At 61.2% G+C, this 57671-nt stretch carries 46 protein-coding genes and 1 pseudogene (2 of these 47 cut by a window edge); 23 read left to right on the plus strand and 24 right to left on the minus strand.

The features are described 5' to 3' along the window. Nucleotides 1-473, minus strand: partial view of a rhodanese-related sulfurtransferase gene (locus ACKZ62_RS12165; protein WP_447096732.1) — the start only. It extends 1111 nt beyond the left edge of the window; only the first 473 of its 1584 coding nucleotides appear in the window; its start codon is at nucleotides 471-473; the stop codon falls past the left edge of the window. Continuing rightward, a complete protein-coding gene (locus ACKZ62_RS12170; protein ID WP_032886597.1) occupies nucleotides 470-1081 on the minus strand; it encodes a cysteine dioxygenase family protein in 612 nt (203 codons plus the stop codon). Before ACKZ62_RS12170 ends, ACKZ62_RS12165 begins: the two co-directional genes overlap by 4 nt. A gap of 213 nt (nucleotides 1082-1294) precedes the next feature. On the opposite strand from ACKZ62_RS12170, the gene ACKZ62_RS12175 reads away from it, so the two are divergent. After that, nucleotides 1295-2200, plus strand: coding sequence for a LysR family transcriptional regulator (locus ACKZ62_RS12175; protein WP_032886595.1), 906 nt, complete (start codon nucleotides 1295-1297; stop codon nucleotides 2198-2200). A 107-nt stretch (nucleotides 2201-2307) separates the two neighbouring features. Next, nucleotides 2308-3102, plus strand: a complete 795-nt coding sequence (locus tag ACKZ62_RS12180; protein ID WP_032886594.1) for a class II aldolase/adducin family protein — start codon at nucleotides 2308-2310, stop codon at nucleotides 3100-3102. 87 nt (nucleotides 3103-3189) lie between these two features. Here the strand turns inward: ACKZ62_RS12180 and ACKZ62_RS12185 are convergent, their stop codons facing one another. The 3 genes from ACKZ62_RS12185 to ACKZ62_RS12195 form a co-directional block, all read right to left on the minus strand. Then, nucleotides 3190-4272 carry an LLM class flavin-dependent oxidoreductase gene (locus tag ACKZ62_RS12185; RefSeq protein WP_181640550.1) on the minus strand — a complete coding sequence of 361 codons (1083 nt, stop codon included), beginning with the start codon at nucleotides 4270-4272 and terminating at the stop codon, nucleotides 3190-3192. Nucleotides 4273-4550: 278 nt separating this feature from the next. Then, the gene (locus tag ACKZ62_RS12190; RefSeq protein ID WP_447096733.1) at nucleotides 4551-5054 is read right to left on the minus strand and encodes a phage infection protein; all 504 of its coding nucleotides are present in this window, start codon (nucleotides 5052-5054) and stop codon (nucleotides 4551-4553) included. Between the two features lie 146 nt (nucleotides 5055-5200). Next, nucleotides 5201-5923: a pirin family protein gene (locus ACKZ62_RS12195; RefSeq protein ID WP_099602261.1), complete on the minus strand. Its 723-nt coding sequence runs from the start codon at nucleotides 5921-5923 to the stop codon at nucleotides 5201-5203. Nucleotides 5924-6104: 181 nt separating this feature from the next. Between ACKZ62_RS12195 and ACKZ62_RS12200 the strand changes: the two genes are divergently transcribed. Together ACKZ62_RS12200 and ACKZ62_RS12205 are read left to right on the plus strand one after the other, a co-directional pair. After that, nucleotides 6105-7055, plus strand: a complete 951-nt coding sequence (locus ACKZ62_RS12200; RefSeq protein ID WP_447096734.1) for a GlxA family transcriptional regulator — start codon at nucleotides 6105-6107, stop codon at nucleotides 7053-7055. A gap of 150 nt (nucleotides 7056-7205) precedes the next feature. Continuing rightward, a complete protein-coding gene (locus tag ACKZ62_RS12205) occupies nucleotides 7206-8675 on the plus strand; it encodes an ATP-binding protein (RefSeq protein WP_447096735.1) in 1470 nt (489 codons plus the stop codon). Here the strand turns inward: ACKZ62_RS12205 and ACKZ62_RS12210 are convergent. Together ACKZ62_RS12210 and ACKZ62_RS12215 are read right to left on the minus strand one after the other, a co-directional pair. After that, entirely contained in the window at nucleotides 8622-11384 is a 2763-nt protein-coding gene (locus tag ACKZ62_RS12210) for an ATP-binding protein (RefSeq protein WP_447096736.1), read from the minus strand. The genes ACKZ62_RS12205 and ACKZ62_RS12210 overlap by 54 nt on opposite strands. 58 nt (nucleotides 11385-11442) lie before the next feature. Next, the gene (locus ACKZ62_RS12215; RefSeq protein ID WP_095184531.1) at nucleotides 11443-11841 is read right to left on the minus strand and encodes a helix-turn-helix domain-containing protein; all 399 of its coding nucleotides are present in this window, start codon (nucleotides 11839-11841) and stop codon (nucleotides 11443-11445) included. Nucleotides 11842-12045: 204 nt separating this feature from the next. On the opposite strand from ACKZ62_RS12215, the gene ACKZ62_RS12220 reads away from it, so the two are divergent. The 7 genes from ACKZ62_RS12220 (at nucleotide 12046) to uvrA (ending at nucleotide 23733) form a co-directional block, all read left to right on the plus strand. After that, on the plus strand, nucleotides 12046-12957 hold the full coding sequence (locus tag ACKZ62_RS12220) for a LysR family transcriptional regulator (protein WP_032886585.1): 912 nt from the start codon (nucleotides 12046-12048) through the stop codon (nucleotides 12955-12957). Between the two features lie 737 nt (nucleotides 12958-13694). Next, the gene (gene lexA, locus ACKZ62_RS12225; protein WP_032886583.1) at nucleotides 13695-14312 is read left to right on the plus strand and encodes a transcriptional repressor LexA; all 618 of its coding nucleotides are present in this window, start codon (nucleotides 13695-13697) and stop codon (nucleotides 14310-14312) included. Continuing rightward, complete coding sequence (gene imuA, locus ACKZ62_RS12230) at nucleotides 14312-14926, plus strand: translesion DNA synthesis-associated protein ImuA (protein ID WP_447096737.1); 615 nt, start codon at nucleotides 14312-14314, stop codon at nucleotides 14924-14926. The genes lexA and imuA overlap by 1 nt, the downstream gene beginning before the upstream one ends. 7 nt (nucleotides 14927-14933) lie before the next feature. Then, nucleotides 14934-16346 carry a Y-family DNA polymerase gene (locus tag ACKZ62_RS12235; RefSeq protein WP_099602265.1) on the plus strand — a complete coding sequence of 471 codons (1413 nt, stop codon included), beginning with the start codon at nucleotides 14934-14936 and terminating at the stop codon, nucleotides 16344-16346. Beyond that, nucleotides 16322-19414, plus strand: coding sequence for an error-prone DNA polymerase (locus ACKZ62_RS12240; RefSeq protein ID WP_447096738.1), 3093 nt, complete (start codon nucleotides 16322-16324; stop codon nucleotides 19412-19414). Before ACKZ62_RS12235 ends, ACKZ62_RS12240 begins: the two co-directional genes overlap by 25 nt. Nucleotides 19415-19504: 90 nt before the next feature. Then, nucleotides 19505-21205, plus strand: a complete 1701-nt coding sequence (locus tag ACKZ62_RS12245) for an ATP-binding protein (protein ID WP_447096739.1) — start codon at nucleotides 19505-19507, stop codon at nucleotides 21203-21205. An 8-nt stretch (nucleotides 21206-21213) separates the two neighbouring features. Beyond that, nucleotides 21214-23733 (plus strand): excinuclease ABC subunit UvrA, encoded by a 2520-nt coding sequence (gene uvrA / locus ACKZ62_RS12250; RefSeq protein ID WP_181643353.1) that lies wholly within the window; start codon nucleotides 21214-21216, stop codon nucleotides 23731-23733. A 114-nt stretch (nucleotides 23734-23847) separates the two neighbouring features. Here the strand turns inward: uvrA and tkt are convergent, their stop codons facing one another. Next, entirely contained in the window at nucleotides 23848-25902 is a 2055-nt protein-coding gene (gene tkt / locus ACKZ62_RS12255) for a transketolase (protein ID WP_447096740.1), read from the minus strand. Nucleotides 25903-26077: 175 nt separating this feature from the next. On the opposite strand from tkt, the gene ACKZ62_RS12260 reads away from it, so the two are divergent. Then, nucleotides 26078-26305 carry an HP1242/YdcH family protein gene (locus tag ACKZ62_RS12260; protein ID WP_032886572.1) on the plus strand — a complete coding sequence of 76 codons (228 nt, stop codon included), beginning with the start codon at nucleotides 26078-26080 and terminating at the stop codon, nucleotides 26303-26305. Nucleotides 26306-26440: 135 nt separating this feature from the next. Here ACKZ62_RS12260 and hglS read toward each other — a convergent pair whose 3' ends face one another. After that, nucleotides 26441-27817, minus strand: a complete 1377-nt coding sequence (gene hglS, locus ACKZ62_RS12265) for a 2-oxoadipate dioxygenase/decarboxylase HglS (RefSeq protein WP_447096741.1) — start codon at nucleotides 27815-27817, stop codon at nucleotides 26441-26443. A 199-nt stretch (nucleotides 27818-28016) separates the two neighbouring features. Between hglS and ACKZ62_RS12270 the strand changes: the two genes are divergently transcribed. After that, a complete protein-coding gene (locus tag ACKZ62_RS12270) occupies nucleotides 28017-30644 on the plus strand; it encodes an MGH1-like glycoside hydrolase domain-containing protein (RefSeq protein WP_447096742.1) in 2628 nt (875 codons plus the stop codon). Nucleotides 30645-30736: 92 nt separating this feature from the next. Here ACKZ62_RS12270 and ACKZ62_RS12275 read toward each other — a convergent pair whose 3' ends face one another. Next, the gene (locus tag ACKZ62_RS12275; protein ID WP_032886566.1) at nucleotides 30737-31051 is read right to left on the minus strand and encodes an SCP2 sterol-binding domain-containing protein; all 315 of its coding nucleotides are present in this window, start codon (nucleotides 31049-31051) and stop codon (nucleotides 30737-30739) included. A 56-nt stretch (nucleotides 31052-31107) separates the two neighbouring features. Then, a complete protein-coding gene (locus ACKZ62_RS12280) occupies nucleotides 31108-31818 on the minus strand; it encodes a histidine phosphatase family protein (protein WP_447096743.1) in 711 nt (236 codons plus the stop codon). A 207-nt stretch (nucleotides 31819-32025) separates the two neighbouring features. On the opposite strand from ACKZ62_RS12280, the gene sohB reads away from it, so the two are divergent. Both sohB and ACKZ62_RS12290 read left to right on the plus strand, forming a co-directional pair. After that, entirely contained in the window at nucleotides 32026-33051 is a 1026-nt protein-coding gene (sohB, locus tag ACKZ62_RS12285; protein ID WP_017135929.1) for a protease SohB, read from the plus strand. A gap of 318 nt (nucleotides 33052-33369) precedes the next feature. Beyond that, the gene (locus ACKZ62_RS12290) at nucleotides 33370-34938 is read left to right on the plus strand and encodes a TerC family protein (protein ID WP_032886560.1); all 1569 of its coding nucleotides are present in this window, start codon (nucleotides 33370-33372) and stop codon (nucleotides 34936-34938) included. Nucleotides 34939-34957: 19 nt separating this feature from the next. Here ACKZ62_RS12290 and ACKZ62_RS12295 read toward each other — a convergent pair. Beyond that, nucleotides 34958-35248 (minus strand): annotated as a pseudogene (locus ACKZ62_RS12295) (thioredoxin family protein); the annotation flags it as partial. Between the two features lie 74 nt (nucleotides 35249-35322). Continuing rightward, nucleotides 35323-35571 carry a hypothetical protein gene (locus ACKZ62_RS12300; protein ID WP_032886558.1) on the minus strand — a complete coding sequence of 83 codons (249 nt, stop codon included), beginning with the start codon at nucleotides 35569-35571 and terminating at the stop codon, nucleotides 35323-35325. Between the two features lie 332 nt (nucleotides 35572-35903). On the opposite strand from ACKZ62_RS12300, the gene ACKZ62_RS12305 reads away from it, so the two are divergent. The 8 genes from ACKZ62_RS12305 (at nucleotide 35904) to ACKZ62_RS12340 (ending at nucleotide 42501) form a co-directional block, all read left to right on the plus strand. After that, nucleotides 35904-36752 carry a transporter substrate-binding protein gene (locus ACKZ62_RS12305; RefSeq protein WP_032886556.1) on the plus strand — a complete coding sequence of 283 codons (849 nt, stop codon included), beginning with the start codon at nucleotides 35904-35906 and terminating at the stop codon, nucleotides 36750-36752. Nucleotides 36753-36804: 52 nt separating this feature from the next. Continuing rightward, on the plus strand, nucleotides 36805-37467 hold the full coding sequence (locus ACKZ62_RS12310; protein ID WP_065878346.1) for an amino acid ABC transporter permease: 663 nt from the start codon (nucleotides 36805-36807) through the stop codon (nucleotides 37465-37467). 11 nt (nucleotides 37468-37478) lie between these two features. Continuing rightward, a complete protein-coding gene (locus ACKZ62_RS12315; protein ID WP_095184540.1) occupies nucleotides 37479-38141 on the plus strand; it encodes an amino acid ABC transporter permease in 663 nt (220 codons plus the stop codon). Then, nucleotides 38138-38920, plus strand: a complete 783-nt coding sequence (locus ACKZ62_RS12320; RefSeq protein WP_032886550.1) for an amino acid ABC transporter ATP-binding protein — start codon at nucleotides 38138-38140, stop codon at nucleotides 38918-38920. Before ACKZ62_RS12315 ends, ACKZ62_RS12320 begins: the two co-directional genes overlap by 4 nt. Nucleotides 38921-38936: 16 nt before the next feature. Then, on the plus strand, nucleotides 38937-39326 hold the full coding sequence (locus tag ACKZ62_RS12325; protein ID WP_010210958.1) for a RidA family protein: 390 nt from the start codon (nucleotides 38937-38939) through the stop codon (nucleotides 39324-39326). Nucleotides 39327-39491: 165 nt separating this feature from the next. Then, on the plus strand, nucleotides 39492-40256 hold the full coding sequence (locus ACKZ62_RS12330; RefSeq protein WP_032886547.1) for an IclR family transcriptional regulator: 765 nt from the start codon (nucleotides 39492-39494) through the stop codon (nucleotides 40254-40256). A gap of 9 nt (nucleotides 40257-40265) precedes the next feature. Beyond that, complete coding sequence (locus tag ACKZ62_RS12335) at nucleotides 40266-41474, plus strand: amino acid deaminase (RefSeq protein ID WP_032886545.1); 1209 nt, start codon at nucleotides 40266-40268, stop codon at nucleotides 41472-41474. Between the two features lie 118 nt (nucleotides 41475-41592). After that, a complete protein-coding gene (locus ACKZ62_RS12340) occupies nucleotides 41593-42501 on the plus strand; it encodes a sugar kinase (RefSeq protein ID WP_122680722.1) in 909 nt (302 codons plus the stop codon). A gap of 111 nt (nucleotides 42502-42612) precedes the next feature. Here ACKZ62_RS12340 and ACKZ62_RS12345 read toward each other — a convergent pair whose 3' ends face one another. The 11 genes from ACKZ62_RS12345 to ACKZ62_RS12395 form a co-directional block, all read right to left on the minus strand. Then, a complete protein-coding gene (locus ACKZ62_RS12345; RefSeq protein ID WP_003174397.1) occupies nucleotides 42613-42888 on the minus strand; it encodes a peptidylprolyl isomerase in 276 nt (91 codons plus the stop codon). Between the two features lie 43 nt (nucleotides 42889-42931). After that, nucleotides 42932-45427, minus strand: coding sequence for a PAS domain-containing protein (locus ACKZ62_RS12350; RefSeq protein ID WP_032886541.1), 2496 nt, complete (start codon nucleotides 45425-45427; stop codon nucleotides 42932-42934). A 140-nt stretch (nucleotides 45428-45567) separates the two neighbouring features. Continuing rightward, the gene (locus ACKZ62_RS12355; protein WP_181643344.1) at nucleotides 45568-47520 is read right to left on the minus strand and encodes an acetoacetate--CoA ligase; all 1953 of its coding nucleotides are present in this window, start codon (nucleotides 47518-47520) and stop codon (nucleotides 45568-45570) included. Nucleotides 47521-48032: 512 nt separating this feature from the next. Continuing rightward, complete coding sequence (locus ACKZ62_RS12360; protein ID WP_447096744.1) at nucleotides 48033-48806, minus strand: 3-hydroxybutyrate dehydrogenase; 774 nt, start codon at nucleotides 48804-48806, stop codon at nucleotides 48033-48035. Between the two features lie 7 nt (nucleotides 48807-48813). Further along, nucleotides 48814-50205, minus strand: a complete 1392-nt coding sequence (locus tag ACKZ62_RS12365) for a GntP family permease (RefSeq protein WP_032886537.1) — start codon at nucleotides 50203-50205, stop codon at nucleotides 48814-48816. Nucleotides 50206-50480: 275 nt separating this feature from the next. Continuing rightward, entirely contained in the window at nucleotides 50481-51890 is a 1410-nt protein-coding gene (locus ACKZ62_RS12370; protein ID WP_447096745.1) for a sigma-54 interaction domain-containing protein, read from the minus strand. Further along, a complete protein-coding gene (locus ACKZ62_RS12375; RefSeq protein ID WP_095184546.1) occupies nucleotides 51887-53461 on the minus strand; it encodes an ABC transporter ATP-binding protein in 1575 nt (524 codons plus the stop codon). The genes ACKZ62_RS12370 and ACKZ62_RS12375 overlap by 4 nt, the downstream gene beginning before the upstream one ends. 10 nt (nucleotides 53462-53471) lie before the next feature. Continuing rightward, nucleotides 53472-54494: an ABC transporter permease gene (locus ACKZ62_RS12380; RefSeq protein ID WP_034104518.1), complete on the minus strand. Its 1023-nt coding sequence runs from the start codon at nucleotides 54492-54494 to the stop codon at nucleotides 53472-53474. Next, nucleotides 54494-55555, minus strand: coding sequence for a microcin C ABC transporter permease YejB (locus ACKZ62_RS12385; RefSeq protein WP_032886533.1), 1062 nt, complete (start codon nucleotides 55553-55555; stop codon nucleotides 54494-54496). Before ACKZ62_RS12385 ends, ACKZ62_RS12380 begins: the two co-directional genes overlap by 1 nt. Further along, entirely contained in the window at nucleotides 55555-57414 is a 1860-nt protein-coding gene (locus tag ACKZ62_RS12390; protein WP_447096746.1) for an extracellular solute-binding protein, read from the minus strand. Before ACKZ62_RS12390 ends, ACKZ62_RS12385 begins: the two co-directional genes overlap by 1 nt. A 130-nt stretch (nucleotides 57415-57544) precedes the next feature. Beyond that, nucleotides 57545-57671, minus strand: the final stretch of a protein-coding gene (locus tag ACKZ62_RS12395; protein ID WP_005788801.1) for a peptidylprolyl isomerase. The gene runs 155 nt beyond the window's last position; the window shows 127 of its 282 coding nt (coding positions 156-282); its start codon lies off the right edge, out of view; its stop codon occupies nucleotides 57545-57547.

The raw sequence follows: 57671 nt of genomic DNA on the forward strand, positions 1-57671 counted from the left end.
GTTTGGTATTCGTCGAAGCGGCGGGCGTCGAGCACCACCACGTCGGCGTGGCTGTCGAGCAGGGCCTGCACTTCTTCGGCGGCCAGGGACGGCGTGTGACGCTCGCTCTCTACCAGTTCGCCAAAGGCTTTGCTCGGCACGTTCACGTCAATAAACAGCTCGCCACCGGCGCTGCGCCAGCCATTGAGGCCCCCTTCGAGCAGGCTGACCTGCGTGTAGCCCAATGCAATCAGGCGCTCGGCGGCGCGGCTGGCCAGACCTTCGCCGTTGTCGTAGACGGTGACCTGGGTATCACGCCGTGGAATGCGCGAATACACCTCCAGCTCCAGCTTGGACAGCGGGATATTCGCCGCGAACAGCGGGTGGGATTCAGCAAACGGCGCTTCTTCGCGCACGTCGATCAGGGCGACTTCTGCATGGTCCAACAGGGCCTGGCGAATCTGGGCGAAATTGCGGGTCGGTACGGTGCTCATAGGGCAGGGCTCTTTTCTTTGGACAAATCCCAGATGTTCGGGAGGAAGGCGTTGGAATAACCGGAGATAAACAGTTTCTCGCTGCCGTCGGGCTGGTACACCGCACGGCGTACCGCACCGATATTGGCGCCGTACACGTGAATGCTGATGGACACTTGGTCGCTGTGGGCGTTGCTGACCTGATGAATGTCGCCGACCTTGGGCGATACGGCTTCGACCTGGCCCGGCACCAGCTTAATAGGCTTGCCTTCGGCGACCAGGCTGCCGTCGGGGGCGCGTTCAAATCCTTGGGAAAACTCCGCGCCGCGCAACATGCCGATCAGCCCCCACACCCGGTGGTCATGAATCGGCGTGGTCTGCCCCGGGCCCCAGACAAAACTGACGACGCTGAAGCGCTGGCGCGAATCGGCGTGCAGCAAAAATTGCTGGTAGCGCTCGGGGTTGGGTTGGGCGAATTCGTCGGGGAGCCAGTCATCATGGCTGACCAGCTGCGCGAGCAGCTTGCCGCCACGGTGCAACAGGTCGCCTTCGCGCGGATTGCCGTCGATCAGTTCCGCCAGGGCGCCAATGAAGGCTCTGAGTCTCTCGGGGTGTCGGGCCTGGGTCATGGCAATTCCATCAGTCGGTGTTGATGGGTTTATCTAAGCATAATGTTTATAGTTAATATGCTATTTTTTAATGATTAGCTTATAGCTGAAGGTAATTTAGAACCGGCGTGTATAGCGTTAGACGTTATCGATCACAGCGTGGGCTATTCAGATAACGTTCCTGCAACTATGCTTCGCGGACATCTTAATGACTGTTCTCTATGTGCGGCCCAAATGAAAATTGACGATATCGATGCCTTTGTCGAAGTGATTCGTTGCCAGTCCATCAGCCATGCCGCCGAGTCGTTGCAACTGACCCAGCCGGCCATTACTCGCCGCGTGCAGAACTTCGAGCAGGCGCTGGGGGTGGAGCTGTTTGACCGCAACACCAAGCCCCTCAAACCGACGTTGATCGGTACCCGCGTATATGAACAATGCCGGTTGATCCTGCGCGAGATGGATGCCTTGCGTGAGCTGGTAGCCACCGACGCACCCCCCTCCGGCGTACTGCGCCTGGGCGTGCCGCAGACCATCGGCGATGTAGTGCTGCTGGACGCGCTGAAGCTGCTGCGCACTGAGTACCCCGAACTGCGCGCCCAGGTCGCGACCGGCTGGGGCAGCCAGTTGGTCGGCAAGATTGAACGGGGCGAACTGGACGCGGCGGCGGCGTTGTTCCCGGCAGGCAAGATCTTCCCGGATAACATCGTTGGCGAGTCTATCGGCAAGATGGAGTTGGTGGTGGTGTGCGCCAAGGCGCAGTTGCCGAAAAAACCCTGCAAGCTGGCGGATGTGTACCAGAACGGGTGGATTCTTAACCCGGACGGCTGCGGGTTCCGTGCCGGGTTGCAACGCACCTTGTCCGATCAGGGCTTGGCGCTGCGGGTCAACCTGGAAACCTTCGGCACTGAATTGCAATTGGGTCTGGTCGCCGATGGCCTGGGCTTGGGCCTGGTGCCGCGTCCCTTGCTGGAGCGCAGCGCTCACCGCGAACAATTGGCGGTAATGCCGCTCAAGGACTTCAAACCGGTGATGGACCTTTGGCTCATCTACCCGCATTTCCTCGGCAACCTGCAAGGGCCGGTGGATGCGTTTGGCAAATGGGTGGCGGCGTCGTTGCACAAGATTCGGGATGCGGCTTGATATGAAAAAAAATAATAATTAGCTTAGATTAAAATGTGCTTTTTATTATTTTTGAGCATCCCCTAGGCTTGCCTGGAAGTCCTTAAGGCCATCCAGGAAGTTTTGCCATGAGCAGCGTCACCTCGATTTCCAGCGTCTCCAACAACGTTCGTCAACGCGTCACGCCAGAAGAGTGGGAAGTGCGCGTGAAGCTGGCCGCCGCCTACCGCCTGGCGGCCTTGTACAAGTGGACCGATCATATTTACACCCACTTCTCCGCCCGTGTACCGGGCCCGGAGGAGCATTTCCTGATCAATGCCTTTGGCCTGTTGTTCGATGAAATCAACGCCTCCAACCTGGTCAAGGTCGACCTCGACGGCACGATCGTCGACGACCCCACCGGCCTGGGTATCAACTACGCCGGCTACGTGATCCACAGCGCCATCCACGGCGCTCGCCATGACTTGCAAGCGGTGCTGCACACCCATACTCGCGATGGCATTGCGGTGTCCGCGCAGAAGGACGGCTTGTTGCCGATTTCCCAACACTCCATCGCCTTTTCCGGGCGAGTGGCCTACCACGGCTATGAAGGCATCGCCCTCGACCTGGACGAGCGTGAGCGGTTGGTGGCGGATCTGGGCGACAAGAGCGTGATGATCCTGCGCAACCACGGGCTGTTGACGGCGGGTATCAGCGTCGAACATGCCTTCCAGCAGCTGCAAGGATTGGAGCGTGCGTGCAATATTCAGATCGCGGCGCAAGCGGCGGGGAATGCTGAGCTGGTCTTTCCGCCACAGGAGGTAGTGGCGAAGGTTGAAGAACAGGCCAAGGCGCATAGCAGCGGCGAGGGGCCGGGCGTGGCGCGGCATTGGAATGCGCTGATTCGGCAGTTGGAACGCAGCGATACCGACTACAAGAACTGATCTGAGCTTAATGAAGATAGGCAGGTGGGAGAGGGCGAGTCGAATCATCGCACCGCCCCTCCCACATTGGTTTTGCCGTGTTCTGGCTTACGCGACCTGTTTGGCCTGCTCGCGTTCTGCAATCAGTTGGCGGGTGAGGGGGATCAACCGCTTGCCGTAGTCGATCGCATCATTGAGCGGATCAAACCCACGAATCAGGAAGGTGGTGATGCCGAGGTCGTAGTAATCCACCAGCGCTTCAGCCACTTGTTCGGCGGTGCCCACCAACGAGGTTGAGTTCCCTTGGGCGCCCAGCAACCCCGCAATCCCCGTCCACAAACGCTTGTCCAGCCGGGAACCCTGTGCCGCCGCTGCGAGTAGCCGACGCGAGCCTTCATTCGGCGGTTCACGCCGCACAAATCCATTCTTCTCAGCCAACTCAGTGGCCTGTTGCAAGATGCTGTCAGCGCGTGCCCACGCCAGCTCTTCGGTCTCGGCGATGATCGGTCGCAGCGACAGGCTGAAGCGAATCGTGCGTCCATGCTTGGCTGCTTCGGCCCGGACCTGAGTCACGATCTCGCGCACTTGCTCGTAGGTTTCGCCCCACAGTGCGTACACGTCGGCATGTTTGCCCGCCACTTCAATCGCGGCCTGGGAAGACCCTCCGAAGTACAGTGGGATATGCGGTTGCTGCGGCGACTTCACGGTGGAGTGCGCGCCTTCGACCTGGTAGTAGGTGCCGGTGAAATCGAAGGGCTGTTCGCTGGTCCATTCCTGTCGCACCACACTCAGGTATTCGTCGGTCCGTGCGTAGCGTTCGTCCTTGCCGATATGGCTGCCATCGGCGCGCAGTTCGCGGTCGTCGCCACCGGTGATGATATGCACGGCGGTGCGCCCGCCGTTGAACACATCCAACGTGGCGAACTGGCGCGCGGCGAGGGTGGGTTGTGCAAAACCGGGGCGGTGGGCGATCAGGAATTGCAGTTTGCGGGTGACGCTGGCGGCATGGGAGGCGATCAGCGTGCTGTCCGGGCTGTTGGAGTGGAAGGCCACCAGGGCGCGGTCGAAGCCGGCCTCTTCGTGCGCGCGGGCCACGGTTTCCACGTAGTCCGGTTGCAGGGTCGGGCCGCTGCGTGGATGAATTTCGGATGCGTGGTGGCCGCCGATATAGCCGATGAATTCGATGCTCATGGTCTGTCCTTGTCGAGTAGGGAGTGTGTACCTCCGCCGGGCAGGGGGTCGGTCATGCTCGTCCAAGGTAGGGGCCGCGACGGCCGCTGTAAAATGCCGTTTGGTTCTAACCTAATTATTAAAAAATAGAATTATTTTGTGATTTTATATTAGTAAATAGCATTATCTGAGTCGGCAGCGACGCAACCCCAAGTGTTTGCGAGTTGAGTGCACTTTTTAATAGACGAAAAAAAACCGGCTGATCAGGCCGGTTTGGGGGTGCCCTCGAACAGGGCGGGTTATGCGTGGTTTTCCATCAGACGGTCCGAGCCACCTTCAGCTACGCGGTTTTCCATCAGACGGTCCGAGCCACCTTCAGCTACGCGGTTTTCCTGCAGACGGTCCGAGCCACCTTCAGCTACACGGTTTTCCATCAGACGATCCGAGCCACCTTCAGCTACGCGTTTTTCCAGAAGACGATCCGAACCACCTTCAGCTACACGGTTTTCCATCAGACGATCCGAGCCACCTTCAGCTACGCGTTTTTCCAGAAGACGGTCCGAGCCACCTTCAGCTACACGGTTTTCCATCAGACGGTCCGAGCCACTTTCAGCTACGCGGTTTTCCAGCAGACGGTCCGAGCCACCTTCGGCTACGCGGTTTTCCATCAGACGGTCCGAGCCACCTTCGGCAACACGGTTTTCGATCAGTCGATCCGAACCGCCTTCAGCAACTACAGGGTGGGCAAATGCGTTTGCAGCGAGTACCGAGAAAGCGAGGCTAAGCAAGATTTGGCGTTTCATGATGGTGTGCTCCGAGTGTTTTAGTTTGGGTGTTGCCTGGTATGGGTTTGATGTTACGCGTTGCATTTTTTAAGAGAACTTCATTGCGCTGATGGTGACTATCGATGCCAGCGATGGACCGTTTGCAACGGCCATCGCCCGGCTGATCAAGGCATTTGCGGCAGTTCCTGAGGTCGCAGGTCGAACACCAGCACCTCGGCGTCCTGACCTTGACTCACGTGGATGCGCTGCTCATCACGCACTCGGGCACCGTCACCTTCCTGCAAGCGCTGGCCGTTGATCTCCACGCTGCCCCGGGCCACATGGATGTACACGTGGCGATCCGGCGGCAGGTCAAGGGTTGTGGCTTCGTCACCGTTGAACAGCCCGGCGTACACCCTGGCGTCCTGGCGTACACTCAGGGAACCGTCGGCGCCGTCCGGCGAGATGATCAACTGCAGGCGCCCACGCTTTTGTGCCTCGCTGAAGTGCTCCTGTTGATAGCGCGGTTCGGCACCGGCCACGGCGGGCACGATCCAGATTTGCAGGAAATGCACCCCACGGTTTTGGCTGTGGTTGAACTCGCTGTGGGCCACGCCGCTGCCAGCGCTCATCAATTGCACATCGCCAGGGCGGATCACCGAGCCAGTGCCCAGGGTGTCCTTGTGCTCCAGGGCGCCTTCGAGCACATAAGAGAAAATCTCCATGTCACGGTGCGGGTGCTGGCCGAAGCCTTTGCCGGCGGCGACGCGATCATCGTTGATCACCAGCAGGTCGGAAAAACCCTGCTCGTTGGGGTTCCAGTAGTTGGCGAACGAGAAGGTGTGGAACGACTTCAACCAACCGTGATTGGCGGCGCCGCGTTCGGAAGCTTTGCGAAGGGTCAGCATGGTTGTGTCCTCAAGTGGGCGCTGGCTGCGAGATGCAGGGCGCTTGCGTTGAGAAGAAGGTTACTGGTTACTGAAATATTCATTAAGAAGCTGAAATCTGAATAACTGTCCCTCTCAGATTGACAGTGAAAGGCATGCCATAATGCCTCCCGCTTTCTTCCCCTCGATGGATGCCTTCTGTATGAAAACCGTGGCCATGGCGCTGTTCCCGGACTTCCTCTTGCTCGACATGGCCGGGCCGCTTGAAGTGTTTTCCATCGCCAACCGCTACCTGCCGGCGGCGGCGCATTATCAGATCCTTACTGTTGGCACCGAACCTGGCCCACTGCGCGCATCCAACGGCGTAATGGTGCAGACCGACCTGTTGCTGGAGCAGGCCGACGGTGCCTATGACCTCTTGCTGGTGCCCGGTGGCCCCGGTGCCTATAAAGAATGCCATCCGGCGCTGCTGCCCTGGCTAAAAGCAGCGGCGCCACGGGCACGGCGCTTTGGCTCGATCTGCACGGGTGCCTTTGTGCTCGGGCACGCCGGGCTGTTGGACGAGCACCGCGTGACCACTCACTGGCATTACACCGAGCGGCTGATCAAGGCGTTCCCCAACGCCATCGTCGAGACCGACCGTATCTATCTGCAGGACGGGCGGTTGATTACCTCGGGCGGGGTCACGGCCGGTATCGACCTGGCGTTGTCCATCGTTGCCCAGGACCATGGCAAGCAGGTGGCGGTGGATGTGGCCAAGGTGCTGTTGGTGGTGATGAAACGCCAGGGCGGCCAGGCCCAATTCAGCCCGATGACCGCGGCCGTGGCGCCCCAGGAAACCGCGATTACCCGCGTGCAGAACCATGTTCTCGCGCACCTGGAGCAGCCGTTCACCATCGAGTCCATGGCCGAGTTGGCCGGCATGAGTGCGCGCCACTTTGCCCGGTTGTTTGCCAAGGATGTGCAGATGACGCCCATGGCCTTCCTGCAAGGCGCGCGCATCGACCGTGCTCGGCAATTGCTGGAAACCACCGATCTGCCGCTCAAGACCGTGGCGTTCCACGCAGGCTTTGGCAGCGTGCGGCACATGCGCTTTTTATTCAGTGAAAAGCTCGGTCTCAACCCTACCCAATACCGACAGCAGTTCAGTTAACGACAGGATGTCCGTCTCGCACACCCGATTGTCCGTATCGCTCCCCGTGCCAGCATTGTTCTGTCATGGGTAGCTGGCAAGAATAGCGTCGAGCCCACGGAAAAGGATGCGCGAACGCCCAAGGCCGGGTGTTTCAGCGCGATTGCAGACATGAACGACCCTCAGGCGATTGACGCGGATAGCACGGTGCGCTTCGGTGCCTATGCCTTTCACCGGCAGCAGCGACTGGTCAGCAAGGCGGGTTGGCCGGTGCCGTTGGGCGGGCGGGCGCTGGATATCCTCGCGATGCTGCTGGAAGCGCCTGGGCAATTTTTCAGCAAGGTCACCCTGATCGAGCGGGTCTGGCCGAATAGCGTGGTGGAAGAGAACAACCTGCGGGTGCACATCGCCGCGCTGCGCCGTGCCCTCGACGGGCAACGGTTTATCCTCAATGACCCCCAGCGCGGCTACTGCTTCGCTGCGCCCGTGCAAGGCGTGGCCGCAGCGGTGCTGCCTAGGCACAACCTGGCCGCGCGGCTCAGCCCGGTGATTGGCCGTGATGAACTGCTGGGCGTGCTGGTGCGGCGTTTGTCCGGGCAGCGGCTGATGACCCTCACCGGATGCGCCGGCGTGGGCAAGAGCACCTTGGCCCTGGCCCTGGCCGAGCGCGTGTTGCCGCGCTACCGCGACGGTGTGTGGTGGGTCGACCTAGCCACCGTCGAGGCGCCGCTGATGATGCTGCGCCACCTGGCCACGGTCCTGCATCTCGAACCCAGCGGCAGCGCCACTGAACTGTGCCGTCAATTGGCTTCCCGACAATTATTGCTGGTACTTGATGGCGCTGATCTGCTGCTTGGCGCCTGTCGACATCTGCTGCGTGTGCTTAGCGAACACGCGCCCCGGATCAGTGTGCTCGTCAGTAGCCGTGAAGCCTTGCGTGCCTCGGGCGAATGGGTGTTGCGCGTGCCCCAGTTGGCGCTTCCAGCTCCGTCGGTGTTGGGCAGCGTTGAACAGGCGATGGTGAGTCCGGCGGTGCAGTTGTTTGTTGCACGGGTGCGTGCCAGCCAGCAGGGGTTTGTGTTGCGGCCCCAGGACTTGGCACCGCTGCGTGATATCTGCCGGCGCCTCGACGGTATTCCTCTGGCTCTCGAACTGGCCGCCGCCCAAGTGGACGCCCTTGGCGTCCGTGGTGTGCAGGCGCAAGTGTGCAGGGGCTTGCAGATCCTCACGCGGGGGCGCCGCACAGCGGTTGAGCGCCACCAATCCCTCAGCGCCGCACTGGATTGGACCTACCAGCGCCTGAGCTTGCCGGAGCGCTGGCTGTTCCTGCAGATGAGCCTGTTCAAAATGGCGGTGACTTTGCCCACCTTGAGTGAGCTGGTGGTCGGCACGGAGCTGGAGCATGCCGACCTGTCTTACTTGTTGAGTCGGCTGGTCGACACCTCACTGCTGAACCTTGAGCCCGGCCCAGGTTATCCGCGCTATCGCCTGCTCAACAGTGTGCGCAGCTACGCCTTGGCTCTTCTGCGCGACCCACAGCAGGTAGCACGCTTGCAACAGGGCTATGGGCATTACCTGGGGCCGTTTTCAGGCCGGCCGTTTGTCTTGCAACTCGTCGAGCAGGCGGCGCACGCGGATTAGATCCTGGGTGGCGAAGCCTTCGGTAAACCGCTCATAGACTGAACCCAGCAGGTCGCGCGCGGCCTGCACACGACCTTGCTTGTGCCACAGCCGCGCCAAGCTGTCTGCGCATCGTAACTCCCAGGCCAGCGCGCCTTGCTGGTGCGCCAGGCCCAGTGCTTCGAGCAACTGGCTTTCGGCTGATTGGGCATCGGGCATGGCCTCGGCGCGCACGCGCAGAATCTCCGGTGTGCACCAGCCGGCCGCACCGCTTCGGGCGCGTTCGAACAGGGCGTCATCCACTGCGATGGCGTTGAAGGTCACCAGGATGTCCTCGACCAGGCCCAGCCCTTGTACTTCGGCAATCTGCGCCGTGCCTTCGTAGCATTGCGCCCAGGTGTGGAACAACTGCACTGAATGTTTTTGCGCCTGCTGCAACAGCAGGTCCAACTGATCGCGGGCCGCAAGCGTATCGCCGTTGTACTGAGCGATCACCACCCCAGCCAGGGCCAGGGTGTAGCAGATTGACGTGCCGTGGTTGATCTGCAACGCCAGCGCCAGTGCCTGGCTTGCAGTGCGCCACGCGCGTTCAGGGAAACCGCGCAGCCACAGGATGCGCGCGAGGATGGTCAGCGAAGCCACGCTTTGGTCGTACTGCACACCAAAGCCATGGGTAAACCGGTTGAGATGGCCGCTCTGGGCCATGCGCTGGATCACCTGTTCGGCATTGTGCTGCGCCAGCACCTGATTGCCGGCGAAGTGCTGCGCCAGTACTCGCAGGCGTTGGGCGCTGAGGGCCAGCAACGACTCGGCGTGTGGCCCCAACTGGTCGAAATGCAGGCTTTGCTTCAACGCCTCACGGTAGTTGCCGCTGCACAGGCTGACCGCCATTTGCCCCGACACCGCACGCAGTTGGCCGGGCAGGTTTTTGTCAGCTTCGGCCAGGCGTCGTGCACAGGCAAAGGCGTCTATGGTCTGCGGCGTACTGCCCTGAGCGTGATAGGAAAAACTGCCGAAGGCCAACTGCAATGCCATGTGCAAGCGCTGGCTCGGCGCACTCGATTGCCCCAGTCGCGCCAGGGCCTTGCTCACGTAGAGGCCGTGTTCGCGCAGCAGCGACAGCTCCTGCCACAACGGCATGGCGCTGACGGTGAGGCGAATGCCCAGCACGTGCACACCCTGGTCGCCCAGGCCCCAGTCGAGGGCGGCACGGATGTCTTCGCGCAGCGGGGCATAGCGGTCGATCCACGGCTGGGTAGCGATCTGCTCCCAATCTTCCTGCGCCTGGTCCATCAGCGCCAGGCAGCGGTTGGCGTGACGTTCACGGGTGGCATCAAGCTCGTCGGCGACACTGAGTTTTTCCAGGGCGTAGGTGCGGGTGATGTCCAGCAGGCGATAGACCATCTCGTCATCGCCGGGCTCCACATTGAGCAAGGATTTGGCGACCAGTTGAGTGATCGAGCCCAGCACCTCGGTCGGTGCGATCTGTTCTCCGGCAATCACCGCCGCCGCGCTGGCCAAGCTGAAACCACCCCGGAACACGGCGAGACGGCGCAGGCAGATTTGCTCGCACGTCGTGAGCAGGTCGAAGCTCCAATCCAGGGTCGCGCGCAAGGTTTGATGCCGGGGCAGGGCACTGCGCCGGCCTCGGGTGAGCAGGCGGAAATTGTCTTCCATCTGCACCAGCAACCCCGGCAGGCCGAAGCGCTCGATCTGCGCCGCCACCAATTCGATTGCCAGGGGAATACCGTCCAGGCGCTGGCAGATATCAATCGCCAGGGGCAGTTCGGCTTCGCTCAGTTCGAAGCTGTCCTGATGAGACATGGCGCGTTCAATCAGCAGTTGCAGGGCAGGATAGCCCAGGGCCTGGGCGCGGTTGCCGGTGGCGGGTGGGCAGGCCAGGGGTTCCAGGCGTTGCACCGATTCGCCTTCGGCGCGCAATGCTTCGCGGCTGGTGGCCAGGATGTGCAGTTTTGGGGCATGGCGCAGCAGGGTTTCGCTGATCAGCGCAATGTCGTCCAGCAAGTGCTCGCAGTTGTCGATCACCAGCAGCACCTGGCGCTCTTGCAGGCGGCGCGCGAAGGTGGCCAGCGGTTCGTGCTCGGTGTGGGTCAGGTCGAGCAGGGCGGCGAGGTTGGGCAGGATCATCGACGGCGCGCTGAGGGGCGCCAGGTCCAGCAGGCGGATACCGTCGCGGTAATGGCCGATCAGCAATTCCGCCACGCGCAACGCCACGGTGGTCTTGCCGATGCCGCCGGCGCCCGTCAGGGTGATAAAGCGTTGTTCGGGCAGGTGCTGCACCAGGCTGTCGATCAGCGCCTGGCGGCCGAGCATGCGGGTGCGGCGCAGCGGCAGGTTGTGGCAGGGGCGTTGGGGCGTGCCTTCTGTGGGTAGGCTCATCGGCTCGATGCTCAGTGGCGCAACAAAACTGTAGCCACGCTGGGCCACCGTAACGATATAGCGCTGCCCGGCCTGGCCATCGCCCAGCGCCTTGCGCAACGCCGCCATATGCACCCGCAGGTTGCCGTCCTCTACCACGCTTTTGGGCCAGACCCGAGCGATCAGCTCCTGCTTGCTCACCACATTACCGGCCTGCTCCAGCAGGATCAGCAGGATATCCACGGCCCGCCGCCCCAGGCGCAACGGACGACCAGCCTCCAGCACCAGGCGCTGGTGGGGATGGATACGGTACGGCCCGAAGTGCACGGCCTGATCGCGTTGGTCACTCATGGGTGGCCATGCTCTGGAGAAAGTAAGCGGCCAGCATATTCCAGGTGCTTGCAGACCACTAGGCAGCGATCTCTTGAGGCTTGTGACGCAGTTGGTGGTTTCGCCAGGTCATCGGATTGACACCCTCGCTGCGGGTGAACATATGGCAGAAATGTGCCTGGTCGCAGAACCCGCATTCCAGGCTGATCTGCGTCAGGCTCAAGGAAGACTGAGTGATCAATTCCTTGGCCCGCTGGATGCGTTGCAGGCGTATCCATTCCTGGGGCGACAGCCCGGTGGTGCACTTGAATGCACGGGAGAAATGGCTGCGCGACAGCGCGCAGGCCTGGGCCAGGTCGGCAATCGCCAGGCTTTCGCCGAGGTTGGCGAGGATCAATTGCTTGGCGATACGCTCGCGCCGGGGGCATAGGCCGCCGGTAGCGGATAAGCGAGGAGCGCAGTGCTCAGTTCGGGCCATGACGGATATCCGCAGTCGATGGGAGCGTTCCCGGTGAATGGATGCAGTGTAGATGGCGTCAATCTTGTTGCCGTACCGTCTGGCTGACGAGTTAATCGTTGTTAATTTCGTCAGGTGCAGTCACGGAAAAGACAGCACAGACATGCAATCAACCCCTTGTTTTGCGTGCTTAGCTGGCAGTCTGCTAACCGTTTGGATACCGCCATGAACCGCAATGACCTGCGTCGCGTCGACATGAACCTGCTGGTGATTTTCGAGGCGTTGATGTTCGAGAAGAACCTGACCCGGGTCGCCGAAAAACTCTTCATGGGCCAACCGGCGGTGAGTGCTGCCTTAGGCCGGCTGCGCGACCTGTTCGACGACCCGTTGCTGCTGCGCAACGGGCGGGGAATGGAGCCCACGCCGCGCGCCCTGGCGATACTCAAGGAGCTGCAACCGGCTATGGACACCATTTCCGGCGCGGTCAGCCGCGCCAAGGATTTCGACCCTTCCACCAGCTGTGCGGTGTTCCGTATCGGCTTGTCCGACGACGCCGAATTTGGCTTGTTTCCGCCGTTGCTCAGTCAGCTTCGCGAAGAAGCCCCCGGCATCATCGTGGTGGTACGCCGCGCCAATTACTTGCTGATGTCCGCGCTGCTGGCCAGTGGCGAGATTTCGGTGGGGGTGAGCTACACCACTGAACTGCCCGCGAATGCCAAGCGCAAGAAACTGCGGGATATCCCGTGCAAGGTATTGCGTGGGGATGACGGGGTGGCGCCGCTGACGCTGGATGATTATTGCGAACGGCCCCATGCGATGGTGTCGTTCTCCGGGGATTTGAGCGGCAACATCGATTTGGACTTGGCCCGTATCGGCCGCGCGCGGCGGGTGGTGCTGGCGGTGCCGCAATTCAGCGGGTTGCGGGCGTTGTTGGCGGGAACGCAGATCATTGCGACGGTACCGGATTATGCGGCGTGTGCGTTGACCGAGGGCACCACGTTACGGGCAGAGGATCCGCCGTTTGCGATTGATGCGGCGGAGTTGTCGATGGTGTGGAGTGGGGTGCATGACAATGATCCGGCGGAGCGTTGGTTGAGATTGAGGATTGCCGAGCATATGGCGGGGGGAGTTGGTTGATTGAGTGCATATCCGTTGCTGCGGTAACGGCCGCCTATGGTTCCGCTCTTACAGCGGGTCACTTTTGTAAAGGCCGGAATGCCGGCCATCGTGGTTGACGGGGCGATTTCAGATCAAAAGCAAGAGCGCGGCGGCCTTAGAGGCGACCGGGTTCTTAAGCCGAACGCATTCCAAATGTGGGAGGGGGCTTGCTCCCGATGAGGGTGTGTCAGTTGATGCGGCTGTGACTGACCCACTGCTATCGGGAGCAAGCCCCCTCCCACAGTTTGATCTCCATAGATCAGATAGATAGGTCCTAGCCTGCTGTCCTGTTTTTGCTCTGCTTTTGATGTGCTTTTGATGTGCTTTTGATCTGGCTCTTACATCCTTTTCGCTGACGAAGTCAGCGGTCTTTTGATCTGCGCTTTTGATCTTGATCTCAGGCGCCCCGTCAAACACGCTGGCCGAACGCAGGCTTGAATCCGTGGGTAACCCGGCAGGACGCCGGGTTAGCCGCGCTGGGCCATGGATGGCCCATCGCGGCGGCCCACGGATTCAAGCCGGAGTGAGGGCACACCGAGCCTAGGCGAGGTGCCGAGTGTTGGGGCGAAGGCCTTTTGCTTACTTTTGGGCCTTTCCAAAAGTGAGCCGCTGTAAGAGCGGAACCATAAGTAGCCGTTACCTAACCAACGGATATGCACTCAACTCAACCCCCCCCGACTACCGGCTCTTGTAAGAAATTTCCCGCAGGAGTACAAATGTACTCCATGACGACCCTGACTCCCCGCCGCACCGCCATCCTGACCTTCATCCGCGACCGTATCGCGCAACAAGGCCAGCCCCCCAGCCTCGCCGAGATCGCCGAGGCGTTCGGCTTTGCCTCCCGCAGCGTCGCGCGCAAACACGTGGTGGCCCTGACCGAAGCCGGCTTCATTGAGGTCAACCCCAACCAGGCTCGCGGCATTCGCCTGCTCAACCAACCCATGCGTCCGGAGTGGCTGGACGTGCCCGTGCTCGGCCGAGTCGCCGCCGGCCTGCCCATCGGTGCTGACGCCGAAGTGCACAGTCGCCTGCAACTCGACCCAAGCACCTTCGCGAAAACCCCCGACTACCTGCTGCGGGTGCAGGGCGATTCGATGATCGAAGACGGCATCCTTGACGGCGATCTGGTAGGCGTACGCCGCAGTGCCGAGGCCTTGAACGGGCAGATCGTGGTGGCGCGCCTGGATGGCGAAGTCACCATCAAGCGTTTCGAACGCAGTGGCGACCGCGTGCGCCTGCTGCCGCGCAACCCCGCGTATCAACCTATTGTGGTGGGCCCTGATCAGGACCTGGCCATCGAAGGGGTGTTCTGCGGCCTGGTGAGGCAAGGCTGATGGGCGCCGTCGTTGCCCTGGACGCGCTGTTCAATGGCGGCCGCGTCTGGAAAGGCCGGCCGGCCGCGCCTCCCGCCAGTGTGCACCCCACCGGGCTGGCCGCGCTGGATGCGGTGCTGCCCAGCGGCGGCTGGCCTGAATCGGCTTTGAGTGAAATCCTCATGGCCAAGGAGGGCATCGGCGAACTGCAACTGGTGCTGCCCACCCTGGCGCGCCTGTCAAAGGCGGGGGAGCGCATTGTGTTGGTGGCGCCGCCGTATACGCCGTACCCCCATGCCTGGCAAAACGCCGGGGTGGATGTACGCCAGCTTTCAGTGATCCAGGCCAAGGAACGTGATGCGCTGTGGGCCGTGGAGCAGTGCCTGCGCTCCGGCAGTTGCGGCGCGGTGCTGTGCTGGCCGCGCAAGGCCGATGACCGGGCGCTGCGGCGCTTGCAGGTGGCAGCAGAAACCGGCCAGACCCTGGCGTTTGCCTGGCGCGCCTTGAGTGAGGGGGTCAATTCATCGCCTGCTGCCCTGCGTTTGGCGGTCGATGCGAAACCTGCTCAAGTACGGGTGATCAAGTGCCGTGGCGGTTTGGCCCATCCGGCGCCGATTGCGTTGGCGGGGCACTGAGGTTGCCATGCGCTGGGTGTGTATTGTCTTCCCGCAATTGGCGCTGGATGGGGTGCAGCGTGTGCACCCCGAGCCCGACCAACCCCTCGCGCTGCTGGCCGGTACGCCACAGCGGCGCGTACTGCAAACCGTCAACGACGCCGCCCGCGCCTTGGGCCTGCGTCCAGGCCTTTCACTGACGGCGGCCCATGCCCTGGCCAAGACTTTTGCCAGCGCCGAATACGACCCCGTGGAAATCGAACGCTGGCAGCAGTTCCTGGCAGCCTGGGCCTATCGCTTCAGTTCCCAGGTCAGTGTGCATTACCCGCGTGCGTTGCTGTTTGAGATCGAATCGAGCCTGGGCCTGTTCGGTCCCTGGCCGCAGTTCGAAGCGCGCTTGCGCAAAGAATTGACCGAGCTGGGCTTTCGTCACCGCATCGTCGCCGCGCCCAACCCGGCGGCGGCGAGGGTGCTGGCCAATATTTACGACGGTCTGGCCATCGACGATGAGGCATTGATGCAGGCCCTCGCACCACTGCCCATCGACCGCGCCGGCCTTGAACCTCAGGCCGCTACCGCCTTGTCGCGCATGGGCCTGCGCACCCTGTCCCAGGTGCAGGCCTTGCCCCGGCACACCCTGGCACGGCGCTTTGATGCCGGCCTGCTCAAGCACCTGGATGCCTTGACCGGGCAACGCCCGCTGGCCCTTGGGTTTTACCAGCCGCCGGACCAGTTCGATGTGCGCATCGAATTGAATTTCGACGTGCAGTCCCACCAGGCGCTGCTGTTTCCACTGCGGCGCTTGACCGGTGATTTATCCGCCTTTCTCTGCGGACGCGACAGTGGCGTGCAGCGTTTTGACCTGCACCTGGAGCACGCCCAGTTGCCCGACAGTGTGATCAAGGTCGGCCTGCTCAGCGCCGAGCGCGAACCGGCGATGCTGTTCGAGCTGGCCCGTGGGCGCCTGGAGCAAGTGCAAGTCACGGCGCCGGTGCGCGGTTTTCGCCTGGTGGCCCAGGACTTGCCGGTGTTTGTGCCGCAGCGCCAGGACCTGTTCGACGACCGCCCGCAACAGACCCTGCCCTGGGAGCAATTGCGCGAACGCCTGCGCGCGCGCCTTGGGGATGAGGCGGTACAAGGCTTGCGTTTTCATGCCGACCATCGCCCCGAGTGCGCTTGGCAAGCAACGGCCGACAGTCGCACATGCCCGACCTTGAACAAGGTGCACCGCCCCGGTTGGCTGCTCAGGGAACCCACCTTGCTGACCGAGCAAGGTGTGCAGATTCTGATGGGCCCGGAACGTATCGAATCCGGCTGGTGGGACGGCGCTGATATCCGCCGTGACTATTACCTGATCCAGACCCGCGCCGGTCAGCAAGGCTGGGCCTACCGCAGCGTGGGGCAGGGCGATGGTTTGTGGCTGCAAGGCTGGTTTGCATGAACTACGCCGAGCTGCATTGCCTGTCCAATTTCAGTTTTCAGCGCGGCGCGTCCACCGCGCTGGAGTTGTTCGAGCGCGCCAAGCGCCAGGGCTACAGCGCCTTGGCGATCACTGATGAATGCACGTTGTCAGGCATCGTGCGTGCGTGGCAGGCGGCGAAGGCGGTGGAGTTACCGCTGATTATCGGCAGCGAAGTGCGCATCGAAAACGGCCCGAAACTGGTGCTGCTGGTAGAAAACCTCAGCGGTTACCAGCACCTGTGCCGCCTGATCACCCTGGCCAGGCGGCGTGCGGAAAAAGGCAGTTATCGCCTGCTGCACGAAGACTTCGACGCACCGCTCAACGGCCTGTTGGCGCTATGGGTCGCCGACGACAGCGACACCCAGGCCTCGATCCAATGGCTGCGCCGCACGTTTGCCGAGCGCCTGTGGCTGGCGGTGCACCTGCATTGCGGCCAGGACGATGCGCGCCATCTGGAGCAGCGCCTGCACCTGGCCGCCAACCTGAATATCCCGGCGGTGGCCTGTGGTGATGTGCACATGCACGCACGCGGTCGACGCGCCCTGCAAGACACCATGACCGCCATCCGTCATCACGTCCCGGTGGCCGAAGCCGGCACGCGCCTGCACCCCAATGGCGAGCGGCATCTGCGCGGCCTTGATGCCCTGGGCACGCTGTACCCCCAAGCCTTGCTCGATGAAACCCTGGTCATCGCCCGCCGTTGCACCTTCGACCTCGGCCAGTTGCGTTATCACTACCCGCGCGAATTGGTGCCCGAGGGGCATGACGCCGAATCCTGGCTGCGCGCCGTCACCGAAGAAGGCATCGCCCTGCGTTGGCCTCACGGAATCGACGCCAAGACCATGCAGCAGATCAATCACGAACTGACATTGATCAGCAAACTGGGTTACGAAAGTTATTTCCTCACCGTGCACGATATTGTGCGCTTCGCCCGCAGCCGTTCGATCCTGTGCCAGGGCCGCGGGTCGGCGGCCAACTCGGCGGTGTGTTTTGCCTTGGGCATTACCGAGATCAACCCGAGCCTTACGAATATGCTGTTTGAGCGCTTCCTGTCAGAGGAGCGCAACGAGCCACCGGATATCGACGTGGACTTCGAGCACGAACGCCGCGAAGAAGTGCTGCAGTACGTTTTCCAGCGCTACGGCCGCACCCGCGCGGCGCTGACGGCGGTGGTCAGCAGCTACCACGCCGCCGGTGCGGTGCGCGATGTGGCCAAGGCCCTTGGGTTGCCGCCGGACCAGATCAACGCCCTGGCCGACTGCTGCGGGCGCTGGAGTGATGATGCGCCACCGCTGGAACGCCTGCGTGAAGGCGGCTTCGACCCGGACAGCCCGATCCTGCGCCGTGTACTCACGCTCACCCAGCAACTGATCGGTTTTCCCCGGCACCTGTCCCAACATCCCGGCGGTTTCGTGATTTCCGAATACCCGCTGGACACTCTGGTGCCGGTGGAAAACGCGGCCATGGCCGAGCGCACCATTATCCAATGGGACAAGGACGATCTGGATGCCGTGGGCCTGCTCAAGGTGGATATCCTCGCCTTGGGCATGCTCAGTGCGATTCGCCGCTGTTTCGATTTGCTGCGCCGCCACCGCAACCTCGACCTGGCCCTGGCGACGATCCCCAAGGAAGACCCTGCCACCTACGCGATGATCAGCAAGGCCGACACCATTGGCGTATTTCAGATCGAGTCGCGGGCGCAGATGTCGATGCTGCCCCGGCTCAAGCCGCAGACGTTTTATGACCTTGTGATCGAGGTCGCTATTGTGCGACCCGGTCCGATCCAGGGAGGGATGGTGCATCCGTATCTGCGACGACGTAACAAGGAAGAAAAAACCACCTACCCGTCACCGGAACTTGAAAGCGTATTGAAGCGCACCCTGGGCATTCCGCTGTTCCAGGAGCAAGTGATGCAGATCGCCATGGTCGCCGCCGACTACAGCCCTGGCGAGGCCGACCAGTTGCGCCGCTCCATGGCCGCGTGGAAACGTCACGGCGGCCTGGAACCCCATCAGGACCGCTTGCGCACCGGCATGCTGAAAAACGGCTACACCGAGGAATTTGCCGCGCAGATTTTCGAGCAGATCAAGGGCTTTGGCAGCTATGGGTTTCCTGAGTCCCACGCGGCCAGTTTCGCCTTGCTGACTTACGCCAGTTGCTGGCTCAAATGCCACGAGCCGGCGGCCTTCGCCTGCGCGTTGATCAACAGCTGGCCTATGGGTTTCTACAGCCCGGACCAGATACTGCAGGACGCACGGCGCCATCGCTTGCAGATTCGCCCGGTGGATGTGCAGGCCAGCGACTGGGATTGCAGCCTGGAACCCATTGACGGCCAGCAACCGGCGATCCGTATGGGCTTGCGCATGATCGCGGGGTTTCGTGAAGAGGAGGGTCGGCGCATCGAGGCCGCCCGCCCTGGCACAGGTTTCAGCGACATTGCTGATCTGGACCAGCGCGCCGGTCTGGACGCCCGTGCCCAGGCGTTGCTGGCCGACGCCGGCGCCCTGCGTGCCCTGGCTGGAAACCGGCACCAAGCCCGCTGGGACGTGGCGGGGGTGCACAAACAATTGGGGCTGTTCGCCGGGCTGCCCAGCCCCGACGAAGCCGTGGTCGCTTTACCCGCACCGACGGTCGGCGAGGACTTGCAGGCTGATTACGCCACCGTCGGCACCACTCTCGGCCCGCACCCGCTGGCGTTGTTGCGCGATGAGCTGCGCAAGCGGCGTTGTCGCAGCTCCCGCGAGCTGATGGCGGTGGAGCATGGGCGTAATGTGAGTGTCGCGGGGTTGGTCACGGGGCGGCAACGTCCGGGCACGGCCAGCGGTGTGACCTTTGTCACCTTGGAAGATGAGTTCGGCAATCTCAATGTGGTGGTCTGGCGCGACCTGGCCGAACGTCAGCGCCAGGCGCTGGTGGGGTCGCGCTTGCTCAAGGTAGACGGGCGCTGGGAGGCGGTCGGCGAGGTGCGCCACCTGATCGCCGGGCGGCTCACCGACCTCACGCCGTTGCTGGAAGGCATGTCTGTGCGCAGCCGGGATTTCCACTGAGGTGACCCCAAATTAATACCAGATGAAACCATCTGCTCCGTGTAAGCTCCAAAAATGGCGACTGTCTTCTCTTTTGCACTGAGCCGAACGATGCAATTTTTATCCAACCCCCACGGCTGTGAAGGTTGGGCCGGTGAAATGGCCCAGCGCATTCGCGCGTTCGATTGGTCGACCACGGACCTCGGTCCCATTAACCAGTGGTCCACCAGCCTGGCCTGTAACGTGCAGATGATGCTCGCATCGCCGATGCCGATGGTGATGTTGTGGGGGCGGGCCGGGTACATGATTTACAACGACAGTTACTCGGTCTTTGCCGGCGGCCGCCACCCGTCTTTGCTGGGGGCTCCGGTGGAGTTGGGTTGGCCGGAGGTGGCGGATTTCAATCGCCATGTGGTGGACACCTGTCTGGCCGGCGGCACTCTGTCCTTCAACAACAAAGACCTGGTGCTGCTGCGCAATGGCCAGCCGGAAACCGTGTGGCTGGATTTGTATTACAGCCCCGTCGCCGGCGACAACCAGCAACCAGCCGGCGTGTTGGCGATTGTGGTCGATACCACCGAACTGGTGAAGTCCGAACAGGTGCGCCAGGAACTCACCCATAACCTCGAACAACGGGTGGCCGCTGAAGTGCAGGCGCGCTCCAGTGCCGAGGACCAGTTGCGCCAATCGCAAAAACTCGAAGCCATCGGCGGCCTCACCGGCGGCGTGGCCCACGACTTCAATAACCTGTTGCAAGTGATCGCCGGCAATCTGCACTTGCTGGCCCGCCATGAGCCAGACAATGCCCAGGTGCAGCGCCGCGTCAACGCGGCCATCGCGGCAGTGGAGCGCGGGGCCAAGCTGTCGGCGCAACTGCTGGCCTTTGCCCGCCGCCAGCCGTTGTCGCCGGCGGTGTACAACCCGCAACGCATCTATGCCGGCCTTGGCGAACTGTTGCAGCGCGCACTGGGAGAAACCATTCATATCGATGTGCAGTTGCCCCAGGATTCCTGGAGCATCAACGTCGACCGTAACCAGTTGGAAAATGCGTTGCTCAACCTGGCGATCAATGCCCGCGACGCCATGAAAGGTGAGGGGGTGATCCGCATCAGCGGCGAAAACATCATCCTTAACCCCGGCGATTGCATTGGTAAAAGCGTCAGTCCCGGAGAATATGTGCGCCTGGCGGTCACCGACACCGGGGTGGGCATGCCACCTGGGATCCAGGCCAGGGTGTTCGAACCGTTCTTCACCACCAAGCGCGACGGTCACGGTACCGGCCTGGGCTTGAGCATGGTGTTCGGCTTTGTGCGTCAAAGTGGCGGGCATGTCGAGGTCAGCAGCGAAGAAGGCCTGGGCACCGTGGTGCAGTTGTACTTCCCGCGCAGCCTGGGCGAGGAGTGCCTTGAAGCGTCAGACGAGCCCGTTGCGTCCGTAGGCGGCCAGGAAACGATCCTGGTGGTCGAAGACAACGAAGGCGTGCGCCTGACGGTGGTGGACGTGCTCGAACAGTCGGGCTACACCGTGATCACCGCCGAGGACGGCGACCAGGCCATGTCGAAGCTTAAAGCTGGCCTGCAACCCGAGTTGATTTTTACCGACGTGGTCATGCCCGGCCGCCTTAAAAGCACCGACCTGGCCGCCTGGGCCCGTGCACAAACCCCGCCCGTGCCGGTGCTGTTCACTTCCGGTCACACCCGCGACATCCTCTCCAGCAACCACCTGCTGAGCCCCGATATTCATCTGCTGAGCAAGCCCTACAGCCCCGAAGCCCTGACGCTACGGGTGCGCAGCGTGCTCACCGCACGATAAGGTTGACCATGACTTCACAGCGCAACATCCCTGCGATCACTGCCCAACGCCCAGGCTTTGTCAGGGTGCGCGGCGCCCGCGAGCACAACCTGCAAAACGTCGACGTGGATATTCCCCGGGATGCCCTGGTGGTGTTTACCGGCGTGTCGGGTTCGGGCAAGTCGTCCCTGGCGTTTTCCACGGTGTATGCCGAGGCCCAGCGGCGCTACTTCGAATCGGTGGCGCCTTACGCGCGGCGCCTGATCGACCAGGTTGGCGTGCCCGACGTGGACAGCATCGAAGGCCTGCCGCCCGCCGTGGCCCTGCAACAGCAGCGTGGCACGCCCAGCGCGCGGTCTTCGGTGGGCAGCGTCACCACGTTATCGAGCCTGATCCGCATGCTCTATTCCCGCGCCGGCAGCTACCCTGCGGGGCAAGCGATGCTGTATGCCGAGGACTTTTCGCCGAACCTTCCCCAGGGTGCGTGCCCGCAATGTCATGGCCTGGGCCGCGTGTATGAAGTGACCGAGGCGCTGATGGTGCCCGACCCTTCGCTGAGTATTCGCCAGCGCGCGGTAGCCTCCTGGCCGTTGGCGTGGCAGGGCCAGAACCTGCGCGACATTCTGGTGACCTTGGGCTATGACGTGGATATCCCATGGCGCGACCTGCCGAAAAAGCAGCGCGACTGGATCCTGTTCACCGAAGAAACCCCCACTGTGCCGGTGTATGCCGGTTTCACCCCGGAGCAAACCCGCGAGGCGTTGAAGCGCAAGCTGGAGCCTAGTTACCAGGGCACGTTCAGCGGCGCGCGGCGCTACATCCTGCACACCTTCAGCCACACCCAAAGCGCGCTGATGAAAAAGCGCGTGTCGCAGTTCATGCAGGGCAGCGCCTGCCCGCTGTGTGAAGGCAAGCGGCTGACCAAGGCGGCGCTCTCGGTGAAGTTTGCCGGGGTGGATATTGGCGAGTTGTCGCAGCTGTCGTTGTCGCAGCTGGCCGAACTGCTGCGGCCGGTGGCGGCGGGGCAGGACACGATGAAGCTCTCGGTGGAGAAGCGCCTGGCTGCGCAGCGTATCGCCCAGGACTTGCTGGAGCGGGTCAGCACCTTGATCGAATTGGGCCTGGGTTATCTGTCCCTGGAGCGCAGCACACCGACCTTGTCGTCCGGGGAGTTGCAACGTTTACGCTTGGCCACGCAATTGGGCTCGCAATTGTTTGGAGTGATCTATGTGCTGGATGAGCCTTCGGCGGGCTTGCATCCGGCGGATGGCGAGGCGTTGTTCACCGCGCTTGAGCGCTTGAAGGCCGCCGGTAATTCGTTGTTTGTGGTGGAGCACGACTTGGAAACCATGCGCCGCGCCGACTGGTTGATCGACGTCGGCCCGGCCGCTGGCGAGCATGGCGGGCAAGTGCTGTACAGCGGGCCACCTGCTGGGTTGGCTGACGTAGAGGCGTCGCAGACCCGTGAGTATTTGTTCGCCGAGCGGCGTACATCAAATCCCTCTCGCCGCGAACCCAGTGGTTGGTTGAAGTTGGAGGGCGTGACGCGCAATAACCTCAATGGTCTGAACGTGGATTTTCCCTTGGGCTGCTTCACCTCAGTGACCGGCATTTCCGGCTCGGGCAAGTCCAGCCTGGTCAGCCAGGCGCTGCTGGAATTGGTGGGCAGTGGCCTTGGGCGTGTGGTGGAGAACGACGAAGAGCCGAGCCTGGAAGATGACACGCCGCAAACCAGTGGCGGGCGCATCAGCGCCGGGCTGGAACAGATCCGACGCCTGGTGCAGGTGGATCAGAAACCCATCGGCCGTACGCCACGTTCCAACCTGGCGACCTACACCGGGCTGTTCGACAACGTGCGCAAACTGTTCGCCGCCACGCCTGCGGCAAAGAAGCGCCATTACGATGCGGGCCAGTTCTCCTTCAACGTCGCCAAGGGCCGTTGCCCGAACTGCGAGGGCGAGGGCTTTGTCAGCGTCGAGTTGTTGTTTATGCCGAGTGTGTACGCACCCTGTCCGACCTGCCACGGCGCGCGCTACAACCCCGAGACCTTGGCGATCAAATGGCAAGGCTTGAGCATCGCTCAGGTGCTCGGGATGACCGTCGAGCAGGCAGTCGAGGTCTTTGCCGAGCAGCCAGGGGTACTGCGCTCGTTGCAGGTGCTGCGGGATATCGGCCTGGGTTATCTGCGACTGGGTCAACCGGCTACCGAACTGTCCGGGGGTGAAGCGCAGCGGATCAAATTGGCCACCGAGCTGCAACGCAATGCCCGTGGGTCGACCTTGTATGTGTTAGATGAGCCAACGACCGGGCTGCATCCGCGGGATGTGGATCGCCTGCTCAGCCAGCTCAATCACTTGGTGGATGCAGGGCACACGGTGGTGGTGGTCGAGCATGAAATGCGTGTGGTGGCCCAGAGTGACTGGGTGATCGATATCGGTCCGGGGGCAGGGGATTTGGGCGGGCAAGTGGTGGCCAGCGGTACGCCGCAAAAAGTTGCCAAGAGCAAGAAAAGCCGGACTGCGCCATTCCTGGCCCGAGCGTTGATCTAACAGTTAAACAGGTCCACATGTGGGAGGGGGCTTGCCCCCGATAGCGGTGGGTCAGTCACCCCATCAAGTGCCTGACAGATAGCTATCGGGGGCAAGCCCCCTCCCACAGAGTGATCAGTGTCTGGTCAGTTGGATTTGTGCCTTGGCCTGCTTCACCACATGTTCCACCGTAAACCCAAACTTCTCCTGCAACTTCGCCAACGGCGCCGAAGCCCCGAAGCTGTTCATCACCACCTTGGCGCCGGTTTGCCCGACATAGCGGTCCCACCCCAAAGGTCCAGCCTGTTCCATCACTACGCGCGCCGTCACCGCCGGCGGCAACACACTGTCGCGATAGGCCTGGTCCTGTTCTTCAAACAACTCCCAGCTCGGCATCGAGACGACTTGTGCGGCAATCCCTTCGCACTTGAGTTGTTCATAGGCCGCCACCGCCAGGCTGACTTCACTGCCGGTGCCGATCAAAATCACCTGGGGTTTATCCGCCCCCGCCAACACATAAGCGCCTTTGGCTGCACCGGTCGCCGCTGCGTATTGCGTGCGATCCAGAGTCGGCAGCGGCTGGCGTGACAGCACCACACAGCTCGGCCGATGGGTTTGCGCCAGCGCAACTTTCCACAGCTCCAGGGTTTCGTTGGCGTCGCCAGGGCGAAGGGTCAGCAACCCTGGCGTGGCGCGCAACTGCGTCAGGTGCTCAATGGGCTGGTGCGTCGGCCCATCTTCACCCACGCCGATGGAGTCGTGGGTAAACACGAACACCACCGGCAACTCCATGATCGCCGCCAGGCGGATCGGTGGTTTCATGTAGTCGCTGAATACCAGGAAGGTCGAGGTGTACGGCCGCAAATACGACAGCGCCATGCCATTGGCAATGGCGCCCATGGCGTGTTCGCGAATACCGAAATGCAGGTTGCGCCCGCTGTAGTCATCGGCGCTGAAGCGCCCGGCACCGTCGAAGGTGAGGTTGGTTTTGGTCGAAGGCGACAAGTCCGCCGAGCCGCCGAGCAGCCAGTGGATTTGCTGGGCGAAGGCATTCAGTACCTCGCCACCCGCCGCGCGGCTGGCGACGCCCTTGGCATCGGCGGCAAAGTCGGGCAGGTCAGCCTGCCAGTGCTCGGGCATCTCCCCGGCGCGCATCCGCCGTAGTTCATCGGCCAATTGAGGGTCGAGACGGGCCAGGGTCTGGTTCCATTGCTGGTACAGCGGTTCGGCGCGGGCGTGCAGGGCGTCGCGCAAGAGCGTGCGCGCCTCATCGGGCACCAGGAAGCTGGAATCCTGCGGCCAACCATACGCAGCTTTGGTCAGGCGGATTTCGTCATCACCCAACGGCTCGCCATGGGCGGCGGCGGTGTTGTGCTTGTGGGGCGAACCGTAACCGATCACGCTGTCGACTACGATCAGCGTCGGCGCGCCGGTATTCGCCTGGAAGGTCTCCAGGGCTGCGCTCAGTGCCTGCAAGTCGTTGGCATCGGTGACGTGCAAGGTGTGCCAGCCATAGGCCTGGAAACGCTTGATCACGTCTTCGCTGAAGGCAAGCTCAGTGTGGCCTTCGATGCTGATGGTGTTGTTGTCGTAGATCCAGCACAGGTTATCCAGCTTCAAATGGCCGGCCATCGACGCCGCTTCGCTGCTGATGCCCTCCATCATGTCGCCGTCGCCACACAGGGTGTAGACCTTGTAATCGAACAGCACCTGGCCGTCATGGTTAAAGCGCTCAGCCAGCCAACGCTCGGCCATCGCCATGCCCACGCTGTTGGCGCAGCCCTGGCCAAGGGGGCCTGTGGTGGTTTCCACGCCTGTGGTCATGCGGTATTCCGGATGCCCCGGCGTCTTGGAGTCGGCCTGACGGAATTGCTTGATATCGTCCAGGCTGATCGCCGGGTGCCCGGTGCGCTTGCCATGGGCATCAATTTCTTTCACACCGGCCAAGTGCAGCAGCGAATACAACAGCATGGATGCATGCCCCACTGACAACACAAATCGGTCACGGTTGGGCCAGTCGGGATGCTCGGGGTGATAGCGCAGAAACCGGCTCCACAGCGTGTATCCCACCGGCGCCAGGCCCATGGGCGTGCCCGGATGGCCGGAGTTGGCCTTCTGCACGGCGTCCATCGCCAGGGTGCGCAGGGTGTTGATGCATAGGGTGTCGACAGTGGTTGCGGCGTTAGTCATGAAACCGGTCTCCCTCAAGTGACGATCTACTGTGGAGGGCCGGGCGCCGCGAAGGTTTGATCCCATTGCCGTTGCCGCGACGAACGGGGACGTATTGACTTCAAACATGACAAGACCCTTTGCAATGGTCTAGCTTCAAGGGCGTAGGCCATTGATCAACTTGCGGAGGTACGTCATGCCAGTGAAACACGACCTGTATCAGGATTTGGGTTTGAGCAAGGAAGTCGTTCACGAACGCAGGGCGAGCGATAAACGGCTGGACTCGCTGCTCACCCAATACGACGCTGCCGACGGCGAGGTGCTCCGGGCGGAATCAGAAAAGGCCGACGACACAGTGGTGGAGGTGTTGAAGAAGAAACGCCTGCTGATCAAGGACGAAATCGCAGGGCGCCTCGACGCCTGAAACGCGGCAAGGTTTGTTCAGATTTGACTGAGGGACATCGTGGGAATCACTCCTTATGATGCGCCCCGTCCGCCCGGCTCTGGGGACGTTTTGCAGCGCAAGGACTGTGCTGTTGAGCCGGGTGGACGCTGTCTTTCAAGCCAGCAGCGCTTCAGTGCACGCATCGATCGAACGCTGTTGGGTCTCGCTGTACAGCTGCAATTCATCGATGGTCTTGCGCCCCAACGCCTTTTCGAATTCCGCCTGGTTTGAATTGGCGGCGTAGTGACTCTGTGCCGCATCCCCCAAATTCGACTGGAAAATCCCCGCCGCACTTACCGGCAGAAAATCCTCATACACCAACGGCTCTACATCCACATGACCGGCGGCGATCAGTGCTTGCAATGTGCGTGGTTGATCGGCGTGGCCGCGTGCCGCCAGGCCTTGTTCCGTGGCGAAGTAGCGGAAGTACGCCAGGCCTTGTTCGCGCATCTGCCCGTGGTTGTCGGGGAAGGCCTGGAAGTGTTGTTCCATCAAGTGCATGTAGCGCGCGGCGTTGGATTCGTTGGGGAACGCGCCCAGTTCGTTGCGGGCGGCGTTCAGCAGTTGGTCGTAGAGGGCGCGGCCTTTGGGCGTGAGGGCGACGCCACGCTGTTCGATTTCACCGAAGCGGGCGCTGTGGCGGCCTTGGGCGTCGGTGAAGGCGATGGCTTCGTCGAGGGCCTTGAAGCTGGTCTGGCGCAGCAGGATCGGGCACTGGCGGCGCAGTGGGCCTTCGATCACGGCCTTGGGGGTTATGCCCTTGGCGGGCATGGCGGTCTGTACCTGATCAATGTCCAGGGTGCGCGGTGTGAGGTGGTTGATGTGCGGCCCCTTGAAGGCCACCACATCGGCGATCAGACGGTGCTGGTCACTGAGTTGCTGGTACTGCGCGGCGGTAACGGTGGCGGTGTGGTGCCAGCGGAAGGTTTCCAGGGCCTGGCGGATGAATTCGGCGGCCTCGTCGGCATTGAGGCCGCCGTTTGTTTCCGCTTTTGCGATAAGCGCCAGGGCGCCGGGGGTGAAGATCGAGCGCTTTGCCAATGCGGTTTCGGCGAAGGCGCGAAGTTCGGCATTCTCGATCAATTCCAAGCGCAGCAGGGAGGTGAACACCCGAAACGGGCTGGCTTGCAGCGCGTGTTCATGCACCGCGCGAAATGCTGTGGAATGCACCGGCACGCCGGCTGGCGTGAGGTCGTAGTAGCCCACGGGCTGCATGCCCATCACCGCAAACAGGCGGCTGATTGTGGCCAATTCCGCTGCTGTGCCCAAGCGAATGGCGCCGTGGCGTTCCATGTCCAAACGCTGGATTTCGCCGGTGCGTTGCAGCTGTTGCGCCAGGCTCGGTTCGCTGTCGAGCACGCGGCTATTGGTCTCGGCTACCAACTCCATCAGCGCGCCATACAGGGGAACTTCATCTCGGTACATATCGGACATGGCCTTGGAAAACCCCTTGCGGATCTCGTCTGGGCTGACATGTGCGGTACTGGGCATAGAAAAATTCCTGATGACGGTGGAGAGGGTGATGGTCTTTTACTGGATTTTGTTGGGCCCCAGGTGCGCTTGCAAACGAAGATTCCTCTGGACTTCATTCTGCAAATGAATGAACGGCATTCTCTGCCAAGTCTTCATGTGCACGCGGGTGTGGATGGGTTCTACACTGCTCCTCACCTTGTCGGCGATGGAGGACCCAATGACGGCCACGCCCGTAACGCAAACGATTGAAGGCCAACGCCTGGCCACTGAAGACGCCGAGCGCTGGCGCGAATGGGGCCCGTACCTGAGTGAACGCCAATGGGGCACCGTGCGTGAAGACTACAGCGCCGATGGCGATGCCTGGCGCTACTTTCCCCATGAACACGCGCGCAGCCGCGCCTACCGTTGGGGTGAGGACGGCCTGGCCGGTTTCAGCGACAAGGCGCAACGCTGGTGCCTCGGGCTGGCGCTGTGGAACGAGCGCGATTCGATCCTCAAGGAGCGGTTGTTCGGTCTCAACAACGCCGAGGGCAACCATGGCGAGGACGTCAAGGAACTGTACTTTTTCGTTGATGGCGTACCGAGTCATGCCTACATGCGCATGCTCTACAAATACCCCCATGCCGCCTTTCCCTATGCTGACCTGATCACCGAGAACGCCCGTCGCGGGCTGGGTGATGCCGAGTATGAAATCCTCGATACCGGCGTGTTTGAGGACAACCGCTATTGCGATGTCAGCGTCGAGTACGCCAAGCAGCAGCCTGACGATATTTTCATGCGGGTCACGGTGCATAACCGCTCGGAGCAGCCGACGCGTTTGCAGGTAATGCCTCAACTGTGGGCGCGTAACGACTGGAGCTGGACCTTTGATGCGCCCAAGCCGCAGTTGCGGCTGGACGGCGAGCAGGTGTTGGCCCGTCATCATGAATTGCCGGATCGTTATCTGAGTGCCTGGGGACAGGATGGCTTGGAATGGTTGTTCTGCGAAAACGAAAGCAATGTCGTGAAGCTGGACGGGCAGGTGGCACCGGGCCCGTTCAAGGATGGCATCAACGATTACGTGGTCAGTGGCGCTCAATCGGCGATTCGCCGGGACACCGGTACCAAGGTTGCAGCGCGGTTCATCCTTGAACTGGCAGGGCAGGAAAGCAAAACCTTGTACCTGCGCTTTGCCCCCGTGGATGCGCCCCCGGCCAACGCCCGTAAATTGTTCGAGCAACGTCGTCAGGAAGCCGATGACTTCTATGCGGCCCTGCAACAGGGCATTGGCGATGCGGACGCGCGCAATGTGCAGCGCCAAGCCCTGGCTGGCTTGTTGTGGTCCAAGCAGCTCTACTATTTCGACGTGAACCAATGGCTCGATGGTGACCCAGCCCAGCCCGCGCCGCCGACTGAGCGCCTGCATATCCGCAATACCCATTGGCGGCACCTGTCCAACTTCGACATCCTTTCCATGCCCGACACCTGGGAATACCCGTGGTATGCCTCGTGGGACCAGGGCTTTCAGGCGGTGGCGATGGCGCTGATCGACCCGGGTTACGCCAAGCAACAGTTGCTGCTGCTGGTGAAGGATCGCTTCATGCATCCCAACGGCCAACTGCCGGCTTATGAATGGCGCTTCGATGATGCAAACCCGCCGGTGCATGCCTGGGCCAGTTGGCGGGTTTACCAGCAGGACAAGGCGTTGACCGGTGTAGGCGACATGGATTTTCTAGAGAGGATTTTCCATAAGCTGCTGCTGAATTTTTCCTGGTGGGTCAACCGCAAGGACGCCGAGGGCCGCAACCTGTTCCAGGGCGGTTTTCTCGGGCTGGATAACATTGCGTTGTTTGACCGTTCGGCGGCATTGCCGCCGGGGTATCAGTTGGACCAGGCCGACGGCACAGCGTGGGTTGCCGCGTATGCCCTGGACCTGATGCGCATCGCCCTGGAGCTGGCCAGGCGCAATGCCGTGTACGTGGATATTGCGGTGAAGTTTTTCGAACATTTCCTGTATATCGCCGGTGCCATTAACCGGGTCGATGACAGTGCCGAAGGTTTGTGGGATGAGCAGGACCTGTTCTTCTACGACGTGCTGCACAGCCCCGATGGGCAGAACGAGCCGGTACGTTTGCGCTCCATCGTCGGCCTGATGCCGTTGTTCGCCGTGCTGGTGCTGGAGCAGCGCGAGCATGAAGGCCTGGAGGGTTTGCGCGAACGGTTGCTGGGCTTTATGAAACACCGGCCGGACTTGGCTAAATTGGTCTCGCGCTGGAACGAGCCGGGGCAGGGCAATCGCTTGTTGCTGGCGTTGTTGCGGGGCGAACGCACAAAGGACCTGCTTCGGCGCATGTTGGAGGACAGTGAGTTCCTCTCTGCGTTTGGCGTGCGCTCGCTGTCCAAAGCCTTCGCCGAGCAGCCCCTGGCGCTGAAGATGAACGGCGACACCCTCAGCGCGCGTTACCAGCCTGGCGAGTCAGACTCACGATTGTATGGCGGCAACTCGAATTGGCGTGGGCCCGTGTGGATGCCTGTCAATTACATGCTGATTGAATCGCTGCGTGAATTTCATCGGTACTACGCGGATAACTTCTCGGTGGAGTACCCGACAGGCAGCGGGTATCTGTCATCCCTGGAGGAAGTGGCTGAGGGCCTCAGTCAGCGGCTGACCGGGCTGTTTCTAAGGGACGACAATGGATGTAGGCCATCAATGGCGGGCTATTCGCAGTTGGAAGCGGACCCGCTCAGCCGTGATCTGGTGTTGTTCCATGAGTATTTTCACGGGGAAACCGGGCGCGGGTTGGGGGCGTCCCATCAGACGGGGTGGAGTGCGTTGGTGGCGTTGCTGCTGCAATCGAAGGTCTGAGTTGCGGCCTCGGACCTTGATTGAACCCAGGTTAGTTGGCAAAAAAAATCCCGCCTGGAGAGGCGGGATCGATATGCAAGCTTGCCTGTGAATCAGGAAGGGAACAGCTCACTCAGTTTCATCGCGAGCATCATGTCGCCTTCAGTGCGCAGTTTGCCGCCCATGAAGGCCTGCATGCCGTCAGTCGAACCGTCGACGATGCCTTCCAGGGTCGCGCTGTCCATGACCAGGGTCACTTGTGCGTCCGGGTTTTCACCTTCATGCAGTTCGCAGGTTTTGTCTTTGACGACCAGGGAAAAGTTCTTGGTGTCATCGATACGGAAACCGAATACCAGGTCCAAGCCGTCGGCAGCGCTTGGGTTGAATTTGGCTTTCATTGCTTCTACAGCTTTGGCTACGTCAGTCATGGTTTCGATCCTTTTGGGTGGAGTCCAGTGACCTTGGGGTCACGGTTGGCCGCACTTCATCGGAAGGTGATGAGTTGCGGCGCCTTCAACAGTTGCAAGTGGCTATGACTGTTGAAGGAAGCCAGTGCCACCTCGCGACCGCGGAATTTCAGCTGGTTGAGCGAGGTGTTAACAATTTGCCAGTTCAGTTCGAAAGCCTGTGTAGCAGGCATTCGGGTAATCAGGTGGAGCAGGGCAGTGATGGTGCCGCCGGAGGTGAACACGGCGATTTTCTGTGTGTTGTCTGCGGCATCGAGAATGCGTTGCAAGCCACCCTGAACGCGCTCGACAAACCCCAGCCAGCTTTCCAGTCCCGGCGTGTCATAAGTGCCGGCCAACCAGCGTTCAATGATCAGGGCGAAGATGCGTTGGAATTCGCTGCGGTTCTGCGCGGCATTGCGCAGGATGTCCAGGGCGTCGGGTTCGGTGGTGAGCAGGTCGGGGAGCAGGGCGCGGATGATCGCTTCAGCATCGAATTCGTTGAAGGCGCTGTCGGTTTCCAAGGCCGGAACCGGCAGGCCAAGGGCGCGGTATTGATCGAAGGCAGCCGTGGCGGTGTGCTGCTGGCGGCGCAGGTCGCCGGCCACGCAGCGGTCGAACACGATGCCCATGTCCGCCAGGTGGCGACCGAGCACTTGTGCCTGCTCCACACCAACGGGCGACAGGACGTCATAGTCGTCTGCACCGAAGGAGGCCTGGCCATGTCGAATCAGATAGATGCTGCCCACGTCCGTTTTCCCGGTACGTTGAAAGTCTGGCGAGGTTATGGGGATGCCAGGGAGCTGTCAATGAAAAAACATACGCTTGTTTTAAAAGCTCCTTAGAGGCCTTGGCTGCCGACGGTTTGATCACTGGCCCGAATGCGGTGCCATCGGTATGCTTGGGCAATCCGCGCCTGGCGCACTGCTCTTGTAAATGCACTTGTAAGGAGTCACATGGATTTTTTGGCCGAATATGCCAGCTTCCTGGCGAAGACTGTCACCCTGGTGGTCGCTATTCTGGTGGTACTGATCAGCTTCGCCGCACTGCGCAGTAAAGGTCGTCGCAAATCCGCCGGCCAACTGCAGGTCAGCAAGCTCAATGATTTCTACAAGGGCCTGCGCGAGCGCCTGGAGTCGAGCCTGCTCGACAAGGACCAGCTCAAAGCGCTGCGCAAGTCCGAAAGCAAAACTGAAAAGAAGAACAGTAAGAAAAAACCCGAGGCCAAGCCACGGGTGTTCGTGCTGGATTTCGACGGTGACATCAAGGCCTCGGCGACCGAGAGCCTGCGCCATGAAATCACCGCATTGCTGAGCTTGGCCACGCCCAAGGACGAAGTGGTGCTGCGTCTGGAAAGTGGTGGTGGCATGGTGCACAGCTACGGCTTGGCCTCGTCACAATTGGCGCGTATCCGCCAGGCGGGCGTGCCATTGACCGTGTGCATCGACAAGGTCGCGGCCAGCGGCGGTTACATGATGGCGTGCATCGGCGAGAAGATCATCAGCGCGCCGTTTGCCATCCTGGGCTCCATCGGCGTAGTGGCGCAGTTGCCCAACGTCAATCGCCTGCTCAAAAAACACGATATCGACTTTGAAGTGCTGACCGCCGGCGAATACAAACGCACCCTCACCGTGTTTGGCGAAAACACCGAAAAGGGCCGCGAGAAGTTTCAGGAAGACCTGGATATCACTCATCAACTGTTCAAGAACTTCGTGTCGCGGTATCGCCCGCAGTTGGCGATTGATGACGTGGCCACGGGTGAAGTCTGGCTCGGCGTTGCAGCTCTCGACAAACAGTTGGTCGACGAGCTGCAAACCAGCGACGAATACCTGGCCACCAAGGCCAAGACCGCCGAGGTGTTCCACCTGCACTATGCCGAGCGCAAAAGCCTGCAAGAGCGCGTGGGCCTGGCGGCCAGCGGTTCGGTGGACCGAGTGCTGCTGACCTGGTGGAGCCGGTTGACCCAGCAGCGGTTCTGGTAACCCGACCTTCAGAATGCATGGGGTCCCCTGTGGGAGGGAGCAAGCCACCTCCCACAGGGGCATGGGTTTCAAAGACAGGTTTTGTAATAGTTTTGCGTTGTGGGAAATTTGCTTTTCGCCTGTAGGATTCAAGTCCTTTTGTTATTTCAGGATTTGCATGAACACCCTCTCGGAGCCCCCCAGTCGTCTTTCCCCAAGACATCCGCTGCTGCCGTTCCCGCTGAAACATCCCGTATTCCGACTGCTAACCTTGTTCCGGTCCACTGACCGCGCTTTGCCGTGTCCGGCATTCTGAAACCTAGATAGAGATTTATATAAATGGAATGGTTAGCGGATCCAACGGCCTGGCTCGGCCTGTTGACCTTGATTGTGCTGGAACTGGTGCTGGGTATCGACAACCTGGTGTTTATCGCGATCCTGGCGGACAAGTTGCCACCGGAGCAGCGTGACCGTGCGCGGTTGATCGGTTTATCCCTGGCATTGCTGATGCGCCTTGGCCTGCTGGCGAGTATTTCGTGGTTGGTGACCCTCACCCAGCCGCTGTTCGAGGTGTTCGACAAGAGTTTCTCCGGTCGTGACCTGATCATGCTGTTCGGTGGTGTATTCCTGCTGTTCAAGGCCACCATGGAATTGCACGAGCGCCTTGAAGGGCATGTGGCTCAGCGCACGGGCAACGTGGCGTATGCGATGTTCTGGCCGATCGTGGCGCAGATCGTGGTGCTTGATGCGGTGTTCTCCCTGGATGCGGTGATTACCGCCGTGGGCATGGTGGATGAGCTGGCGGTGATGATGATCGCGGTGATCATTTCCATCGGCCTGATGATCGTGGCGAGCAAGCCGCTGACGCGCTTCGTGAACGCCCACCCCACAGTGATCATGCTGTGCCTGGGCTTCCTGATGATGATTGGTTTTGCGCTGACCGCCGAAGGCCTGGGTTTCCATATTCCGAAGGGTTACCTGTACGCAGCCATTGGCTTCTCGATCCTGATCGAAGTGTTCAACCAGATTGCCCGCGCCCGTCGCAAGAAATCGGCGCAGGGCGTGTTGCCGGTGCGCGAGCGTACTGCCCATGCGGTGATGCGCTTGCTCGGCGGTCGCAGCCTGGCGGTAGAAGAGGTGGGCGAAGACGTGGCCGACTTGCTGGGCGAGACAGATGCCAATCAGGGCCCGCTGTTTGATCGACGTGAACGCGTGATGATCAGTGGCGTGCTGCAACTGGCCGAGCGGCCGATTCGTACCTTGATGACGCCGCGGGCCAAGGTCGACTTTATCGACCTGGCGGACGATGCCGACACGATTCGCCTGAAATTGATGCATTCGTCCTACTCTCGCCTGCCGTTGATCCGCAACGGCGTGGTAGATGAGCCGTTGGGCTTCGTGCATAAAAAGGAACTGCTCAAGGAATACCTGGCCGGCAACGAGCCGAACCTGGAGCACCTGGCGCGTCGAGCGATCAACCTGCTGGAGAGTTTTTCGATCCTCAACGCCCTGGAACAGATGCGTCAGGAATCGACCCACATCGCCTTTGTGATCAACGAATTCGGCGACTTCATGGGCGTGTTGAGCATGACCGACATTCTCGAGTCCATCGCCGGTGAATTGCCGGATGCCAGTGAGATCGAAGGGCCGGATATTGTCGAAGAGGGCGATGGCTTCCGTGCCAATGGCGCCTTGAACCTGACCCAGATTCGTCAGCGTACCGGCTTCAAGGTTGTCGCGACGGAGGATTACCAGACTCTGGCCGGGTTGGTGATGAGCCTGCTCGACCGCCTGCCCGTGGTGGGCGATAGCCTGGAGCATGAGGGCTGGCGCTTGACGGTGGCTGCGGTCGAGGAGCGGCGGGTGACGCAGGTGGTTTTGCGCGCTTGTGGGGGGCATAGAGCATGAATGCGTTTTCGATCGTCTGCACTTGTTCGTCCTCGGGGCCGAACCCTCTGAACGTCTGCATCAGTGTGCCGTTGAGATAAATCAGCAGCGTTGGGGTACCCGTAACCTTCGGGTGCCTCGGGGTTTTCGCGCAATAAAGTACCAGGCTCACCACTGAGCGGTACTTGCGGGCAATCCTCTGGAACAGCGGCCCGGAGATCGCGCAGCCCGGGCAGTGATCTGAGACAAACAGCAGGAATACCGGCCGCGACGTGCTCAGTACGCGCTGGTAATCCTCGGCATTTGCAATGGTCGCGGTGGCAACCCCCATGATGATCTCCTTACGAGCGGCGCGGGTTTCTGCCAACGCTAAGCTCGAGGGTCATCGTCGTCTACTGTCAACCTTCACAGGTCCGCGTCACGCTCCAGGCGTTCGCGGGCCTTGCGTGCCTGGTTCGCGCACTTGCGGTATTCCTCATTGTCACTGGACGCTTTGGCGCGGCGATAGCCGTGGTGGTTTTGGCTGCTGTAATTGATGTCGAAGGCTTCTTTGAGCTTGCGCAATTCTTCTTTGCATTCGCGGCGGTCGTTGTTGGCCGACGCGCTGCCGGCGGCCAGAAACGAAAGCAGTACCAGGGTGAGACTGAGCTTCATCGCAATGCAGTCCTTGTCGTTGGGTGTGTGCCAAAGGCTAGCCCAGCACAGGGATTTTTCCATGGGGCGGGCGCACCGTCGGGGTGCGCGGTAACGGGGCGGTGACGCACGCCAATGGCGCTGTGATCCCCTGTGAGGCCTTGGGTAGCAATCTGAATCCGGATGCTGGCGCAACGCCGCATCTTACGCCTCGCGTTATCTATCTGATTACCAAGGACTTTACCCAGGCCGTAGTTTTCGCTAAGCGCGTATGGCACACTTTCTGCTGTCTATTCCGTTGTTACATACTAAGTTCCGGTATAGCGGAATACACAACTTCTGGAGTGCTTGTCATGCATCACCGACCTTCCGTGTTCAAAGCGTGTGTTTTTCTCTTCGCCGCATCGGCTTCCCTCGCAGGCGTTGTGCAGGCGGCGGACAGCAAGCTCGATAACGTGCTCAAACGTGGGCATTTGATCGTGGGTACAGGCAGTACCAATGCGCCGTGGCACTTCCAGGGAGCGGATGGCAAGTTGCAGGGGTTTGATATCGACATCGGCCGCATCGTGGCCAAAGGTTTGTTCAACGATCCGAGCAAGGTCGAGTTTGTGGTGCAGTCGTCTGACGCGCGCATTCCCAACCTGCTGACGGACAAAGTCGACATGAGCTGCCAGTTCATCACCGTCACCGCCAGCCGTGCACAGCAGGTGGCGTTCACCCTGCCTTATTACCGCGAAGGCGTGGGCCTGTTGCTGCCGAACAACAGCAAGTACAAAGAGATTGAAGACCTGCAGGCGGCGGGCGATGGCGTCACCGTGGCCGTGCTGCAAAACGTGTATGCCGAAGAACTGGTGCACCAGGCGCTGCCCAAGGCCAAGGTCGACCAGTACGACAGCGTCGACCTGATGTACCAGGCCGTGAATTCCGGTCGCGCCGATGCCGCCGCCACCGACCAATCCTCGGTCAAATACCTGATGGTGCAGAACCCCGGCCGCTACCGCAGCCCGGCTTACGCCTGGAGCCCGCAAACCTACGCGTGCGCGGTCAAACGTGGTGATCAGGACTGGCTGAACTTCGTCAACACTGCCCTGCATGAAGCCATGACCGGTGTGGAATTCCCAACCTACAAAGCCTCGTTCAAGCAGTGGTTCGGTGTCGACCTGCCAGAACCGGCGATTGGTTTCCCTGTTGAATTCAAGTGATCCGGAACAACCGGGGTGCCTGCCAAGGCGCCCCAACTAGGTACTGTCGACCATGAACTATCAGTTGAACTTTGCCGCCGTGTGGCGCGATTTCGACACCTTGCTGGCGGGGCTCGGTCTTGGCCTGCAACTGGCATTGCTGTCGATCGCCATCGGCTGCGTGATCGGCCTGTTGATGGCGTTTGCCATGCTGTCCAAACATCGTGCGCTGCGCATCTTCGCCTCGGTGTATGTGACAGTGATTCGCAACACGCCGATCCTGGTGCTGATCCTGTTGATCTACTTCGCCTTGCCCAGCCTGGGTATCCGGCTGGACAAGATCCCCTCGTTCATCATCACGCTGTCGTTGTACGCCGGTGCCTACCTGACCGAAGTGTTCCGCGCCGGTCTGTTGAATATTCCCAAGGGGCTGCGTGAAGCCGGATTGGCGATTGGCCTCGGCGAGTGGCGTATCCGTGCGTATATCACCGTGCCGGTGATGTTGCGCAATGTGCTGCCGGCGCTCTCGAACAACTTTATCTCGCTGTTCAAGGACACCTCGCTCGCCGCTGCGATTGCGGTGCCCGAGCTGACCTATTACGCCCGCAAGATCAACGTCGAAAGCTACCGGGTGATTGAAACCTGGCTGGTCACGACCGCGCTCTACGTGGCTGCCTGTTACCTCATTGCCATGTTGCTCCGCTACCTGGAACAGCGTCTGGCGATCCGTCGTTAAGGAGGGTTTTTATGTACGAATCCCCCAGTTGGCTACACGAGTTGTGGGTCGCCCGAGAGACCCTCTGGGCCGGCTTTCAGACCAGCATCTACTGCTCGGCGCTGGCGATTATCTTTGGCACCCTGATCGGCATCTTCGCCGGGCTGGTGCTGACCTACGGCAAATTCTGGATGCGTGCGCCGTTTCGCCTGTATGTGGATTTGATCCGCGGTACACCGGTGTTCGTGTTGGTGTTGGCGTGTTTCTACATGCTGCCGGCGCTCGGCTGGCAGATCAGCGCGTTCCAGGCCGGTGCCGTCGGGCTCACGCTGTTCTGCGGTTCCCATGTGTCGGAAATCGTGCGCGGCGCACTGCAAGCCATTCCCCGTGGGCAACTGGAAGCGGGTAAGGCGATTGGCCTTACGTTCTACCAGTCCCTGGCCTACGTGCTGTTGCCCCAGGCATTGCGGCAGATCCTGCCGACCTGGGTCAATTCCTCCACGGAGATCGTCAAGGCCTCGACCTTGCTCTCGGTGATCGGCGTGGCCGAGTTGCTGCTCAGTACCCAGCAAGTCATCGCACGTACCTTCATGACCCTGGAGTTCTACCTGTTCGCCGGGTTTATGTTCTTTGTCATCAACTACGCCATCGAGTTATTCGGGCGCTACATTGAAAAGCGGGTGGCCTTGCCATGAACCAACCTCAAACAACCGAGCCGCTGCTGAACATTCGCGGCCTGCGCAAACAATACGGCGATGTGGAAGTGCTCAAAGGCGTCGACCTGTCCATGCAGCGCGGCAACGTAGTGACCTTGATCGGTTCCAGCGGCTCGGGCAAGACCACGCTGCTGCGTTGCGTCAACCTGCTGGAAGAGTTCCAGGGCGGCCAGATCACCCTGGACGGCGAATCCATCGGCTACAGCGACATTGGCGGCAAGCGCGTGCGCCACCCCGAACGCGTCATCGCCCAGCACCGGGCGATGACCGGCATGGCGTTCCAGCAGTTCAACCTGTTTCCGCACCTGACCGCCTTGCAGAACGTCACCCTGGGCCTGCTCAAGGTCAAGAAGATGGGCAAGGATGAAGCCGTGGCTTTGGCGGAAAAATGGCTGGACCGCGTAGGACTTTTAGAGCGCCGCAATCACTTCCCCGGCCAGTTGTCCGGCGGCCAGCAACAGCGTGTCGCGATTGCCCGTGCGATTGCGATGAACCCCAGCTTGATGCTGTTCGACGAAGTCACCTCAGCCCTCGATCCGGAGTTGGTAGGTGAAGTGCTCAGTGTGATCAAAGGCCTGGCGGAAGAGGGCATGACCATGTTGCTGGTCACCCACGAAATGCGCTTTGCCTATGAAGTCTCGGACAAGATCGTATTCATGAACCAGGGGCGGATTGAAGAGCAGGGCTCGTCGAAGGATATCTTCGAGCGGCCTCAATCGCCGCGCCTGGCGGAATTTCTCAAGAACATTCGTTTTTAATCAGGAGCATCGTTTTATGAGCATCACTCGTTACGGAGCCGGCAGTACTGCCGGCGGTGGCCAGCCTCGTCCCTTCGCCCGCGCGGTGGAAGCGGACGGTTGGCTGTACGTCTCGGGCCAAGTGCCTGCGGTGGACGGCGAAATCATCACCGGCGGGATCATCGAACAAACCCGCCAGACCATGCGCAACGTGGTGGCGATCCTCGAAGAAGCCGGCTACGAGCTCAAAGACGTGGTGCGCGTCGGCGTATGGCTGGAAGACCCTCGGGACTTCTGGAGTTTCAACAAGGTCTTCGGCGAATACTTCACACCCGAACATGCCCCGGCGCGGGCCTGTGTACAGGCCAATATGATGGTGGATTGCAAGGTGGAGATTGATTGTGTGGCCTACAAGAAAAAGGGCTAAATTGCCCCACTCTTAAGCTCCAGAGATCAAATGTGGGAGGGGGCTTGCCCCCGATAGCGGTGTATCAGTAACAGAGGTGTTGATTGACACGCCGCCATCGGGGGCAAGCCCCCTCCCACAGTGGACCTGCGCCAGCCCTACCATTTCGACCGGACCGAAATTGCCATGACCGAAGACACCATCAAACGCCGCGCCAAAGGCCTGGACCGTGCATTCGACATCCTTGATTTCCTCAAGGAAGTCGGCCAGCCCCTGCGGCCGAATGATATCGCCAGCGGCATTGGCAGCCCCAAGTCCACCGTCTATGAATTGGTCGCATCCTTGCTGGAGCGCCGCATTCTGGAAACCGTGGGCAAGGATGGTCACGTCTACCTCGGTCGCCAGTTGTACTTCCTCGGCCAGGCGCACCTGCGACACTTCGACCTGACTCGCGAGGCCGATCACGCCTTGCAGGAGATCGTCAGCCAGACCCATGAAACCGCGCAGATGTGCCTGCTCAACGGGCGCAAATACACCGTGGCGCTGATGCGCGAAGGCGAGCGGCATTTCCGGATTTCTTCGGACATCGGCGAAAACGCCCCGATCCCCTGGACCGCCTCCGGGCGCCTGTTGCTTGGGCACCTGAGTGACCAGCAAATTGTCGACCTGATCGACCACGATGACTTCATCCTGCCGGACGGCCAGCGTCTGCCGCTGGAAACGTTCCTCGCGCAAATCCGTCAGGCTACCCTCGATGGGTTCTTTTCCTTCGACAGTGTGGCCGACACCTTTACCCATTGCTTTGCCGCCCCGGTGCGGGACGCGCAAGGCATCAGCATTGCGACCCTGTGCATCGTCGCCCCTCGGGCCGATGCGCAAAAAAACTACAACGACTATCGCCGGGTGTTGATCGACAGCGCCAATCACCTGGCGCGTCGCATCAACGAATAGGAGCTTTACATGTCTGCCATCAACGCCGTTGAAAAAGGCGCCGCCGCCGTCGGCGCCCACCTGGTCCGAGACGTCAGCCTGCCGGCCCTGGTGCTGCACCGCGACGCCCTGGAACACAACATCCGTTGGATGCAGGAGTTTGTCAGCAACAGCGGCGCCGAACTCGCGCCCCATGGCAAGACCAGCATGATGCCGGCACTGTTCCAGCGTCAGATCGCCCAGGGCGCCTGGGGTATTACCCTGGCCAACGCCGTGCAGACCCGCGCCGCCTATGCCGGAGGTGTGCGCCGTGTGTTGATGGCCAACCAACTGGTGGGCGCGCCGAACATGGCGTTGATCGCCGACCTGCTGGCGGACAAGGATTTTGACTTCCACTGTATGGTCGACCACCCGGATAACGTCGCCGACCTGGGCCTGTTCTTCGCCGCCCGTGGCCTGCGCCTGAACGTGATGATCGAGTACGGCGTGGTTGGCGGCCGTTGCGGTTGCCGCAGCGAGCAGGAAGTGCGCGACCTGGCCAAGGCGATCAAGGCCCAGCCGGCCCTGGCACTCACCGGTATTGAAGGCTACGAAGGCGTGATCCATGGCGAGCACGCCGTCAGCGGCATCCGCGACTTCGCCGCCAGCCTGGTGCGCCTGGCAGTGGACTTGCAGAACAACGGTTCTTTCGACTTGGCCAAGCCGATCGTCACAGCGTCGGGTTCGGCGTGGTACGACCTGATCGCCGAATCCTTTGAAGCGCAGAACGCCGCCGGCCGCTTCCTCAGCGTATTGCGCCCCGGCAGTTATGTGGCCCACGACCATGGCATCTACAAAGAAGCTCAATGCTGCGTGCTCGACCGCCGCAGCGACCTCAGTGAAGGCCTGCGCCCGGCCCTGGAAGTCTGGGCTCATGTGCAGTCGTTGCCTGAGCCCGGTTTTGCGGTGATCGCCCTCGGTAAGCGCGACGTGGCCTACGACGCCGGGTTGCCGGTGCCACTCAAGCGCTACAAGGCCGGTATTGTGCCGGCGCAAGGCGATGATGTGAGCGCGTGCAAGGTCACGGCCGTGATGGACCAGCATGCGTTCATGGTCGTGGCGCCTGGGGTTGAACTGCGCATTGGTGACATCATTTCCTTTGGCACTTCCCATCCTTGCCTGACGTTTGACAAGTGGCAGGTGGGTTGCCTGGTGGATGAACAGTTGCAGGTGATCGAGTCCCTGCATACCAGCTTCTAGATCGCGTCGCTCCTATCGGGGGCAAGCTCCCTCCCACATTTGAAATGTGTTCACACATCAAAGTATGGGAGGGGGCTTGCCCCCGATGAGGCCATCAGCCCCCCCCGAGACAGCAGCCATGACCACCCATCCACGCATCGCCCTCATCGGTGAATGCATGATCGAACTGCAACACCGCGCCGACGGCAGCCTGCAACAAAGCTTCGGCGGCGACACCCTGAACACGGCGGTGTACCTGCGCCGTGAGTTGGGCCCGATCGGCAGCGTCGATTACGTCACCGCCTTGGGCGATGACAGCTTCAGCGACGCCATGTGCCAGCAATGGACCGACGAAGGCCTGGGGCTGGGCTTGGTCCAGCGCCTGCCGGGCCGGTTGCCGGGCTTGTACTGCATTCAGACCGACGCCAACGGCGAGCGTAAATTCCTCTACTGGCGCAACGAAGCCGCGGTGCGCGACTGTTTCACCACGCCGGCCGCCGAGCCCATCCTGGCCGCGTTGCCGGCCTATGACGTGGTCTATTTCAGCGGCATTACCCTGGCGGTGCTGGGGGAGGTTGGGCGCGAGCGTTTGCTGCAAGCGCTGGTTGACGCGCGCCGACGCGGCGCTACGGTGGTGTTCGACAACAACTACCGGCCGCGTTTGTGGGCCAGTGTCGAGGCGGCGCGTGCGGCTTATCGCAAGGTCTTGGCCGAGGTGGATATCGCCTTGCTCACCGAGGATGACGAGCGCGCGTTGTTTGGCTATGCCGACAGCGAGCAGGTGTTTGCGGCCTATCCGGCGATTGAGGAAGTGGTGCTAAAACGTGGGGCGGATGCGTGTTTGATCCGCTGTGCGCGGGAGCGTTTTGCGGTGCCGGCGTTGAAGGTCGAGAAGGTGGTGGACACCACAGCGGCAGGTGATTCGTTCAGTGCGGCGTATCTGGCCGGGCGGCTCAAGGGTGATTCGCCGGAGGAGGCTGCGTTGGCGGGGCATCGGTTGGCGAGCCGGGTCATCCAGGTACCGGGTGCGCTTATTCCCAGAGATTAAGTGAGTGGCCGCCCGCGGCGGATCGGGCCCACACGTGACCGCATTTCATCTGGAGGAATGCGATCCCTGTGGGAGGGGGCTTGCCCCCGATAGCGGTCTTAAGTCAAAGCCTCAGTCGCGGTAAAACACCTGCACCAAGTGATACCCAAACTTGCTCTTGATCGGCCCGTGAACCACCTTCACCGGCTTCTTGAAAATCACCGCATCAATCGCCCCGACCATCTGCCCCGGCCGCACTTCACCCAAATCGCCGCCACGTTTGCCCGACGGGCAGGTGGAGTACTTCTTGGCCAACACATCAAAGGCTTCGCCCTTGGCAATGCGCTGCTTGAGTTGTTCGGCTTCTTCACTGGTTTTCACCAGGATATGACGGGCTTGGGCTTTCATTGGTCTCTACCAGGTGTGCGACGGCGCGCGATTATGCCTGAACTCATTCGGCTACGTTGATCATGCTGCGGATTTTAGTCGCCAGCAGGTCGATGGAAAACGGCTTGGCCACCATGTCCATCCCATCTTCCAGGAAGCCCTGGCGCTCGGCGGCTTTTTCGGCGTAGCCGGTCATGAACAGCACCTTCAAGCCTGGGCGATGCTGGCGGGCAATCTCCGCCAGTTGCCGGCCGTTCATGCCCGGCAGGCCGACGTCGGTCACCAGCAGGTCCACGCGCAGATCCGACTCCAGCAGTGGCAACGCGGTGCGTGAATCCGCTGCCTGATGCGCGGTGTAGCCCAATTCATCCAGCACATTCACCACCAGCATGCGCACCGCCGCGTCGTCTTCAACCACCACGACTGCTTCACCGGCCAGTGCCACCGGCACTTCGCCGAGGCTGGCGGGCAGGTTGCTTTCCAGTGCGGTGCCATGCAGGCGTGGCAGGTACAGGCGCACGCAGGTGCCCTGGCCAGGTTCGCTCTGGATCGTGACGTGGCCGCCGGACTGCTGGGCAAACCCGTAAATCATCGACAGGCCCAGGCCGGTGCCCTGGCCGATGGGTTTGGTGGTGAAGAAAGGATCGAATGCTTTGGCGAGGATTTTTGGTGCCATGCCGGTGCCGTTGTCGCACACACCGAGCATCACGTAGTCGCCGGCCTTGACCGGTTCGAGGGTGGTTATGTCGGTGCCGTCCAGGTAGCTGTTGGCGGTTTCAATCAACAATTCGCCGCCGTCGGGCATGGCGTCGCGGGCGTTGATCACCAGGTTGAGCAGGGCGTTTTCCAGCTGGCTGGCGTCGGTGTTGACTGGCCAGATGTCTTGACCCAGTTGCACCTTGAGCGTGATATGCGCGCCTTTGGTGCGCTGGAACAGGTCCTCCAGGGACGCTACTAACTGATTGGGGTCGGTGGGGCGACGGTCCAGTGACTGGCGCCGCGAAAACGCTAACAGGCGGTGAGTGAGGGCGGCAGCGCGGTGAGCCGACGACACGGCGGCATCGGTAAAGCGCCCGATTTCCTCGCTGCGCCCAGCGACGATATAGCGCTGCATCAGGTCCAAGCTGCCGATAATGCCGGTGAGCATGTTGTTGAAATCGTGGGCGATGCCGCCGGTGAGCTGGCCCAACGCTTCCATTTTCTGCGCATGGCGCAATGCATCTTCGGCGCGCTCGCGCTCGAACATCTCGTTTTGCAGGCGTTGGTTGGCCTCGGCCAGGGCCTGGGTGCGCTCAGCCACGCGTTCTTCGAGGTTATCGTTGAGGTGACGCAGGGCTTCTTCGGTGAGTTTGCGTTCGGTCTCGTCAATCACAAAGATGTAGAAACCATTGACCGAGCCGTCATTGCTGAAACGCGGCAAGTATTTCATCAGCGCATGGCGGGGACGCCCGTCGCGGTGGGGCGTGATGGTCATGAAGCTGCACGCCTTGCCCTTGAGTGCGGCAGCGATCTGGTGTTCGCGCCCGGCATACACTTCGTCGCCTAATACTTCGCGGATGCTCTTGCCGTACAGTTCCTGGGGCGTCATGCCGTACCAATCAAGGTAGGCGCTGTTGTTCAGGCGAAAGCGCTGCTCGTGGTCGACGTAGCCGATCAGCACCGGCATGGCGTTGATGATCAGCTGCAATTCGGTCTGGCTTTGGCGCAGGGCCTGCTCGGTGTGCTTGCGCTCGGTCAGGTCCAGGGCGGCACCGAGGAAGCGCGCGGGGCGGCCGTGGTGATCCTTGTAGCAACGGCCTCGGGCAAACACCCAGCGGACTTGGCCATCGGCTTGTTGCAGGCGGTATTCCTCGGCGTATTCGGTGCCGTGGGTGATGCAGTGCTTGATACTGCGCGCCACCGTGGCCCGGTCTTCGGGATGCACACCTTGGAGGTAATCGCTGATGGGCAGCCGGTTCGCGTCGTCGGGGTCGACACCGTGCAGGTAGGCGAAGTGGGCGTCGGCAATAAAGTGATCCTCGCCGATGTCCCAATCCCAGGTGCCCACGGCGTCGGTCGCCGCCAGTGCAAGCTGCAAGCGTTGCTCGGTGTTGTGCTGGGCCTTGCGGCGCTCGTTGGTTTCAATGGCAGTGACGAGGATGCCGGCCACGTTGGCGCTTTCATCGCGGATCGGGCTGTAGGTCAGGTCGAGCCAGATTTCCGTGTCGCGATTATTGCGTTGCAGGACAAAGCGCTGCTCGCTGAAGGTGCGCACCTGGCCGCTGAGCACGGCGTCGTAGACCGGGCCGGTAAAGCTTTCCAGCTCTGGCCACGTCTGGTGCGCCGGTTGGCCCATGGCTTCGGGGTGTTTGTTTCCGGCCAGCAGGGCGAAACCGTCGTTGTAGAGTTGGGTGAGTTGGCTGCCCCACAGCAGGAGCATGGGCATCGGTGAATGGACGACAATATCGACCGCTGTGCGCAGGCTTTGCGGCCAATCATTGGCCTCACCGAGTGGGCTTCGTGCCCAGTCCAGCCGCGCAATTAATGCAGCGGCGTCGCTACCGGTGGATGTTCCTTTCATAAAAAGCCCTGAGCGTAACGCTTTGAAAAATGACAACACCCATTATCCCGTGAGTCGAGAATGGGTGACTACCCCCGAAAAATAGCATGCATTCGGCGTTTGTCTTCAAATGAGTGCGTCAGCGCTGAATCCTTTCATCTTTATGCCAGTTCCGGGCGGTCGCGGAACTGTTCCAATGCCTGCGGGTTGGCCAGGGCGTCGGTGTTCTTGACCGGCTCGCCATGCACCACATTGCGCACCGCCAATTCGACAATCTTGCCGCTGATGGTACGAGGGATATCGCTGACAGCCAGGATTTTGGCCGGCACATGGCGCGGTGTGGTGTTGGCGCGGATCACTTGGCGGATTTGCTGTTGCAGGGCCTCATCCAACTCGATGCCCTCATCGAGGCGCACAAACAGCACCACGCGCACGTCGTCTTGCCAGCGTTGGCCGATGGCCAGGCTTTCCAGTACCTGTGGGACTTTCTCCACTTGGCGATAGATCTCCGCCGTGCCGATGCGCACGCCGCCGGGGTTGAGCACCGCGTCGGAGCGGCCGTGAATCAGCAGGCTGCCATTCGGGCGTTGCTCAGCGTAGTCGCCTTGGGCCCACACGCCGGGGAACTGACTGAAATACGAGGCGCGTAGCTTCTTCTGGTCGGGGTCATTCCACAAACCGATGGGCATGGCCGGGAAGTGCCGGGTACAGACCAGCTCGCCTTTTTCACCGACCAACGGCTGGCCGTGGTCGTCCCACACTTCAATGGCCATCGCCAGGCTCTTGCACTGCATTTCGCCTCGGCGCACCGGCAACACCGGGTTGCCGATAACAAAGCAGGACACGATATCGGTGCCGCCAGACATGGAGGATAAACACAGCTCGCCCTTGATCTCGCGGTACACATAGTCGTAGCTCTGGGGTGACAGCGGCGACCCGGTCGAGATCAGCCCCTTGAGGCTGCCCAGGTCGTGGCTCAGGCGCGGTTGCAGCCCGGCCTTTTCCAGGGTGGCGAGGAATTTTGGGCTGGTGCCGAACACGCTGATCTTTTCGGCATCAATCAAGTCGATCAGGCGCTCAGGTCCAGGATGAAAGGGCGAGCCGTCATACAGTACAGCCGTCGCGCCGATGGCCAGTACCGAGACCAGCCAGTTCCACATCATCCAGCCGCAGGTGGTGTAGTAGAACAGGCAATCCTCGCGGGACAGATCGGCATGCAGGCCGTGTTCCTTGAGGTGTGTAAGCAATACGCCGCCGGTGCTGTGGATGATGCACTTGGGCACGCCGGTGGTGCCGCTGGAATAGAGGATGTACAGCGGATGATCGAAGGGCACCGCGACAAACTCAGGCTCGCCACCGGGTTGGTAAAAGTCCTGCCACAGCACAACCTTCGCCTGGGTGCGGTAGTCCTCGACCTGCGCCTCGGGCCGCGCGTACGGCACCACAATCAACTGCTCCAGGGACGGCAGCCGTTCGAGGATTTCATTGAGTTTGGCGCTTTGGTCGATGGGTTTTCCGGCGTACCGATAACCGGCGCAGGTAATAAGCACCTTGGGCTCGATCTGGCCGAACCGGTCGATCACGCCTTGGGTGCCGAAGTCCGGCGAGGAGCACGACCAGATTGCGCCCAGGCTGGTGGTGGCGAGCATGCCCACCAGGGTTTGCCAGGTGTTGGGCATGCACGCCGCCACCCGGTCACCGATGCCGACGCCAGCCGACCGCAGACTGTTTTGCAGGCCGGCGACGTGGGCGGCCAGTTCGGCGTAGGTGAGTTGTTCGCGCTGGCCGTCTTCGCTGATCGCGACCACGGCCGGGTGGTGGTCACGCCGACGCAGCAGGTGCTCGGCGAAATTCAGGGTCGCGCCGGGAAACCACTGGGCGCTGGGCATCTCGGCGCCTTCGATCAGTACCGCGCCGGGCGGGCTGCGAAACTGCACGTCGAAGTAGGCGACGATCGCCTGCCAGAAGTCCGGCCGCTGGTCGATGCTCCATTGATGCAGGGCGGGGTAGTCGCCCAGTTGCAAGGCGTGGCGGTCGTTGATGAAGCGGCGGAACTGGTCCATCCGCGTGTGGCGGATGCGTTCCGGTGAGGGTTGCCAGAGGATCTCGGACATCAGCAAGGTCTCTTGTTCTTATGCAGGTCTTCAAAACAATAGAATTCTACTGTGGGAGGGGACTTGCTCCCGATAGCGGAGTATCAGCTAGCCCGTGTGGTACTGACCCGCCGCCATCGGGAGCAAGCCCCCTCCCACAATTTAGAACGCCAGTGTCTGTTTTTATTGGGCCAGCCAGCCGCCATCATTGTTTTTATGCAAGTCTTCAAAACAATAGAATTCTACTGTGGGAGGGGGCTTGCTCCCGATAGCGGAGTACCAGCTAGCCCGTGCGGTACTGACCCACCGCCATCGGGAGCAAGCCCCCTCCCACAATTTAGAACGCCAGTGTCTGTTTTTATTGGGACAGCCAGCCGCCATCATTGTTTTTATGCAAGTCTTCAAAACAATAGAATTCTACTGTGGGAGGGGGCTTGCTCCCGATAGCGGAGTACCAGCTAGCCCGTGTGGTACTGACCCACCGCCATCGGGAGCAAGCCCCCTCCCACAATTTAGAACGCCAGTGTCTGTTTTTATTGGGCCAGCCAGCCGCCATCAATGTTCCACGCCGCGCCACGTACCTGGGCACCGGCCTCGCTGCACAAAAACAACACCAACTCACCCAACTGCGGCGGCGTCACAAACTCCAGGGACGGCTGTTTCTCCGCCAGCAAATCATGCTGCGCCTGGTGCGGGTCCACACCTTTGGTTACGCGATCATCAATTTGCTTCTGCACCAGCGGCGTCAGCACCCAGCCGGGGCAAATCGCATTACAGGTCACATTGCTGGTTGCCGTCTCCAGGCCTACCACTTTGGTCAAACCGATCACGCCATGCTTGGCCGCCACATAGGCTGCCTTGCCCACCGAACCGACCAGGCCGTGAACCGAGGCGATATTAACGATACGCCCCCAGCCCTTGGCCTTCATGCCCGGCAGGCTCAGGCGCGTGCTGTGGAACACCGAGGACAGGTTGATCGCGATGATTGAGTCCCAGCGTTCGGCCGGGAAATCTTCCACCGCCGCCACATGCTGAATGCCGGCGTTGTTGACCAGGATGTCCACGCCACCGAACTCACGCTCGGCGTAGGCGAACATATCGGCGATCTGCGCCGGGTCGCTGACGTCCGCAGGGTGATGCCCCACCTTGCCACCAAACGCCTGCACCTGCGCGATCACCGCGCTGGCGTCGCCGAAGCCGTTGAGGATCAAGTTGGCCCCTGCCTGTGCCAGGCTCAAGGCAATGCCCAGGCCGATGCCACTGGTGGAGCCGGTGACCAGGGCGGTCTTGCCATTCAAAGTCGTCATGAAAACCTCACACAATGCCGGTGGCGTAGAAAGTACCGATCACCACGAACACCGCGAGGGTCTTGATAATCGTGATGCCGAAAATGTCTTTGTAGGCTTCGCGGTGGGTCAGGCCGGTCACCGCCAGCAGGGTGATCACCGCGCCGTTGTGGGGCAGGGTGTCCATGCCGCCGCTGGCCATGGCCGCGACCCGGTGCAGCACTTCAAGGGGGATATTGGCCGCATGGGCCGCCGAAATAAAGCTCTCGGACATGGCCGCCAGGGCGATGCTCATACCGCCCGACGCGGAACCGGTGATACCGGCCAGCAGGGTCACGGTAATTGCTTCGTTGACCAGCGGGTTGGGGATGCCCTTGAGCCAGTCCGCCAGCACGAGAAAGCCTGGCAGCGAGGCAATCACCGCACCAAAACCGTATTCCGACGCGGTATTCATTGCTGCCAGCAAGGCGCCGCTGACTGCACTTTTGCTACCTTCGGCGAGCTTGCTTTTGATCGCCGACCAGCCGAAGGCCAGCACCATCAAGATCCCGACCAGCAACGCCGCCTGCACCGCCCAGATCGCGGTGAGCTTGGCGATTTCAGTGGTCACTGGCGCGCTCATGCCCGGCAGGCTGAGGCTGTGGGTCTTGCCGTACCACTGCGGGATCCAGTGGGTGAACAACAGGTTCATCACGCCCACCAGGATCAGCGGCGACAGCGCGATCCACGGGTTGGGCAGAGTGAGGTTTTCGGCGGTCTCAGGCTCGTTGCGCAACTCAGTGCCATAGCCTTCACCCGCGCGCTGGGCCTTGTTGCGTTGCCGCGCCAGGTACAGCATGCCGGTGCAGAATACGAAGATCGTGCCGATCAACCCCAGCCACGGCGCCGCCCAGGCGGTGGTGTTGAAGAAGGTGCTGGGGATGATGTTCTGGATCTGCGGCGTGCCGGGCAGGGCATCCATCGTGAACGAGAATGCGCCGAGGGCGATGGTCGCCGGAATCAGCCGCTTGGGGATATTGCTCTGGCGGAACATCTCCGCCGCGAACGGGTACACCGCGAACACCACCACAAACAGCGATACGCCGCCGTAGGTGAGCAGGGCGCAGACCAGCACGATCACCAACATCGCCTGACGCGTGCCAAGCAAGCGGATCGCAGCGGCCACGATGGAGCGCGAGAACCCCGACAACTCGATCAACTTGCCGAAGACCGCACCGAGCAGGAACACCGGGAAATACAGTTTGATAAAGCCGACCATTTTCTCCATGAACACCCCGGTAAAGGCGGGGGCGACAGCGGACGGGTCGGTGAGCAGTACCGCGCCAAGGGCGGCGATGGGGGCAAACAGGATAACGCTATAGCCACGGTAGGCGGCCAGCATCAGCAGCGCGAGCGCGGCCAGGGCAATGATCACACTCATGGTGTGTCTCCATCGGATTGTTATTTTTGTGGTTGAAACTGTGGGGAGGGCTATAGCGAGATGTGTGCCATATTTTCAAGTTATTGAAATATATGGATATTTTTTAATTTCTTTCGAGTGTTTTTGGGTTTTGTCTCAATTTCGAGACAAGCGAAGATCAAATGTGGGAGGGGGCTTGCCCCCGATAGCGGTGCATCGGCCAGCACATGTGTTGACTGACCTGATGCTATCGGGGGCAAGCCCCCTCCCACATGGATCGTCTTTTTCTGGAGAATTTAGTCTCTGTTTGGAGACTGGGCGATCCCCAGAGCCACCATCTTCTTGTACAACGTCGACCGTCCCAGCCCCAATCGCGTGGCCGCCTCGACCACGTTGCCGTCACAGGCCTTAAGTGCCGTCGCAATCAGCTGTCGATCAAACCGCTCCCGCGCCGCTGCAAACGTCTCACCCTCAACCGTGTCCACCACCCCGCGTTCTACCGGGCTGAACGTGCCGATCGCCGCGCGAATGTCCGTGGCATTCAACACCAAGTCATCACTCAGCAACGCCGCCCGCTCCAGCACATTACGCAGCTCACGGATGTTCCCCGGCCACGCATGCTGTGCCAACAGCGCCAAAGCCTCGCGGTCCAGCTCATGCTGGCTGCGCAGTTCTTCGAGGATCGCCTCGCTCATTGCCGGAATGTCCTCCAACCGATCACGCAGTGGCGGCACGTGGATCGGCAACACATTCAGCCGGTAATACAAATCGGCGCGAAACTCACCACGCTTGATCGCCGCTTCCAAGTCCATGGAGGTCGCCGCGATTACCCGCACATCGCTGTGCAGCATCTCGTTGGAACCCACCGGTTCGAATTCCTTTTCCTGCAACACCCGCAGCAATTTGCTTTGCAGCGGCAGCGGCATATCCCCGATTTCATCGAGGAACAGCGTGCCGCCCTGGGCAATCTGGAATTTGCCTGGACGGCCCTTGCGATCAGCGCCGGTAAAGGCGCCTGGCGCGGTGCCGAAGAATTCGGCTTCGAGCAGGTCGTGGGGAATCGCCGCGCTGTTGACGCTGACAAACGCCTTGTGCGCCCGTGGCGAGGCACCGTGGATGGCCTGGGCCAGCAACTCCTTGCCGGTGCCGGTTTCGCCGAGCAACAACACCGGCGACTCGGCACTCGCGCTGCGCCGGGCACGGCGTTTGACCTCAAGGCTGGCGGCGCTGGTGCCGATAAAGTGCGCGAAGTTGTACTTGCTCTGGCGTGAGCGCAGCAGCGAGCGGGTGGAGGCCAGCTCCTGCTGCATGCTCAGGTAACGTTCGATCAACGGCGACAGGTTGCGCAGTTCATCGAACAACGCGAAACCAATCGCGCCGATCACCGCGCCAGCGTCGTTGTGGATCGGCAGGCGCATCACCACCAACGGGCCTTTGGGTGTGTCCTGGATATCCAGCAGGATCGGCTGGTCGTTACGTACCACTTGGCGCAACAGGCTATTGGAAATCACCTGCTCGCACGGCTGGCCGATGGCTTCGTCAGCGCTTTTGAGGCCGAAGCGCTTGGCGTAGCGCTCATTCATCCACACGATATTGGCGTCGCGGTCGACAATCACCGTGCCTTCGCTGGACTGCTCGATGATCTCGAACAGCGACTGGATCGCCAGGCCGCGAACCTGTTGGTAGTCCTTGAGGCTGGTGCTCATGTCGACAGCCCGCACGCCGCCGCCAGCAACTCCTTGGTGTAGGGATGTTGTGGCGATTCGAACACATCATGGCTCGCGCCGCGCTCCACCACCTTGCCGTCCTTGATCACGATCATGTCGTGGGCCATGGCGCGTACCACGGCCAGGTCGTGGCTGATGAACAAGTAGGTCAGGCCGTACTTTTCCTGCAGCTCGCGCAGCAGTGCAACCACCTGTTTTTGCACCGTGCGGTCAAGCGCCGAAGTCGGTTCGTCCAGCAGCATCAGCGCGGGTTTCAACACCAGGGCGCGGGCGATGGCGATGCGTTGCCGCTGGCCGCCGGAGAATTCATGGGGGTAGCGATGGCGGCTGGCGGGGTCTAGGCCCACGTCCTTGAGCACCTGGATCACTTGCGCGTCGCGGTCGGCGAGGCTGCACGGCGCGTGGACTTCCAAGCCTTCGCTGATGATTTGCTGTACCGACATACGCGGGCTGAGGCTGCCGTAAGGGTCCTGGAAAACCACCTGCATCTGTTTGCGCCAGGGGCGCATTTGCTGATGGTTCAGCGGGTCGAGGGCTTCACCCTGGAAGCGGATGCTGCCGGTGGAATCCAGCAGGCGCAGGATCGCCTGGCCCAGGGTGGATTTGCCCGAGCCGGACTCGCCGACAATCCCCAGGGTCTTGCCGCGCTGCACGTTGAGGCTGATGCCATCCACGGCGCGCAGGTAGGTTTTGCGCCGAAACAGCCCACCGCCGAGGGGGAACTCTACGGTCAGGTCATCCACTTCCAACACGGTCTCGCGCGGATCGCTGCACAGCACATCGCCGGACGGCTCGGCGTCCAGCAACAGGCGGCTGTAAGGGTGTTGCGGCGCCGTGAACAAGGTCTCGCAGTCAGCCTGCTCGACAATCTCCCCGGCGCGCATCACGCACACGCGCTGGGCGATGCTGCGCACCAGGTTGAGGTCATGGCTGATCAACAGCAGCGACATACCCAGGCGCTGTTGCAAGGACTTGAGCAGCAGCAGGATCTTGCGCTGCACGGTCACGTCCAGCGCGGTGGTGGGTTCGTCGGCAATCAGCAACTCCGGCTCGCAGGCCAGGGCCATGGCGATCATCACGCGTTGGCGTTGGCCGCCGGACAGTTGGTGCGGATAAGCCTTGAGGCGCTCCTGGGGTTTCTGGATGCCCACCAGTTCGAGCAGTTCAAGGATGCGCGCCTGCGCCGCCTTGCCGCCCATGCCCTTGTGCAGCAGCAACGTTTCGCCGATTTGCTTTTCGATGCTGTGCAGCGGGTTGAGGGAGGTCATGGGCTCCTGGAAGATCATCGCGATACGGTTGCCGCGCAGTTTCTGCAGGGTCGCCGTCGACGCGCCGATCAACTCCTGGCCGCGATACTTAACCGAGCCCGTGGTAGCTGTTCCGGCTTCGGGCAGCAATTGCAGGATCGAATGGGCCGTCACCGACTTGCCCGAGCCCGACTCGCCCACCAGTGCCAAACACTCGCCGGGGCGCACGTCCAGGCTCAGGTTACGCACCACGGTCTGGCCGCTGAAGGCGACACTGAGGTCGCGGATTTCGATCAGGTTCATAGGGACTCACTCATGAACGTGGGTCGAAGGCGTCACGCAACGCCTCGCCAATAAAGACCAGCAGCGACAGAATCAGCGCCAAGGTGAAAAACGCCGTCAGGCCCAGCCATGGCGCTTGCAGGTTCTGCTTGCCCTGGGCGATCAGTTCGCCCAGGGATGCGCTGCCCGCCGGCATGCCGAAGCCGAGGAAATCCAGGGCGCTCAAGGTGGAAATCGCGCCGGTCAAAATAAACGGCAGGTAACTCAAGGTGGCGGTCATCGCATTCGGCAGGATATGTCGGCGGATGATCTTGCCATCGCCCAGGCCCAGCGCCCGTGCAGCCTTGACGTACTCCAGGTTGCGCCCGCGCAGGAACTCGGCGCGCACCACGTCCACGAGGGCCAGCCAGGAAAACAGCGCCATGATCCCCAGCAACCACCAGAAATTGGGCTCGACAAAACCCGACAGAATGATCAGCAGGTACAGCACCGGCAGACCGGACCAGACCTCAAGTACCCGCTGGCCGATCAGGTCGACCCAGCCGCCGTAGTAACCCTGCAACGCGCCGGCGGCGATGCCAATGGCTGCGCTGATGGCCGTCAGCGCCAGGGCGAACAGGATCGACACCCGCGCGCCGAAAATGACCCTCGCCAGCACGTCGCGCGACTGGTCATCGGTGCCCAGCCAGTTCACCGCCGAGGGCGGGCTGGGGGCAGGGCGGGTCAGTTCGTAGTTGGGGGTGTCATCGCTGAAAGGGATCGGCGGGAACAACATCCAGCCGCCGTCCTGTTTGATCAGCTTTTGCACATAGTCGCTGCGGTAGTCGGCCTGGAACGGCAGCTGGCCGCCGAACTGCTGCTCGGTGTAACGCTTGAACACCGGGAAATACAGTTCGTTCTTGAAACTCAGCACCAGGGGTTTGTCGTTGGCGATCAGTTCGCCGCCGAGGGTCAGGATAAAGAGGCCGATAAACAGCCACAGCGACCACCAGCCACGGCGATTTTTCTTGAAACGCTCGAAGCGTCGGCGTGCCACGGGAGACAAGTTAAGCATCAGGCGTTCCTCGCGGCGAAGTCGATACGCGGGTCCACCAGGGTGTAGCAGAGGTCACCGATGAGTTTTATCAGAAGGCCGAACAGGGTGAAGATAAACAGCGAACCGAACACCACCGGGTAATCCCGCGAAACCGCCGCTTCGTAGCTCATGCGACCGAGGCCATCCAGGGAGAAAATCACCTCGATCAGCAAGGATCCTGCAAAAAACACGCTGATAAATGCCTGGGGAATCCCCGAGATCACCAGCAGCATGGCGTTGCGGAACACATGGCCATACAGCACTCGTCGTTCGCTCAAGCCTTTGGCCCGCGCGGTCACCACGTATTGGCGGGTGATTTCATTGAGGAACGAGTTTTTGGTGAGAATGGTCAGGGTGGCGAATCCGCCGATTACCAAAGACGTCACCGGCAACACCAGGTGCCAGAAGTAGTCGGCGATCTTGCCCACGGTGCTCAGTTCTTCGAAGTTCTCCGACACCAGTCCGCGCACCGGGAACCAGTTCAGGGAGGTGCCGCCGGCGAACACCACGATCAGGAACATCGCGAACAGGAACGCTGGCATCGCATAGCCGATCACGATGGCAGTGCTGCTCCACACATCAAAGCTGCTGCCGTGGCGCACCGCCTTACGTATCCCCAGCGGGATCGACACCAGGTAAGTGATCAGCGTGGCCCACAGCCCGAGGGAAATGGTGACGGGCATCTTTTCCAGGATCAGGTCGATCACCGTCGAGCCGCGAAAGAAGCTGTTGCCGAAATCCAACTGGGCATAGCTCTTGAGCATCAGCCATAGGCGTTCCGGTGCGGACTTGTCGAAGCCGTACTGTTTTTCAATGTCCTTGATCAGCTTCGGGTCCAGGCCCCGACTGGACCGCGAGCCGCTGCTGATGCCTTCGCCGGATGAGCCGCCGACACCGCCGCCGCCAATCCCCTGCAAGTGGGCGATGGCTTGTTCCACCGGGCCACCGGGGGCGGCCTGCACGATCACGAAATTCACCAGCAGGATGATCACCAGGGTTGGGATGATCAGCAGCAGGCGCCGCACGATATAGGCAAACATCAGCGCGCTCCTCCGCGTTTTTTCAGTTCGGCATTCATCTGCTCAGTGGTCAGAGGTGTGGGGCTGACTTCCCACCAGGTTTCCAGGGCCTCGTCATTCTTGGCCTCGATGGCCGGGCGGCCGAAACGGTTCCACCAGGCGGCGGACGTACCGGGCGGGTAGTAATTGGGGATCCATAGGTAATTCCATTGCAGCACCCGGTCCAGAGCATGGGCGTAGGTGAGCATCTGCGCCTGTGTGTCGGCTTTGACCAGACCTTTGATCAAGGCGTCAACCGCCGGGTCCTTGAGCACCATGTAGTTGTTTGCGCCCGAATCAAAAGCGGCGCTGGAACCAAAGTAGTTGTACAGCTCCATGCCCGGCGAGGTGGTGACAGGGAACCCGGTGACGATCATGTCGTAGTCCCGTGTCATCAAACGGTTGACGTACTGAGAGGAGTCGATGCGACGGATATTAAGGGTGATGCCGATCTGCGCCAGATTGCGTTTGTACGGTAGCAACAGTCGCTCCAGACCGGCCTGCGCATTGAGGAAGGTGAACTCAAGCGGTTCGCCTTCGGCGTTTACCAGCTTGTCGCCGTTGGGTTTCCAACCGGCCTCTTCCAGCAGGGCCAGTGCTTGGAGCTGTTTGTCACGGATCATGCCGCTGCCGTCGGTGACCGGTGCCTTGAACACTTGGGTAAACACCTCGTCAGGGATCTGCCCACGCAACGGTTCAAGAATCGCCAGCTCTTCCTGGGTGGGCAGTTGGGTAGCCGCCAGCGGGCTATTAGAGAAGAAACTCTCCTGACGAATGTACATATTTCGCATCATCTGCCGGTTGGCCCATTCGAAATCCCACAGCATTGCCAAGGCCTGGCGCACGCGGCGGTCTTTGAATACCGGCTTCTGCACGTTGAAGACATAGCCTTGGGCCGGTTGCGGCATTTCCTTGGCCAGGTGAGCGCGTTGCAGGCGGCCATCGTCCAGGGCAGGGCCGTTGTAGCCGATGGAGTAGCCGGTGGCGGAAAATTCACGATTGAAATCGTAGGCGCCGCCTCGCAGCACCTGGCGGGCTACTTCGGTATCACCGAAAAACTCCAGGCTCAGGTGATCGAAGTTGTACAGGCCGCGGCTGACGGGCAAGTCTTTGCCCCACCAGTCAGGGTCGCGCGTAAAGGTGATGGTGTTGCCGGAGTCGACCTTACTGACCTTGTACGGGCCGCTGCCCAGTGGGGCTTCGTAGCCGCCGCCATTGGCGAAGTCACGGGTCTTCCACCAGTGCTCCGGGAACACCGGCAGGGTGGCGATATCCAGGGGGAGGGTGCGGTTTTCGTTGCTGGAAAAGTCGAAGCGCACCTGGCGCTCACCTTCCACTTCGACGTGCTTGACGTCGGCGAACAGTGTGCGAAAACGCAGGCTGCCTTGGGTCATTAATAAATCAAAGCTGTAGCGTACGTCTTCGGCGGTGATGGGTTTGCCGTCGGCAAAGCGTGCCTTGGGGTTCAGGTAGAAACGCAGAGACAGGCCGTCCTCGGCGCGCTCCATTTTTTCGGCGACCAGGCCGTAGACCGTATAGGGTTCGTCCAGGGAGCGCAGGGCGAGGGGCGCGTAGAGCCAGCCGTCAACCTGTGACACGCCGATGCCTTTGTCGATATAGGGCAGCACATGATCGAAGCGTCCGATTTCGATGGCCGAGCGCCGCAGGCTGCCGCCCTTGGGCGCGTTGGGGTTGGCGTAGTCGAAATGGGTAAAACCGGCGGGGTACTTGGCCGGTTCGCCGTACACCGTCAGTGACGGTTGGGGGGCCGCGATCACGGCGGTGCTGGCCAGCAGCAGGGCGAGGGTAGAGCGAAATAGAGTCGAAAAGGCCAATCGCATTATCAGTCTTGAACGCCGGAAGAACAGGAATAGGGATTTGTACGCTAACGGCATCAGCGTCGCCAGTCATCACATGCACAACGGCCCACCAAAAGGCGGGCCGTTGTTTGTCGCATCAGCGTGGACTGGATCAGTCCTGGCGGCTGGTGACTTCCAGCAGGTGGTAGCCGAACTGGGTTTTCACCGGGCCTTGCACGGTGTTGACCGGGGCGCTGAAAACTACGGTGTCGAATTCTTTAACCATTTGGCCTGGACCG

Source organism: Pseudomonas sivasensis (genome assembly GCF_052938085.1).

What these genes read in the sequence shown, in the direction of transcription:
- ACKZ62_RS12170 (WP_032886597.1), bottom strand. Translation starts at nt 1,081, where the DNA reads ATGACCCAGGCCCGACACCCCGAGAGACTCAGAGCCTTCATTGGCGCC.
- ACKZ62_RS12175 (WP_032886595.1), top strand. Translation starts at nt 1,295, where the DNA reads ATGAAAATTGACGATATCGATGCCTTTGTCGAAGTGATTCGTTGCCAG.
- ACKZ62_RS12180 (WP_032886594.1), top strand. Translation starts at nt 2,308, where the DNA reads ATGAGCAGCGTCACCTCGATTTCCAGCGTCTCCAACAACGTTCGTCAA.
- ACKZ62_RS12185 (WP_181640550.1), bottom strand. Translation starts at nt 4,272, where the DNA reads ATGAGCATCGAATTCATCGGCTATATCGGCGGCCACCACGCATCCGAA.
- ACKZ62_RS12190 (WP_447096733.1), bottom strand. Translation starts at nt 5,054, where the DNA reads ATGAAACGCCAAATCTTGCTTAGCCTCGCTTTCTCGGTACTCGCTGCA.
- ACKZ62_RS12195 (WP_099602261.1), bottom strand. Translation starts at nt 5,923, where the DNA reads ATGCTGACCCTTCGCAAAGCTTCCGAACGCGGCGCCGCCAATCACGGT.
- ACKZ62_RS12200 (WP_447096734.1), top strand. Translation starts at nt 6,105, where the DNA reads ATGAAAACCGTGGCCATGGCGCTGTTCCCGGACTTCCTCTTGCTCGAC.
- ACKZ62_RS12205 (WP_447096735.1), top strand. Translation starts at nt 7,206, where the DNA reads ATGAACGACCCTCAGGCGATTGACGCGGATAGCACGGTGCGCTTCGGT.
- ACKZ62_RS12210 (WP_447096736.1), bottom strand. Translation starts at nt 11,384, where the DNA reads ATGAGTGACCAACGCGATCAGGCCGTGCACTTCGGGCCGTACCGTATC.
- ACKZ62_RS12215 (WP_095184531.1), bottom strand. Translation starts at nt 11,841, where the DNA reads ATGGCCCGAACTGAGCACTGCGCTCCTCGCTTATCCGCTACCGGCGGC.
- ACKZ62_RS12220 (WP_032886585.1), top strand. Translation starts at nt 12,046, where the DNA reads ATGAACCGCAATGACCTGCGTCGCGTCGACATGAACCTGCTGGTGATT.
- lexA (WP_032886583.1), top strand. Translation starts at nt 13,695, where the DNA reads ATGTACTCCATGACGACCCTGACTCCCCGCCGCACCGCCATCCTGACC.
- imuA (WP_447096737.1), top strand. Translation starts at nt 14,312, where the DNA reads ATGGGCGCCGTCGTTGCCCTGGACGCGCTGTTCAATGGCGGCCGCGTC.
- ACKZ62_RS12235 (WP_099602265.1), top strand. Translation starts at nt 14,934, where the DNA reads ATGCGCTGGGTGTGTATTGTCTTCCCGCAATTGGCGCTGGATGGGGTG.
- ACKZ62_RS12245 (WP_447096739.1), top strand. Translation starts at nt 19,505, where the DNA reads ATGCAATTTTTATCCAACCCCCACGGCTGTGAAGGTTGGGCCGGTGAA.
- uvrA (WP_181643353.1), top strand. Translation starts at nt 21,214, where the DNA reads ATGACTTCACAGCGCAACATCCCTGCGATCACTGCCCAACGCCCAGGC.
- tkt (WP_447096740.1), bottom strand. Translation starts at nt 25,902, where the DNA reads ATGACTAACGCCGCAACCACTGTCGACACCCTATGCATCAACACCCTG.
- ACKZ62_RS12260 (WP_032886572.1), top strand. Translation starts at nt 26,078, where the DNA reads ATGCCAGTGAAACACGACCTGTATCAGGATTTGGGTTTGAGCAAGGAA.
- hglS (WP_447096741.1), bottom strand. Translation starts at nt 27,817, where the DNA reads ATGCCCAGTACCGCACATGTCAGCCCAGACGAGATCCGCAAGGGGTTT.
- ACKZ62_RS12270 (WP_447096742.1), top strand. Translation starts at nt 28,017, where the DNA reads ATGACGGCCACGCCCGTAACGCAAACGATTGAAGGCCAACGCCTGGCC.
- ACKZ62_RS12275 (WP_032886566.1), bottom strand. Translation starts at nt 31,051, where the DNA reads ATGACTGACGTAGCCAAAGCTGTAGAAGCAATGAAAGCCAAATTCAAC.
- sohB (WP_017135929.1), top strand. Translation starts at nt 32,026, where the DNA reads ATGGATTTTTTGGCCGAATATGCCAGCTTCCTGGCGAAGACTGTCACC.
- ACKZ62_RS12290 (WP_032886560.1), top strand. Translation starts at nt 33,370, where the DNA reads ATGGAATGGTTAGCGGATCCAACGGCCTGGCTCGGCCTGTTGACCTTG.
- ACKZ62_RS12300 (WP_032886558.1), bottom strand. Translation starts at nt 35,571, where the DNA reads ATGAAGCTCAGTCTCACCCTGGTACTGCTTTCGTTTCTGGCCGCCGGC.
- ACKZ62_RS12305 (WP_032886556.1), top strand. Translation starts at nt 35,904, where the DNA reads ATGCATCACCGACCTTCCGTGTTCAAAGCGTGTGTTTTTCTCTTCGCC.
- ACKZ62_RS12310 (WP_065878346.1), top strand. Translation starts at nt 36,805, where the DNA reads ATGAACTATCAGTTGAACTTTGCCGCCGTGTGGCGCGATTTCGACACC.
- ACKZ62_RS12315 (WP_095184540.1), top strand. Translation starts at nt 37,479, where the DNA reads ATGTACGAATCCCCCAGTTGGCTACACGAGTTGTGGGTCGCCCGAGAG.
- ACKZ62_RS12320 (WP_032886550.1), top strand. Translation starts at nt 38,138, where the DNA reads ATGAACCAACCTCAAACAACCGAGCCGCTGCTGAACATTCGCGGCCTG.
- ACKZ62_RS12325 (WP_010210958.1), top strand. Translation starts at nt 38,937, where the DNA reads ATGAGCATCACTCGTTACGGAGCCGGCAGTACTGCCGGCGGTGGCCAG.
- ACKZ62_RS12330 (WP_032886547.1), top strand. Translation starts at nt 39,492, where the DNA reads ATGACCGAAGACACCATCAAACGCCGCGCCAAAGGCCTGGACCGTGCA.
- ACKZ62_RS12335 (WP_032886545.1), top strand. Translation starts at nt 40,266, where the DNA reads ATGTCTGCCATCAACGCCGTTGAAAAAGGCGCCGCCGCCGTCGGCGCC.
- ACKZ62_RS12340 (WP_122680722.1), top strand. Translation starts at nt 41,593, where the DNA reads ATGACCACCCATCCACGCATCGCCCTCATCGGTGAATGCATGATCGAA.
- ACKZ62_RS12345 (WP_003174397.1), bottom strand. Translation starts at nt 42,888, where the DNA reads ATGAAAGCCCAAGCCCGTCATATCCTGGTGAAAACCAGTGAAGAAGCC.
- ACKZ62_RS12350 (WP_032886541.1), bottom strand. Translation starts at nt 45,427, where the DNA reads ATGAAAGGAACATCCACCGGTAGCGACGCCGCTGCATTAATTGCGCGG.
- ACKZ62_RS12355 (WP_181643344.1), bottom strand. Translation starts at nt 47,520, where the DNA reads ATGTCCGAGATCCTCTGGCAACCCTCACCGGAACGCATCCGCCACACG.
- ACKZ62_RS12360 (WP_447096744.1), bottom strand. Translation starts at nt 48,806, where the DNA reads ATGACGACTTTGAATGGCAAGACCGCCCTGGTCACCGGCTCCACCAGT.
- ACKZ62_RS12365 (WP_032886537.1), bottom strand. Translation starts at nt 50,205, where the DNA reads ATGAGTGTGATCATTGCCCTGGCCGCGCTCGCGCTGCTGATGCTGGCC.
- ACKZ62_RS12370 (WP_447096745.1), bottom strand. Translation starts at nt 51,890, where the DNA reads ATGAGCACCAGCCTCAAGGACTACCAACAGGTTCGCGGCCTGGCGATC.
- ACKZ62_RS12375 (WP_095184546.1), bottom strand. Translation starts at nt 53,461, where the DNA reads ATGAACCTGATCGAAATCCGCGACCTCAGTGTCGCCTTCAGCGGCCAG.
- ACKZ62_RS12380 (WP_034104518.1), bottom strand. Translation starts at nt 54,494, where the DNA reads ATGCTTAACTTGTCTCCCGTGGCACGCCGACGCTTCGAGCGTTTCAAG.
- ACKZ62_RS12385 (WP_032886533.1), bottom strand. Translation starts at nt 55,555, where the DNA reads ATGTTTGCCTATATCGTGCGGCGCCTGCTGCTGATCATCCCAACCCTG.
- ACKZ62_RS12390 (WP_447096746.1), bottom strand. Translation starts at nt 57,414, where the DNA reads ATGCGATTGGCCTTTTCGACTCTATTTCGCTCTACCCTCGCCCTGCTG.